Genomic DNA, 57,671 nt, shown 5'->3' with positions numbered 1-57,671 from the left:
ACATCTTTGGTTCCTCCAGAAACATTTAAAGAATAGTTTTCTATAATGGCATTGTTATTCTGAATAGATTCGATATAATCTGTATTAAAATCTAAAGCTTGTGGGTTTAGACTAAAAGGATCAAAAGAAGTGTTGTTTAATACGTTTCTTTGTTGAATTTGATACAGTTGTTGGTCTGTATTCATTAAAGGAGTTCCAGAAGTAATGTTTTGAACCCCAACATAACTTGTAAAGTTTACCCTAGTTTTTCCGGCTTCTCCCTTTTTTGTGGTAATTAAAATAACACCGTTAGAGGCTCTTGTTCCATAAATGGCTGCAGAAGCTCCATCTTTAAGAATGTCTATAGATTCTATTTGGTTAGGAGCAATATTAGGATTGTCTTCGTACGGAATTCCATCAACTACATATAAAGGCCCTAAAGCATCTGCAGTTAAAGATCCCACACCTCTAATTTGAATATTTGCGGGTTCTCCTGGACTACCATTTTGTGCTTGGATGTTTACCCCTGCTACTTTTCCCTGAATAGCTGTTCCTAAATCAGAAGTAGCGGTTTGGGTAATTTCTTCTGAAGTAACATTGGCTACAGCTCCCGTAATTTCCTTTTTCTTTTGTTTACCGTATCCTATTAATTGTACAGCATCTAAAGATTGTACGTCTCTTTCTAATTGAATTTTAATCAGATTAGAGTTTTGATTGGATAACACAACCTCTTTGGATAAGTAACCCAAATAAGTAATAACAATCGTTTTGTTTGGTGTGGTCGTTAATTCAAAGTTTCCATCAAAATCTGAAAGTGTAGTTTGCTGGGTTCCTTTAATAGTAATTTGAGCACCCAAAAGAGGTCCTTCATTGTCTTTTACTAGACCTTGATAATTTTTTTGTTGGGCACTTGCATTGATTACATTTAATAGCAAAATAACAAAAGCTAATAAATGTTTTTTCTTGATGCCTAAGCATAGGTTAGTTTTCATATGAATCTAAAAGTTTTAATTGTTTTACAAATTTCACTGAAAACAAAGGCTTTTAGATTGCGGTTAGGATAGACATATCCTGTACAGGAGTTTTTTTGAAGGTAGACTAATACTGAGAATATGCCATTACCCTCAACATCTGTCTAGATGATGTTCTTTTAGTTTTATGCTATTTTATTTGTGATATAATAGTTTATTTATTTGTTTTTATATGGAATTGATAAAATCTGATAAACTTTGTTCTTTTTCTAAATTTAATTTTTTTCTAAGTCTGTATCTAGATGTATGAACACTTTCTACAGATATTCCTAACAAAGAAGACATCTCTTTACTGGTAAAGTTTAGTTTGATCAAAGCGCAAATTTTTAAATCGGTCTGGCTAAGGTTTGGAAATTGTTCTCTAAGCTTTTTGTAAAAGTTCTGATTGATCAATGTAAAACGCGTTTCAAACTCTTTCCAGTTACTATTTGGGTTTCCCTGTATGGTATTGATCATTTTACTAACCGTTTTGGTATTAATGCTCTCGTCTTGTTTGTTTAATCTTTGTTGAAGATTTTTTAAGAACTCTTCTTTTTCTATTAGCTGCAGAGCAGATGTGGTTAGTTCTTTGTTCTTTAATTCTAAAATTTCATTCTTTTTTTCAAGTTCAAGTTTTTGTTTTTCTTCTATAATTTTCTTTTCGTTCTGATGTTTTCGTTTGGTGTAAAAAATAAAAAAGTAGACAAATATAAGTACAGATATTGTTACGGTGGTTGTAGTAACTACTTTTAAAAACGAGATGTATTTTTCTTGTTTTAACAGTTCAATTTTTCTGTTGCTTTCTAGTTTTTGTTGCTCTTCTTTAGTGGTTCTAAAAGTATCTTTTAACAAGAGCAATTCTTGATTATTTTCTGTTTTACTACCAAAAATTTTCTCATTCATTTCCTTAGACTCTTTTAGGTAAACAAAGGCTTTTTGATAGTTGTTTTTAATTTTATAAACTTCAACCAAGTCATCACAACTCATGATTTTATAATCTGAATGACAGTGATATTGATTGGAGATTTGTAACGAGTTTGTATAAGCCTCTATACTCTTTTTGTAATCTCCTTTGGCTTTGTATACTTTTCCTAAAATATGTTCTATGACTACTAGATAGGTAATGCTTTCTTCCTTAAAAAAGTCTTTAGCAGTTTGTAGTTTTTCAATAGCTTTGTCATATTTTTTTTCAAGCATTAGTTTGTAGGCTAGCTCTGCTTCTAAATAATAGTTTTTGTGCAGTCCTTGAATGTTGTTTTTAATTTTTACGCAACTATCAAGATGTTTTAGATACATGTCGTAGTTTTTGTTTACCCTGTAAAAATTTGCCAATCCAAAATGATCGCTAAAAATGTAAATAGAAGGAACCAAGTTTTTTTTGTAGAGATCTCTACTTATTTCTAAAGAAGCATTAAAGTGTTTTAAAGCCTCTTCTTTACGGTTAAAAAAACCATAAAGCCAGCCAAGTTCCTGGTAGACTCTTCCTTTGTGTATTTTTTTTTGATGTCTATCTGCTAATAACAAAGCTTTCCATAAATGATCATAAGCTTTGCTGTAATTCACATTATGGCTATATATAGTACCAATTTCTATAAGCCCTTTTATGGCTCTAAGAGTGTCTTTTTCTTCTAAAGCACTTTGATAGTACTGTGTATATATCTGTACAGATTTTTTTGGGTTGATAAACTTGATCTCTTTTGCTTGTTGAAAAAGTGTGTCTATCTCCTTTTCTTCTTGACTATAGGTAGATACATTAAATAATAGGCTTATGCTAAATGTTATAAAAAAAATGAAATTGAATTTTTGCATTTTAATGTTTTTAATAATGAAGGGACTCTAAAGTAGTAATTTTATTGTCTAGTAATTTATACGTTTTCTTTTTTGTTTTTCGATGTCTAGAGAATTTTGGTTTTTAAGGTGAAAAGTGCTCGTTTTTATTAGGACGACATAGTTTTGTGCATTGTTTGTCTAGGTAAAATTAATTGATAAAATTGAATTTGGATTCTACTAAAAAGTATATCTTTTGCAAATCAATAAACTTTACAATGAAGGCTAGTTTTTATAAATACATAATTCTTTTTTTAATACCTCTTTATTATTCTTGTAAACCACAAAAGGAAAAGAAGGAGAGTGTTCAGCAAAATTTGGAGTTAAATCAAGGAAAAAAATTAGCAGAAACATATTGTACAAGCTGTCATCAGTTTCCTAAAGCCAAAACATTTCCTAAAAAATATTGGGAAGAGGTTTTGCCTGTAATGAGTTTTTTTTTAAGTGCGCAAAAAGAAGGAACTCAATTGTCTGATTTTAAAAACCCTATAGCAAAACAAAGATTATTAGCTTCTGGTTTGTTTCCAAAGGCACCCTTAGTTACAAAAGCAGAATGGAAAATGATACAGGAGTATTATTTTTTAAATGCTTCTAAAGAAAATAAGCCAGAATTAACCCCTAATTTTATTTATAAAATGCCTCAATTTACCAAAGAGGTGTTTCCGTGGAAAGCTAAGATGGAAGGTTTAACATATTTAAATTTTTATGAAGGGATTTATGATATTGGATACAATACTAAGACATCTAATTATCATTTAAAATTAGATAATAAAGGAAATGAAACCGTAAAAACAAAAATAGAATCTCCTTTGGTAAATGTTATTAAAAATGGAAATATAGAATTTTTGTTACTATTAGGAAGAATGGCAAATGTTGATGAGCCTACAGGAAAAATAATCATAGAATCTAAAACTGGCTTGAGCAAGTTTATAGAGTCTTTAGAAAGACCCATAGATTTTGTTATTGAAGATTTGGATAAGGATGGAGTTCCAGAAATTTTAGTAGCAGAATTTGGAAAGTATTTAGGAGGTATTAATATTTATACAAAAGGAGAAAAAGGTGTTGTTAAGAAAAATATTTATGCAAAACCTGGAGCTATTAAATTTGTGTTAAAAGATATAAATAAGGATGGATTAAAAGATTTTTATGTGCTTCTTGCTCAGGAAAATGAAAGTGTTTATTTGTTTTTAAACAAAGGAAATTTAGAGTTTGAAAAACAAAGAATAATTAGTTTACCACCTGATTATGGGACAACATATTTTGAAATGTTAGATTTTGATAAAGATGGAGATTTAGATATTATTACCTCTAGTGGAGATAGTGATGATTTTGTAAGTGTTCTAAAACCAAACCATGGAGTTAGGTTGCATGAAAATTTAGGAAATCATAAATACAAACAAGTTTGGTTTCATAAACAAGAAGGGTCTTATGGAACTGTTTCTGCAGATTTTGATAATGACGGAGATATAGACATTGCATCTATAGGTTATTATGCTTCTGCTAAAAATAAAAAACAAGAGAGTTTCTTGTATTTTGAAAACATTGGTAAACAAAAGAGTGGATGGAGTTTTAAAACTTATTCTTTGGCAGATGATAATCTTGAAAATAGCTGTTTTATGTTAATCAAAGCAAAAGATGTTGACAATGACGGAGATTTAGATATTATTCTAGGAAGTAACGCTGGAATATTTGGAGAAGATAAGAAAACGATAATCTCTAAAAATTGGCAAAATAATGGAGGTGCCATTACAGTGTTAAAAAACAACTATAAATAACAATTATCATTTCTGTTTTTGTTAAATAAATACAATAAGCTTATTTATATTTTACACCAGCTAAAATTTCAATATCTAAATGATTGTTTTTAGGAGGAATTGGACAAATGTAGTTTTTATTATAGGCACAATAAGGGTTGTAAGCTTTGTTAAAATCTAAAACAATAGTTCCAGTAGGGGTTTCTGGAATAGTTGTATCTAAATATCTTCCTCCATTGTAGGTGGTTTTACCATTGCTGTTATCGGTAAAAGGAATAAATAAATAGTTCTCAAAGCCTTTCTTTTTTAGTAAGCTTAAACTTTGATAAATGCGTAATGATAATTGCTTTCCATCAATACTAAAACTTGCCAAAGCATATTGTTGGTATGCTTCTGTTTTTCCTGCAGTATTACTAATATAGGTAACAGGACTGTTAAATGTATAACTAAGCTTTGCGTTTACTTTGTATTTTTCTTGAGTTTTGAAAAAAGGCAAACCCGTAAATTTTTTGATTTTACTTTTAGCTAATGGACTTTTATTTTTGTCTTTAAAGTATTCGTTTAATTCTGTTCTATGCTTATTTATTTCTTGCTGATAACTTTTACTTTGAGCAGAAACAAACTGAGAAATTAGTAATATAACAATAAGAAACTTTTTCATGGATTAGTTTTTGGTGATTTTAGCTAAATAATCGTAATGTTCTCCTTCTGCCATAAGTTCACAATTCATGCCATTGTAAACAGCACAACGTTGTAGCGTGTTGTAATCTACATACAGCCAATCAAAAGTTTCAGATTGTTGCTCTTTATAGTTCATCCAAAATTGGACTTCTCCATAATATTCTTGACTGGCATCTATCCAGTGGTCTCCGTTTTCATCTTCAAACATATAAACTATGTCCGATGAGTCTATTAAAATTTGTCCATTAGGAGTTAAAAAATCAGTTAAATAATTTAAAAAGCTAGCTAAATTAGTTAGTTTACCACAAATACCGGTTCCGTTCATTAACACCAAAATGGTGTCAAATTTTTCATCGGTTTTAAAATTGTAAATATCGGTAACTTGGGAGTTTGTAATTCCTCTGTCTTTAGCTACTTCTATGGCACCCTCAGAAATATCTATAGCGGTTACCTGTAATCCTTTTTTTTGTAAGTATAAGGAATGGCTCCCTGCACCACAGCCAACATCTAAAGTTTTCCCCTTGGCTAGTTGCAAAGCTTTTTGTTCAATGGCTGGCATGTCTTTATACGTTCTTAATAAATAAGGTAAAGGCAATTCGTCTTCTTCAGAAATAGAAGAGTTGGTGAGCAATTTATCTTGTGTGTTATTATCAAAATAAAAAGCTTTTAAAGCAGTTCCTAAAACATCATTCATAAAAAGTAATTTGTACAATGCAAAGGTACTTTATTTATTAAAAAAAGTCTGCGGATTTAAATTAGGATATTTAAGGGATTATTTACAATTTAATAAAGACGTATTGTTTTTTACTTTTCTATTTTTGTGAATGTTTTAAAAAAAAAATAGATGTTAAACATTCCACCAGAAGAAGGTGATTTTTATACCAATGAACAGGGGTATAGGGTTTTTACAGAACAGTATCATTTAAAAAGAGGATATTGTTGTAAAAGTGGTTGTAAACACTGTCCGTATGGTTATGATAAAAAAACAGATTCGTTTATAAATAAATAAAAAATGAGAAAAATACTAGTAATTGTTTTGGCACTTAGTTTAACAAACTGTGCAGAATTAAGTCATATTGTAAGTAATTTACCTATAGGAACAGAAAATCCAATTTCTAGTTTAGATATTTCACAAGGTTTAAAACAAGCTTTGGATAAAGGAATATCAGACCAGGTAAGTAAATTAACCCAAGACAAAGGATTTTACAGTAACGAGTTGGTTAGAATTGCTTTGCCAGAGGAGTTGAAAAAAGTAGATGAGACTCTACGAAAATTTGGATTGAGTGATTTGGCAGACAAAGGGTTGATAGCTTTAAATGCAACCGCATCAGATGCCGTAAAAACAGCTACACCTATTTTTGTAGACGCTATTAAAAACATGAGTTTTAACGATGCGAAAAATATATTAATGGGAAGTAACAATGCTGCTACCAACTATTTAACAGCAACTACAAACGATAAATTATACGCTTCCTTTAGTCCTGTAATTAAAAATTCTTTTGACAAAGTTGGAGCTGCAGAAATATGGACGTTGCTAATAGACAAATACAATCAAATTCCGTTTATTACCAAAGTAAATCCAGACTTAACAGATTATGTTACGGAAAAAGCCTTAACAGGAGTGTATACCATGATAGCGATTGAAGAACAAAAAATTAGAACAGATATTGGTGAAAGGTCTACCGTATTATTGCAAAAAGTATTTGCATTACAAGACGGTAAATAAAAATACATTAATAGAGTAAAAAGCTCCGCTAAAAGATCAAAATCTTTTAGCGGAGCTTTTGTTTTTTAATTAGTTAAATTTCAGTTGTCTAACTCATATGTTTTTTGTGTTATAACAAATCAATTAACTTGATGTTTTATAGTGTTTATTGAGTGTATAGTTGCTCTTTTGTTTAGAATTAGCTCTTATATTTGAAACACTAACCCTTAAAATAGTACTTGTTTTGAAAAATATTTATAGTTTCTTTTACTTGGCAATAGTTATTTATAGGTAAATCAAAATTTATAGTTCAATAAAAACGATAATATGAAGAATATAAAAAATCTAGCAATTGGTTTAATTCTTTTAATTGCTATTTCTTGTGGAGGGAATAAAGATTCTGAAGAAATGGTTTTAGAACCTCAAAAAGCAGTATTAGTATATCCTGCGGAGAATGAAGAATGTGAAGGAGGGATTGTTGTGTCTGATACCGAAGCTGTTTTAGAGTTTAAGTGGCAGAAAGCAGAAAATGCAGACTCTTATTTGTTAAAAGTAGAAAGCTTAAATACGGGGGTAGTGAAAGAATTTACTGCAAATACAAACTTTAAAGAGGTGAATCTTTTAAGAGGTGTTCCGTATTCTTGGTCGGTGGTTTCATTAAAAAAAGGATCTCAAATAACAGCAACAAGTAGTCTTTGGGAGTTTTATATGGCTGCAGAGGGAGTAGAGAATTATATTCCTTTTCCAGCAAAATTATTGAATCCTACAAATGAAGAGATAATTGTAACTTCTTCTGTTACTATAGAATGGAGTGGGAATGATGTTGATAATGATATAAAAGAGTATGAGTTGTATTTAGATACAAATTCAAATCCAACAACCAAACATGCCACTACAAATTTGCAAACCGTAGAGAATATATCGTTAATTACGGGGACTACATATTATTGGAAAGTCGTTACCAAAGATTTGGCAGGAAATTCATCAAATTCACAAGTGTATAGTTTTACGCTAGAATAAGTTTTATACAAAAAAAGAACCTCTTTCAAGAGGTTCTTTTTTTGTTAAATAGAGTTGATAAAATCACTCAAACTATCATTGCGTTCTAGGCCTAGTTTCTTTCTTAGTCTATATCTAGATGTGTGTACACTTTCTACAGAAATACCCAGCAAGGATGACATTTCTTTACTAGAGAAATTCAATTTAATAAGTGCACAAATCTTTTGATCTGTTTGTCCTAGTTTAGGAAATTTTTCTTTTAAATTGGTGTAAAAACTTTGGTTGATACTCGTAAATCGTGCTTCAAATTCTTTCCAGTTACTGCTAGGACTTCCTTGTATAGTATTCACCATTCGGTTAATTACTTTAACGTCAACATTATCTTTTTGTTTAGAAAGTTTGTTTTTTAAGTTTTTAAGAAACTCTTCTTTTTCTATTAGCTGAAGTGCAGAAGCGGTTAGCTCTTTGTTTTTTAATTCTAAGACTTCGTTTTTTCTATCAAGTTCTAGTTTTTGTTTTTCTTCAATAGTTTTTTTCTCTTTTTCGTGACTAATTTTTAAGTTTCTTATAAATATAATAATAGATATTATTAGAAAACAGATACATACACCTAATAAAATATGTTTTAAGAACCATATATACTCTTCTTGTTCTAACAGTTTTATCTTTCTAATAGCCTCTAGTTTTTCTTGCTTCTCTTTGGCTATTCTATAAGTGTCTTTTAGCTTAAATAATGTTTGATTGTTTTCGCTTTTACTTCCAAAAATGGATTCGTTTAATTCCTTGGATAGTTTCTGATAATGAAAAGCTTTTTCATAATTTTTTTCTAATCTGTATATATCAGTAAGTTTGTCATAGTCCATTATTTTGTAATTGGTATGACTACTATATCTGTTAGATAAATCAATAGATTCTATAAAATGTAATTTGGCTTTAGATAAATCTCCTTTTTCTTTATAAGTATTCCCAATTAAATGATTAATGATTACTAAATAAGAAGGGGCGTTTTCTTGAAAGTATTTTTTAGATTCATTAAGCTTTTTGAGTGCTTTATTGTATTTTTTTTCTAGGGTAAGTTTGTAGCCTATTTCAGCTTCTAGATAGTAACTTCTTTTTACGTTATCTATAGATTGTATACAGCTGTCTAAATAGATATTATGTAGTTTGTTTTGTTGTCTAACTCTATAAAAATTGGCTAAGGCAAAATAATCTGAAAAAATATAACCTTTGGGAGCGTACTTCTTTTTTACCATTACTTTACTAATGGCAATGGATTTGTTAAAGTTTTCTATGGCCTCTTCATCTCTATTGTAAAAACTATATAGCCATCCAAGAGATTGATGTAATCTATTTATAAAAGTTTTAGAGTCTATTTTTTCTGCTAATAAAAGGGCTTTCCAGTAATCATCATAAGATCTGCTATAATTCATAGTGTGACTATGAATTTTACCTTTTCCTATCAAAGCATCAATAGCCTTTACAGTATCTTTTTTTTCAAGAGATTGCTCATAAGATCTTTCAAAAAGATCTATGGCAAGCTTAGGGTCTTTGTGTTTTAATTTATCAGCCTCTATATATAAACTATCTTTTTTTCTCTGAGAGTATATAGTTGTGCTTATAAGTAAACAAAATAAGAATATATTATATAGAGCTTTGTTCATTGAACTAAAGGATTTTGTATTTGTTGTCAAGTACTGCAAATTACAAACTATTTTAAAAAATTGTATAGTTTTCTATTTTAGTTAGTGTTAAAACATATTTTATTAGATGTTTTTTGTTTCTAGTTGGCTGTTTTTGTTGAGTGTATATTGGTTTGCAGTACAGTTAATGTCTAGTTTGCGTATCTATTTTTTTAGTATGTATTGTCTCTCTTTTGTAAAATGTTTAGATCTTTCTATAGATAAATATTGTGGATTATGCTTTTTTAGGTTGCTAATGTTATTGAATTTATGTTTTGTTTAAAATTGAAAAAGAATGTTGCTTTTAGGTGCTATAAACTAAATGTTCAGTTCCTTTTTTAAGTAAGATGACTTTTGTTAAATGATTTTGTTGTAGAAATAATGACTATTTTTGTGATTGTTAATGAATAATACACTAAATGAGTATTTTAAAAGAAGAGAGTAAGCCTATATATAACGTTCCAAATTTAGAACGTGGATTAATGATAATTGAATTGCTAGCAACTTGTAAAGGCGGGTTAACTTTGGCAGAAATTATAGAAAATTTATCCATAACTAAAACAACAGCATTTAGAATAGTAAGTACATTAATATTTAAAAACTATCTTCAGAAAAATGAAACGACCAAAAAGATCACACTTTCTAGAAAAATGTTAACACTTGGTTTGTCTGCAATGAATGAACAAAGTATTGCTGAGGTTTCTATAGATATAATGAGAGCTACAAGAGATGAGTTAAAGGAGTCTGTAATGCTAGGTATTATTATTGGAGACAAAGGAACTATTTTAGAACAAGTGGCATCCTCTTATCCTGTAAAATTATTTGTAGAACAAGGAACTCAGTTTAGTTTACACAGTTCTGTGGGGGGGAAATCTATTCTTGCTCATTTACCAGACAAAGAAATGAATACAATTGTAGATACAATTAAGTTTACTCCTTTTACAGAAAACACACTAACATCAAAAGATGTGTTTAAAGAGCAGCTTAAGCAAGTTAAAAAAGTTGGTTACGCAGTAGATAATGGCGAGGATATACAAGGTATTAATTGTGTGGGTGCTCCAATTTTTAACGAGTATGGAGTTCCTGTAGCAGCAATATGGATTACCGCACCACATGGACGATTGCCTTCTAAAGATTTTGAGAAAAAAGGAGAAGTAATTGCAAAATATGCGAAAGAAATATCCCTTAAATTAGGATATGTAGGTTAATTTTTTCTTTCTAAAAAGAAAAAATAAAACTCATAAATAGTTGTTTAACTAACTGTTTATGAGTTTTTTTTGGTTCAGTCCCCTTGTTTTTACTGACTTTTTTTGATGATATGAGTACCAAATATGAAACTAATTTCATATTTGGTATTTTTTTATGTAAAAAAGTGTAATTTTTACAATTAATTGTATATTTGTTCCAAATAAGAAACTAGTTCCTTATTTGGAATCTAAATAATTTTAAGATGAAAGCAACAATATATAAAGGTGATAAAACCTTTGGGGTAATTGAGAAAGAAATTGAGCAACCTTTAAACGGTGAAGTTAGAATTAAGGTAGCTTATTCAGGAGTTTGTGGAACAGATGTTCATATTTATCATGGTATGATGGATAAGAGAGTTGAAATGCCTCAGACAATTGGTCACGAAATGTCTGGAACAATTGATGCTGTTGGAGAGGGAGTTACAGGTTATGCCGTTGGAGATAAAGTAGTAGTTCGTCCATTAGACGATAGAAAAGTAAAAGCATCTGACAAAGGATTCAATCATATTTGTGAAGATTTAAAATTTATTGGAATTGATAGTCCAGGTTCTATGCAGCAATATTGGAATGTACCTGCTTTTACATTGCACAAATTACAAGAAACTACAGATTTAAAATTAGCAGCTTTAATAGAACCTTTATCAGTAGCTACTCACGATGTTCGTAGAAGTGGATTGGTAAAAGGAGAAACTGCTGTTGTTTTAGGTGGTGGCCCAATTGGATTATTGGTAGCTATGGTTGCTAAAGAAGTAGGGGCTCAAGTAATTATTTCTGAAGTAAACCCAACTCGTATTGCAAAAGCTAAAGAATTAGGTTTTGATGCTGTTAGTCCATTAGAGGTTGATTTAGTAGAATACGTTAAAAGTAAAACAGAAAACAAAAGAGCAGATGTTGTTTTTGAAGTAGCTGGTGTACAACCTGCTTTAGATATTATGTGTGAAGTAGCAGGAATTTGTGGTAGAATTGTAATGGTTGCTATTCACGGAGTTAAAAAAGAAGTTGATTTATTTAAATTTTTCTGGAAAGAATTAAGTTTAATCGGTGCTCGTGTATACGAGAAAGAAGATTATGAAAAATCAATCCAATTAATTACAGCAAATGAATTGCCATTTGAACAAATGATAACAGATGTTCAGCCATTGTCTAACATTCAAACTGTTTTTGAAAATATCGATAAAAATCCTGATGGATTAAAGGTGTTAATGGATTGTCAATTATAAAAATAAATCATCATGAGTATATTAAATACATTTAGTTTAGAAGGAAAAACAGCTTTAGTAACAGGTTGTAAAAGAGGAATTGGAATGGCTATGGCTATCGGTATGGCCGAAGCAGGAGCAAATATTATCGGAGTTTCTGCATCGTTAGAATTAAGCGGGAGTAAAGTGTCTAAAGCGGTAGAAGCAACAGGAAAATCTTTTTCTGCATACCAATGTGATTTTTCTGATAGAAAATCTTTGTATGCATTTATTGCTGAGGTTAAAAAAGACCATCCACAAATTGATATTTTGGTAAATAATGCAGGTACAATTTTACGTGCTCCTGCTGCAGAGCATCCAGATGAAATGTGGGATAAGGTTATTGAAGTGAATCAAAATGCTCAATTTATCTTAACCAGAGAAATTGGTAAGGAAATGATTAGTAGAGGTCATGGTAAAGTAATTTTTACAGCTTCATTATTAACATTCCAAGGAGGTATTACAGTACCTGGATATGCTGCAAGTAAAGGAGCAATTGGTCAGTTAACTATGGCTTTTGCTAACGAATGGGCAAGTAAAGGAGTCAATGTAAATGCAATTGCACCAGGTTATATTGCAACAGACAATACAGAAGCTTTAAGAAATGATCCAGAAAGATCAGCATCTATTTTATCTAGAATTCCAGCAGGAAGATGGGGTGAAGCAACTGATTTTGCAGGGCCAGCAGTGTTCTTAGCATCAGAAGCAGCATCTTATATGAATGGTTCCGTTATGTTAGTTGACGGTGGATGGATGGGTAGATAATTTAGTTAACATTAAAAACAACAGGAATATGTCAAACGTAAAAGAATACCAGTTATTTATTAATGGAGAGTGGAGAACTTCTACTTCTGGTCAAACAATAGATATTGTAAGTCCATCTACAGAAGAAGTAGTGGCAAGAGTGCAAAACGGAACTGCAGAAGAGGCTATTGAAGCTTTAGAAGCTGCTGATAAAGCACAAAAAGAATGGAAAAAATTACCAGCTCGTGAGCGTGCTGATTATTTATATGCTTTAGCAAATGAAATTGATGCTAATTCAGATTATTTAGCAGAATTATTAGTTAGTGAGCAAGGGAAATTATTAAAAGTAGCAAAAGGAGAAGTTGCTGTTACGGCATCTTTTATTAGATATGCTGCAGAAGGTGCTCGTAGAATTGAGGGAGATATTATTCCTTCAGACAATCCAAATGAACAAATTTGGATTCAGAAAGTACCTCGTGGAGTTGTAGTTGCAATTACAGCATGGAATTTCCCATTGGCATTGGCAGGACGAAAATTAGGTCCAGCATTGGTTGCAGGAAATACGATTGTAATCAAACCAACTTCAGAAACTCCTTTAGCAACATTAGAGTTAGGAAACTTAGCTCAAAAAGTAGGAATTCCTGCTGGAGTTATTAATATTTTAACAGGACCTGGTAGAGCAATGGGGAATGCGTTAGTAGAAAGCCCTATTTGTAAAATGGTTACAATGACTGGTTCTACTCCTGTAGGACAGCAAATTGCACGTAACGCAGCAAACAATTTAACACATGTTCAATTAGAGTTAGGAGGGAAAGCTCCATTTATTGTATTTGAAGATGCAGATATTGATGCTGCTGTAGCATCTGCTTTACATTCTCGTTTTGACAACTGTGGACAAGTTTGTACTTGTAACGAGCGTATGTATGTGCACGAAGGAATTTATGATGCATTTATGGAGAAATTTATTGCTGCAACTAAAGCAATAAAAGTTGGAAACCCAATGTTGGCAGAAACTGATATGGGACCAAAGGTAAATGGTTCTGAGTTAAAGCATATGGAGGAGTTGGTAGCTATTAGTATTAAAGAAGGAGCTACAGTTGCAACAGGAGGTAAAAGACCTGAAGGAGCTGAGTTTGAAAAAGGTTTTTGGTTTGAGCCAACGGTTTTAACAAACGTAACTCAAGACATGACTATTGTTCATGAAGAATCTTTTGGACCAATCTTACCTGTCTTAAAATTTAGCTCTTTTGAAGAGGTAATCGGTTTTGCAAATGACTGTGAATACGGTTTAGCTGCGATGGTATTTACCAATGACATGAACACGATTATGAAGTGTAATGACGAATTAGAATACGGTGAAATCTATGTGAATAGAGGTCATGGTGAACAACATCAAGGTTTCCATAACGGATACAAGTTATCAGGTTCTGGAGGTGAAGATGGAAAATATGGTTTTGAACAATATTTAGAAAAGAAGACTTTCTACATTAGACACAAAGCATAATTAGTTTTTTAGAGTATTAGCCATTGGTATCTGTTTTTTTGGTTTATGGGGCCAGTGGCTTTGCTCTCTTTTATCATAAAATAGTATGAGTACAAAAATTTCAAATATTAAAACACAATTGTTTACGGTGCCGTTACCAGAGGTAATGTCAGATGCTAAACATGGAGATCATTATCATTTTGAGTTGGTAACAGTTACCGTTACTTTAGAAGATGGTAGTGAAGGTACAGGATATACCTATACTGGAGGTAAAGGAGGTTTTGCTATTAAAGCAATGGTAGAGCACGATTTTACAAATGCATTAATAGGTAAAGACGGTACAGATATAGAAGGTATTTATGATTTTCTAGAATGGCACATTCATTACGTAGGACGTGGAGGAATTGCTTCTTTTGCAATTTCTGCTGTAGATATTGCTTTGTGGGATATCCGATGTAAAAAAGCAGGTCAGCCTTTATGGAAAATGGCCGGTGGAGCAGGGAACACTTGTAAAGCTTATTGTGGAGGAATTGATTTAATGTTCCCAATAGAAAAGTTACTAAATAACATGAAAGGTTATTTAGAAAAAGGATTCAATGCGGTTAAAATTAAAATTGGTCGTGAGAATTTAGAAGAAGATTTAGAACGTATCAAAGCAGTAAGAGAATATATTGGGCCAGACGTAACTTTTATGGTGGATGCAAACTACTCTATGACGGTAGAAAAAGCAATCAAAGCGATAGAAGGATTTAAAGATCAAAATATTACATGGTTTGAAGAACCTATTATTCCAGACAATTATAAAGGGTTTGGAGAGATAGTTGATGCTACAGGTTTTCCTTTAGCAATGGGAGAAAACTTACACACTATTCACGAATTTGAATATGCTTTTGATCAAGCAAAGTTATCTTTTGTACAGCCAGATGCATCAAACTGTGGAGGAGTTACAGGATGGTTAGCAGCTGCTAGATTGGCAGATAAGCACGGAATTCCAGCATGTTCTCATGGAATGCAAGAATTGCACGTAAGTTTGGTTTCTGCACAACCTAATTCGGGCTGGTTAGAAGTACATAGTTTTCCTATAGATGAATACACAACTAGACCTTTAGTTGTAGAAAATTACAGAGCAGTGGCTCCAGACTATCCAGGTGTTGGGGTTATTTTTAACTGGGAAAAATTAGCACAATACGAAGAAAAATAATATTAAAATTAAATTGATGAAAACAACAGTATCAAAATTTGGAACCTATCAGGGTCAAGATATAGAATTATATAGCATTAAAAATAACAATGGAGTTGAAATCAAAATAAGTAGTTTTGGTGCTACAATTACCACTGTTAATGTGCCTAATGATAAGGGAGGAATAGAGAACTTAGCTTGTGGTTTTGATCAGTTTGAGAATTATTTTTCAAAAGTTTATACAGACAATGCTCCCTACTTTGGTGGAACTGTAGGGAGATATTGTTCTCAAATAAAAAACTCAAAATTTAGCTTAAACGGTAAAGAATATCCTTTGGCAGTAAACTGTGGAGAGAACAACTTACACGGTGGGGTTGTCGGTTTTGATAAAAAAGTTTGGGCGGCAAAAGTTATAAATACAGATACAATTACTGGAGTTACAATGTCTTTAATTAGTAAAGATTTAGAAGAAGGTTTTCCAGGAAATGTAAACGTAGCAGTTACGTTTACTTTAAATGATAATAACGAGTTGTCTATAAATTATACTGCTACACCAGATCAAGATACTCCTTTAGCATTAACCAATCACACTTATTTTAATTTAAACGGATTTACTACTTCTATAGAAGGACACAATGTTAAAATAAAAGCGAGTAACAAATTGGCTATGGATGATACAGGAGCTGCTCCAGGAGAAGTAGTTAATTTAAATGGAGAAGATGATGATTTAAGAACTTCAAAAATTATCAAACATGTGCATACTGCTATGAACGATGGTTTTGAACATTATTACATTTTTGACAAAGAAGCTTTTCAGTTAGAAAAAGTAGCAGAAATATCATCAAATGTAACTTCAAGAAAATTAGAAGTCTCTACTACTGAGCCAGGAATGTTATTCTACACAGGTAAATACACTTCTGATGAAATTCAACGAGAAAACGGACAGAAATTTGGAAAATATAAAGGGTTTTGTTGTGAAACACACAGATTCCCTAATGGACCAAATATAAAAAACTCACCAAAATCGATTACCAAAGCTGGTGAAGAGTTTAAAAGTACTACTATTTTTAAATTTAGTTGGTAATACAAATCAAACTTATGATTAGTAGGGTTTTAACACTAAAACAACTATCATAACATTTAATAACTAAAAACTTAAACAACTACATTTATGATTACAGGTGTTTTATTTGCAGTACTTGCAGGATTATTATTGGGGTTATATGCCTTGCCAGAAAAATTCACAAAAGATTTTGAATTTGAAAATACATGGAGTTTGTTTTTTGCCATCAATACATTTGTGGTACCAAACATAGCTGCATTTTTATTAATAGATGGGTTTGCAGACGTATTAACAGCAATACCAACCAATGTACTTATGGGAATGATTATTTCTAGTATTCTTTGGGGAATTGGTGCTATGATGTGGGGAAAAGCGATCAATTATATAGGATTGTCTTTAGGTTTTTCAATTTTTATTGGAACTATTATTTTAGTAGGATCTTTATTACCTTTTATTCAAGTAGGATTACCTAAAACAAATGTACTTGTAACTATATTAATGGGGTTAGGAGTTGTTTTAATAGGAATTATAGCAAATGGTAGAGCTGGAATTATTAGAATGAACGATAAAAAGACGGATAGCTACGCAATTAATAGAGGAGAGTCTGTTGTTAAAGGTATTTTAATAGCTGTTGCAGGTGGTTTACTAGCTACTGGTTTTAGTTTTGCTAATGCTTATGGTGCAGAAATTATAGATAGTGCTTCCCAAGCTCAAGGAAATGCTCCTTGGAAAAGTGCTATTGCGGTAATGTACGTAATTTATATGGCTGGTGGAGTTGCTATTGCAGTTTACTTTATACAGCAATTATCTGCAAAAAAACTATGGGGTAAATTTAAAACTCCACATTTAGGAAAAAATATTGCTTTAACTACAATTATGGGAGTTTTTAACTTTGCAGCTTCTGTAGTGTTTGCTTATTCGGCTTTTAAATTAGGAAAAGAATTAGGAGGTAGTGTTGGTTATGCAATTTTTAATACTGCTTGTGTAGTTACTGCTATTGTTAGTGGTTTAATTACCAAGGAATGGTATACAGCATCTAATAGAGCTAAGAATTCTTTGTATTTAGGATTGTCTTGTATGGTGATTGGAATTATTATAATAGCTTATTCAAATACATTGGCTTAATTAAAAAAAAACATAAAAATGAAAAACATAAAATATATACTGCCTGTAGTTTTAGGGTTAGGATTGTTCTCTTGTAAACAACAAAAAACAGCTATGGATTGTGAAAATAAAATAGAGTTGAGTGATGAAAAACAAGATTTTTTAGGAATTACAAATAAAGATAAATTAAGTGCAGCCTCTAAAAGAGCATTGCTTTGGGATGATGAATTGATTTATGGAAACGAGTGGTTTTTTAAATATGAAACATACGATTTAAAAGGTGATTTTGCCTATGAAGAAGGAGTTGTAAGAAGAGATCCTAGTGCATTAATTAAACATGATGGTAAATACTATACTTGGTATAGTAGAAGTACAGGGCCTTCTCAAGGATTTGGAGGAGATGTTGTTAAAGATAAAGTATTCCCATGGGATAGATGTGATATTTGGTACGCTACCTCTGTAGATGGAATTACATGGAAAGAAGAAGGACCAGCCGTACTTAGAGGTGAAGCTGGAGAATATGATGATCGTTCTGTGTTTACTGTAGAGATTATGGAAAACGATGGAATGTATTACTTATGTTATCAGACAGTAAAAAATCCTTATAGTGTACGTGTAAAAAACCAAGTAGGTTTAGCCTGGTCTACATCTCCTAATGGACCTTGGACAAAAAGTAAAGAACCTATTTTAAGTCCAGCTAATAATGGAATTTGGAAAGGTGAAGCACAAGATAGATTTGCTGTAGAGAAAAAAGGAGATTTTGATAGTCACAAAGTACACGATCCATGTATTATTCCTTACAACGGTAAATTTTATTTGTATTACAAAGGAGAGCAGATGGGAGAAGCCATCACATTTGGTGGTCGTCAAATTAGACATGGTGTTGCTATTGCAGACAACCCTAAAGGACCTTATGTAAAATCAGAATACAACCCAATATCTAACAGTGGACACGAAATTTGTGTGTGGCCTTACAATGGTGGTATTGCATCTTTAATTACTACAGATGGACCAGAAAAAAATACAGTACAATGGTCTCCTGATGGAATTAATTTTGACATAAAAGCTGTTGTTAAAGGAGCTCCACATGCTATTGGATTAAATAGAACTGCTGATAATGAAAAAGAACCAACAGAAATTTTACGTTGGGGATTAACACATGAGTATAAAAATTACGATTATCAATATATTCGTGGATTTAGAACAGAAAGAATGAAACATCATACGGCAAAAGGTGTGGTAAAAGGAAAAGAAATTTCTGTAAAAGATCAGAAATAAAAAAAATACATTTTAGAATGAAAAAGACCACGCTAGTGGTCTTTTTTGTTTTTATGATAGTCGTATTTGTGCTTTTTTAAGACTAATTTAACCTGTATTTTTAATGTGTTAAAGTCGTATTTGTGTTTTTTATTATGATAAAGGTCATTGTTTAATTATATCAAAAAAAGAATCTTTATACAGACTAAAGTTTATTAGTTAATTATCAATCATAATTCTATCATATGGGACAAATAGTAAAAAATAAAATGTTAGTTTTTTGCTTGCTTTTGGCAGCAATAGTTGGGTATGCACAACCTGGAACTATCAATTCGCACAACGAAAACAGCCAGTTGGTTAGAGATTTTAGTGGCTACCAATGGAAAATGAAAATGATGCTTCCTGGAGAAGGAGTCAAACAAGGCTTGCACCAATTACCTCCAGAAGATATAGAAACACATGTTTGGAATCCTGCTAAAATCCCCGGGGATGTATACACAGATTTATGGAAAGCTGGTGTAATAGAAGATCCTTATTATGGAAGAAATAGTGTGAAAGCACAATGGGTAATGCAATACGAATGGTGGTATTCGTATCAATTTAATGTAACCGAAGATATTGGCGAGAACATGGTTCGTTTGGACTTTGATGGTGTAGATTACGCTTGTGATGTTTGGTTAAATGGAGAATATTTAGGAAGTCACGAAGGTGCGTTTTCTCCTTTTTCTTTTGATATCAATCACGCATTAAGAACCTCTAAAAAATGGCTAAAAAGTTCTAATATTTTAATGGTTCGTTTGGCACCACCACCACAAGTAAACTCTAGAGTTGCCGGAAGAAAAACTCCTTGGTTTGGAGACTATTGGAGAGATTTAATTCCTTTTGGTTTGTATAGACCTATTAGAATGGTAACTACTGGTAAAGCTAGAATTACAGATTTGTATGTAAAACCAAAAATTAACAAAGACAAATCAGCTTATGCTAATTTAGAAATAGAAGTAGAGAATACAGCTTCTATACCTAAACAAATGTCTTTTGTAGGAACTATAGAGGGGAAAAATTTTAAAAGTAAAGAGATTAAGGTTGAGTTTTCTAAATTGATCAAGCCTGGAAAACAAATTGTTAAAAAACAGGTAAAAATTAACAATGCCAAATTATGGTGGCCTTGGGATTTGGGAGAGCCTAATTTATATACAGCTAAAATTTCGTTAAAAGACCATAAAATAAATCAAGATTATAATGAAACTACTTTTGGAATTAGAGAAGTAAGTATGAAGTGGAATCCTGGGTTTACAAAAGATGAGGTGAGTTTTCCGAGAACTACGGTAATTAACGGAAAACCAATTTTTATTCGTTCAGCTTGTTGGGGTGGACCACCAGATATTTTTGTGGGAAGAACTACAGAAGAAAAATACAAAAGACTGATCAAATTAGCAAAGGAAGCAAATATGAATAACATCCGAATTTTTGGATGGCATCCACCAGAAATTCCAATTTTTTATAAATTATGTGATGAAGCTGGAATTACTGTTTGGCAAGACATTATTCCTTTAGGAACTGGAAATTTATCTAAAGACGAAGCTTTTTTAGAAAAGATTTTTAAAGAAGGAGAAAGTGTAATCACAGAAAGAAGAAATCATCCCTCTTTAATTATGATGGAAGGTGGAGAAGAAATGTTTTTACGTTCTGGAGATGCAATGTTTACTAGAAATTTTTTAGAAACTCTAGGAAAAAGATTACAAGCTAAGGTAGACTTGCCCTACGTGCCAGATTCTCCTTTAACTTGTGAAACAGCACAAGAAGCGGGTTACAAACCTAAAGAAGCCGTACATGCCTTAAGATATTTCTATGGGATGGGGAAACAGTTGATGGAAGACTGGTATTCTAGTTTAGATTATCCAATTGTTCCAGAATATGCAATTACTTCGGTGCCGAATGTAGAGAGTTTAAAAAAGTTTATTCCTAAAGATGAATTATGGACTCCTGGTGTAAGTTGGGGACATCATTGGGCTGATTTAGATAGATTAAGAATTCAGAATTTTGATGCTTTTGGAGAAGAAAAAACGGGTTCTTTACAAGAATTTGTAGATGCTACACAAGATGCTCAGGGAATTATTTTTCAATTAGGTATAGAACATTTTAGAAGAAGAAAACCGGTAACTAGCGGAATTTCATTGTGTCATTTTATTACATATTGGCCAGATATGAAATGGGGGTTGGTAGACAATTATACCCAGCCAAAACGTTCTTATTATTTTGTAAAAACAGCATTTCAACCTTTGTTGATTAATTTAAAATTTGACAAACGTAGATGGAAAACATCAGAAAATTTTAAAGGAGATATTTGGGTTGTTAATGATTTTTATAAAGAATATAAAAACTGTAAAGCAACCTATATAATTAAAGATGATGCTAAAAATGTGCTGTTCAAAAAATCTTTTAATATTGATGAAATAGGAGAGAATAGTTCTACTAAAGTTTTAGAAATCAATCAAAAAATTTTAAAAAGAGTAAAGAAGAATTTTTATGTTACATTGGAGCTTAAAGATAAAAAAGGGAATGTGATTTCTGAAAATGACTATATGTTATTAATTGGAGATCAGCAAAAAGCTTCTGCTCAATTTAAAAAAATGGGAGAAGAGGTTAGAAATAGAAATAGAAAATACACTTATGGTAATTATTATAAATTTTACGATAAGTATTCTGGAGATAATAAAGAAGAACTAGAAAGTAAACTAGATACTATTAAAACAAGAGGATTTAATAAATAGAGATATGAAAAAAAATATAATAATAATCTGTGGGTTTTTATTTTTTGCAACTTCTTGTAAAACTCAAAAAGAAACTAAAAAATTAGCATACAAAGCAGAGTGGGAATCGTTAAAAAAACATAAAACTCCAGAATGGTTTTTAGATGCTAAATTTGGAATCTATTGTCATTGGGGGCCTTATTCTGTTCCCGAGTATAAAAATGAGTGGTATTCACATTGGATGTATGTAAATAAAGACAATCCAGAAGCTAGAAAAGGAGAGGCAAGTCATTATTACAAACATCATGTAGAAACTTACGGAGAGCTAGATAAGTTTGGTTATAAGGATTTTATACCCTTATTTACTGCCGAAAAGTTTGATGCAGCAGAATGGGCAGATTTATTTCAAAAAGCAGGGGCTAAGTTTTCTGGACCCGTATCAGAACATGCTGATGGTTTTGCTATGTGGGATAGTGATTTAACACGTTGGAATGCCAAAGACATGGGACCCAAAAGAGATATTATGGGAGAGTTGTCTAAGGAAATAAGAAAAAGAGATATGAAGTTTATAGCCACATACCACCGTCAATGGTTGTATGGGTGGTTTCCTACTTGGGATGAAACGACAGATGCCTCTAATCCAGAATATGCAGATTTGTATGGACCAAAAGTAAAAAAAGGAGATTTTCAATATCCATACAGGCCGCATGAAATTGATGAAGGTGTAAAAAGGTATTATCCAGCAGGTGATCAAAAGTTTAATGATGATTGGTTAAATCGTTTGAAAGAAATTATAGACAAGTACAATCCAGATTTGGTTTGGTTTGATAACAAAATGGACGTGATTTCTGAACAACACAGAAAAGAGTTCTTAGAATATTATTACAATCATGCCGATAAAAACAAGCAAGAGGTTGTGTCTACCTATAAGTTTTATGACTTTGCCAAAGGAACTGCTGTGTTAGATTTAGAAAGAGCTAGAATGAGTGAGAAAAAAGAATTTCCTTGGCTTACAGACGATTCTATAGATTGGAATTCTTGGTCTCATATTAAAAATCCAAATTACAAATCTACTAATAGGTTGGTTGATTTTTTAGTAGACGTGGTTAGTAAAAATGGAGCGGTGTTATTAAATATTACTCCAAAATCAAATGGTGAAATTCCAGAACCGGTAAAAGAACGTTTGTTAGAAATGGGACAGTGGTTAAAAATAAACGGAGAAGCCATTTATGGAACTAGAACATTTGATATTTATGGAGAGGGAAAAGCAAAAGTTACCGAAGGTCATTTAAGTGAACAGAAAAACGCTGATAATACTGCAGAAGACATACGTTTTACCACAAAAGGTGATGTGTTGTATGCTATTGTTTTAGACTGGCCTAAAGATAAAGAGTTTACAATAAAATCTTTAGTAAAAGGTAATGGTTTGTATTCTAATCACATAAAATCAATTCAGTTACTAGGAGATAACAAAGACTTAGATTTTGATAGAAATAAAAAAGGATTAACCATTAAACTTCCTAAAAATAAAATCGGAAATCATGCTTTTGCATTTAAGATAACTCCAAAAAAATAAAGGGTTACTACCACAAATGATTTAAAACCCCTTAGAATAATCATCATTATTCTAAGGGGTTTTTTTGTTTTACTTTCAACGTTTATCCTGTTGATTTCATCATTTGGTTTTAGATATATCAACAGAATACTAGAGATTTGATAGTATCATCATAAACCAAAAAAATGATTACAAAAACATTAAAAACCAAACTATTTTGCTCATTGGCAATTGTCAGCCAATTCGCATTTTCTCAAACACAAATCACTTTAGATCCTACTTGCCAACGTTTTTTAGGAGAGGTTTCTACTTTAGATAGAACTAAATATTTTAGTATACATGACACCGGTTCGGGAGCAGAAGAAACCAAATTTAGAAACGATTATGGAGTTACAGGTGGAAGACAGTTTTGGGGAGCATTTGCAAGAGCCAAACAATTAACAGGAAAGGTAGGAGAATATCCTGTATATAAAAATGGAAATGATGTTGTTAGAACTGTAAAAAAAGGAGTGGTAGGAACACATCATCCTAAAGATGTTTTTGTAGATGGAATAGACGTTGTTAAAGCTGGAGATTGGGCAGCAGAGTATTATAAAGATTTTGTGACCAATGGCAGTGCAGAGGAATTTGTAGAGGTTATGAATGAACCTTTTGTACATGCTAATGAATTTTATGAAGGATGGAATACGGAAAAAAATAATAGCATAATGCTACAAATGGCAGAGTTGTATAACGAAGTCGGAAAAAGAATTCACAGCACACCAGCATTACAAAACATGAAAGTTATTGGGTATTCTAGTGCTTGGCCATCTGTAGAGATAGATGATTTTCAGCATTGGAATGACCGAATGAAAATGTTTATGGATGTTGCAGGAGAAAATATGTACGCTTTTTCTACGCATTTGTATGATGGAATTAATGTAACAGGTCAAGATAATAAAAGATCTGGAAGTAACTCCGAGGCTATTTTAGATTTGATTGAAAATTACAGTTACATCAAATGGAACAAAATAAAACCACATGCAATTACAGAATACGGAGCTATAGAAAAAGGCTATGGAGATGATTATAGCAAAATTGCCAGTGCACAAACCTTAAGATCTATCAATAATATTTTATTTAATTTATTAGACCGTCAAGATAGATTGGTTAATTCTATCCCTTTTATTACAGGAAAAGCCACTTGGCATATTAATGAAGCGAATGATTATCAACCTTATCAAGCTGTATTATTCATTCCAACAAATATTGGTGAGCCAACAGTTAAAGATTGGGAATATTCGCCTAGAATTCATTTTTACGATTTATGGAAGAATGTACAAGGAGATAGGGTGTTAATTAAAAGCAACAATGTAGACATACAAACTCAGGCTTTTGTTGATGGAAACACAATGTACGTAGCTTTAAATAATTTAGATGAGCAAGATCAGACCTTAACCTTGCCTAAATCCTTTAAGGGACAAACGATTAAAAATGTATCTAAAAGAAGTTTAAAAGTATACAGCAATCAATTGGCAGAATATACAGACAAGATATTAGACAGCTCTCCTACCGAAATGACTTTGTTAAAAGATGAAACCGTTGTGTTGGTGTATACTTTTGAAAAACCTATAACTTATGTAAATACTATTAGAACAGCTTCTTATTATTCTACACAATATTTGCAATCTATTAAAGCTAACACAGCTATTAATTATAATTTTAACAATGTAGATGCAGGTGATGGCTATGTAACATTGCGAATGAGTATTTCTAGAAAACACAATAAAAGCAAACAGCCTATTGTAAAGGTAAACGGAGTAGATATAGAGGTTCCTACAAACTGGAAAGGATACGATCAGGCCAATAGAGATGATTTTTTTGGAATGATAGAAATTCCAGTTCCTAGTTCTTTGTTGTCAGATAATAATCGTGTTTCAATTACTTTTCCAGATGCAGATGGTAGAATTAGTTCCTTAATTTTAAATGTAGAAAAATATAAAAATCCAATTAATTTAATAAGTATAAAGACCGTTAGTAGCCCTTGTCCTAATGCAAACAATGGAAGTATTACTATTAAAGCATCTATTTTAGATGATTATAATGTTTGGGTAAAAAGCAACACATTTAATCACAATTTTAATTTTAAAGAAAATTATACACTTACTAATTTAGCCCCTAGTAGTTATGATGTACAAATAACATCTAAAAGTAACGAAGGTATTATAGAAAAATATCAAGTAACAATTACGGAAGCTCAAGAATTAGCTGTAGAGTCTAAAATTGATGATCGGCTCCAAAAGTTACATTTAAACTTATTTGGAGCAAATTTATATTACATTCAATTAAACAATCAAGAGTTTGTTACCACAGAAGAACAAATAAATTTAGATTTAACATCAGAAAAAAATCATTTGGTTGTAAAAACAGAGAATGATTGTCAGGGAATAATTACTAAAGACATTTTTAGAACATCAAGAATATATTTGTCTTCCAGTTTGATAAATAACTCAATAGAAATAAATCTTTCAGAGCATGTTTCTATAGATCAAGCAGTTAAAATAGAGCTGGTAAATATGTACGGAAATGTAGTATTGTCTAAACAAGAAAAACCAACAAATCAAAAAATAGAGTTAGAGGTGGCAGATTTATCTAAAGGTTTGTATTTATTAAATATTAAAACAAAGGAACAAGAGTTTTTTTCTAAAATTTTAAAAAAATAGCTCTTTAAAAAATATAAAAAAGGGTTCTGTTGTTTTTATTCATGTTTATTTAGATGATGGACCATATAAAGTACTTTGTAGATAACAGAATAATTATAACAAAATATTGTTTTTTAAAAACGATGTATTAAAAACAATATTTAGACGACTAAGGCCAAAATTATAATAGTAACGATTAAATTTGATTATAAATCTATTCGTAAATAGGTTAGGATAGATTAAAATTGGCTAATAATAACCCGTCTTGTTAACTATTACATTTTAATAAATTTTTAATTATAAAAACAAATCAATGAAGATTAACATCGTACTTAGTTTAGTATCCATTCTTACTTTTTTTTCTTGTAAAAATAAGAACCAAGAAAACAAAACAGAAATTTCTGTTAAGGTAGAAACTCATCAACAATTTAAAAATAAAGGGCATGAGCTAGTGTATCAAATGACTCAAAAAGTTGGAGATTATAGCAAACTAGCATCAAAAAAAGATGTGGTTTATACTTATACATATCAAACTCCAGATGGAAAGAAAGATGTATCTACAGAAAAATATAAGTTTGATGGAGAACTGTCTTACGGAGCTTACAAAATACATGAAAGAACTTTAGAAAATCTAGAAGGATTAATAGAGCAAGGTTATGATGGTAGTGAGCTGTGGTTAAAAAACAAAGGAAATAATATAAATGATCCTGCAGCTTTAAAAAGAGTTGCTTTTAATAGACCTACTAATTTTTATTGGTTTAGTATGATGCAAAAATTATTAGATCCAGGGTTGCAATATGAGTATCTAAAAGAAGAAACTGTTAATGGAAAGCAATATGATATTGTTAAAATTACGTTTGAGTCTACAGATAATAAACCAAGAGATATTTACCAGGTTTATATAAATAAAGAAACCAAATTGATAGATCAATTTCTTTTTACAGTTGTAGATTTTGGAAAAACAGAACCTTTTTTAATGAAGTTAGAATATGAACAGGTAGAGGATCTGTTAATCCCTACAAAACGTAAATACAAAAACTCTAATTGGGATGCTGTGGAAACGAATGATCCTTGGATATTGGTAAATTGGACAAATATAAAATTTGATAATAATTTACAAAAAAGTGACTTTCAAAAATAGAATTATAGTGATGTAAATTCTTAGCAAAAAAAGAAACCCCAAACAAATCTTAAAGAAGTGTTTGGGGTTTTATATTTTATCTTAAAAAGAGGAACCTTGGTCTATTCTGTTTCTTACTGTTTTAAAATAATCAAAAGCTTTTATAAGTCTAGATCCAAACCAACTAAACATTTCTCCATCTACAAATACGGCACTAGACCTATTGGTGTATTCACTAATCTCAAAAGCGTGCTTGTCTTTAAAAGGAAAAGGTTCTGAAGAGAAGAATAATACTTCGGGGTCTCCATCGTGTCTAATCCTTTTCGGATTTATTTCTGGGTACTGTTCTAAATTACTATAAATATTATCAAACTTATTAAGGCTTAATAATGTGTTTATATATGTGCTGTTGGCTGCTACCATCCAAGGGTTGTACCAAATAAAATAAGCCACTTTTTTTATTTCAAAGTCAGCTATAAAAGTTTTAAAAGCTTCTAGCTTTAAATCAATTTTTCTATTTAATAAGTCGGCTTCAGTTCTTCTGTTTAAAAGAACTCCAAAATTAGCAATCATACGTTTAGAATCTTCTATGGTGCTAATTTTAGTTACATATACTTGTGTGAATTCTTGAAGTTGAGCTACAATTTCTGGAGTGTTTTCTTCTTTGTTGCAAAAAACAATATCTGGTTGTAGTTCTTTTATTTTTTCTAGTTTGATAGTTTTGGTTCCGCCAACAATAGCTTTGGTGTGTTTAAAATGCACAGGATGCACACAAAACTTAGTCACTCCTACAATAAATTCCTCTACATTTAAATCGTACAAAGTTTCTGTGATAGAAGGAACCAAAGAAATAATTCTTTTTGGTTTTTTATCAAAGTTAAGCGTGTATCCTAAATCATCTGTAAAAGTCATTATGAAATGTTGTTTTTAGCTAAAATAGTTGCCATTTGATTTTGTAATTTTTCTGCTTCTAATTTGGCAGCTTCTGCAAAATCGGTTCTGTTACTAGCATAAATAATTCCTCGTGATGAGTTGATTAACAAACCAATATTTTCTTTGTTAATTCCATATTCACAAACTCCTTCTAGGCTTCCACCTTGTGCACCCACACCAGGTACTAATAAAAAGCTGTTAGGAGCAATTTCTCTAATTCCTTTAAAATATTCAGCTTTGGTAGCACCTACTACAAATAGTAAGTTTTCTGAATTTTTCCAAGTTAAAGCTGTTTTTAAAACTTCTTTGTACAATGGTTGTCCATCAACTAATTCTTTCCCCTGAAAGTCTAATCCTCCTTTGTTAGACGTTAAAGCCAGCATAATGGTAAACTTATCCTTAAAAGCTAAAAAAGGCTCTACAGAGTCGCTACCCATGTAAGGAGCAACGGTTACAGAGTCAAAATTTAAATCTTCAAAAAAAGCTTTGGCATACATGGTAGAGGTGTTTCCTATGTCTCCACGTTTGGCATCGGCAATAGTAAAAATTTCCGGGTAATTTGTATTGATGTATTTTATGGTTTTATCTAAAGATTGCCATCCTTTAATACCATAAGCTTCGTAAAAAGCTGTGTTGGGTTTGTAAGATACTGCTACGTGATGTGTGGCATCTATAATTTGTTTATTAAATTCAAAAATAGGATCCTCGGTCTCTAATAAGTGAGTAGGTATTTTATTTAAATCAACATCTAAACCTACACATAAAAAAGATTTTTTTCTTTTAATTTCTGAAACCAACTTGGCTAATGTCATCCGTTTGTTTTTTGAATTTAATAACGAAACAAAAATACGGATATCTTAGTAAATAATCACTCTAATTAGAGTTCGTAATTTTTAGAAGCATCTAATTTTATAAATATAAAAAGCAACATGGTAAATCCCCAAAGTGATGAACCGCCATAACTAAAAAAGGGTAATGGAATACCAATGGTTGGGAATAATCCAATAACCATAGCAATGTTAATTAACACATGAAAAAAGAAAATACAGGCAACACCATATCCATAAACTCTACCAAATGTAGATTTTTGTTTTTCGGCTAAAAAGACAATTCTAAGAATAAAAATCATAAAAAATAAGACAACTAACATAGACCCCCAAAAGCCCCATTCTTCTCCAATGGTACTAAAAATATAATCGGTGTCTTGCTCTGGAACAAATTTACCTTGTGTTCTGTCTCCTTGTAAAAAACCTTTACCCCAAAAACCACCAGATGAAATGGTTTTTATAGATTGATAGGTGTTGTATCCAATATCGCTCGTATCATCACTTAGACCTAATAAAATATTAAATCGGTCTCTGTGTCTTTGTTTAAATACGTAATTAAAAAGGTAGTATACGCTGTAAACATATCCTAATATTATTGATATTATCCCAAGTATTTTAGGCCATTCAAAACGAATTAATTTTTTACGTCCCTTAGATATAAACCACAAAACAACAATAGATACAAGAATGACACTAGCAATAACATACAAATAACCAAATACTAAAGTAGCTAAGAATAATACAACGGCAGAAATTCCAACAATTAATATATTAGGATGCAATCCTTCTCTATAAAATAACAAGATAAAAGACAAGTAAACCAATGCCGAACCCGGATCTGGTTGTAGTGTAATTAAAATGGCAGGAATGGTAATGATTACAAAAGTTTTAAGTCTGTTTTTTAAAGGTTTAAAACTAAATTGTCTATCATTTAACAATCTAGCCAAAGCCAATACGGTTCCTGTTTTAGCAAATTCGGTGGGTTGAATACTAAAACTACCAATGGCATACCAAGAGGTAGCACCGTTAATATTTTTACCTACAATAAACAAGCCTGCTAATAAAAGCATACAGGCTAAATAAATATAGGCTGCAAATTTTTCGTAAAAAGAACTTTCTATAAATAATAAGAATATAGAGATTAAAACACCCAATCCTATCCATATAATTTGTTTCCCATAACGAGCACCAAAATCAAATATCTCGTTGTGTGTTTCAGAACTGGATGCAGAATATATGTTCATCCAACCAAAACCAACTAATATTAGGTAGAGTAGAATTAATAGCCAGTCTATTTCTAATTTTATGTTATTTCTTTGCGACCTCAAGTGATTCTATGGATGTTTGTTTGTTGTATTCTTTTTCTAAAGAGGTGTTAATGATTCTATCTTCCCACCATTTTAATTTGTCGGTTCCTAATAAGTATTTTTCTATCATTAAACTGGCAATAGGAGCCGCAATCATAGAACCATAACCTCCATTTTCTACAAATATAGCTAGGGCTATTTTTGGGTTTTCTTTTGGAGCAAAAGCTACAAAAATAGAATGGTCAGCCAATTCATATTTTATACCATTTTTACGAATGTAGTTTTGAACCGTTCCTGTTTTACCACAAATATCAATTCCTTTAACTTGTACGTGTCTAGCAGTTCCGTTTGTGTATACATCATGCATTCCATCAATAACAGGCGTAAAATTTTCTTTATCTATGGTGGTGTGTCTTTTGGTGGTAAATTTTTCTATTTCAATATTCTGGTTGTTTATTTTTTTTAGAATATGTGGAGTGTAAAAATGACCTCTATTTGCAATAGCAGCAATCATGTTTGCCAACTGAATAGGAGTGGTTACAATTTCTCCTTGCCCAATAGCATTAGAAATAATAGTAGGGAATTTCCATGTTTTTCTAGGATATATTTTATCGTAATAATCGGCAGTAGGAATGTTACCTTTTCTACCTGATGGTAAGTCATATCCTAAATAATTTCCCAATCCAAAACTATGTAAATGCTCTGCCCATTTGGTAACACTTTGCTGTGGAGTTGGATATTTTTCTATTAGTCTTTTATATACATTGGCAAAATAAGTATTGCAAGATTTTGCAATTCCCAAACGTAAATCTATAGGTCTACCCACAATATTGCAATGACAGCCCATAAAGTTGTTTTTTCCACTAGCATATTTATATCCGTGATGACAGTAAAACGATGAACTAGGAGTAATTACATTTTCTTGTAAACCAATCAATCCTTGAATTAATTTAAAAGGTGATCCTGGGGCATATGCCGCTTGCAATCCACGATCTATCATGGGTTTATTAATACTATCGTTAAAAAGAATAACAGAGTTTTTAGATTTTTTTCTACCTACCATTAAGTTTGGATCGTAGTTAGGAGCCGTTACCAAAGCTAAAATTTCACCAGAATTAGGTTCAATAGCTACAATTCCACCACGTTTGTTTTGCATTAAAAGTTCTCCGTACTCTTGTAGTGCTAAATCTATGGTTAAGGTTAAATCTTCACCAGGTTTAGATATGGTATCAAAAATTCCTTCTTTATATGGACCAATAACTTTGTTTAATCGGTTTCTTAATTTGTATTCTACCCCTTTAGTTCCTCTTAATAAATGCTCATATTCTTTTTCTATACCTTGTGTTCCTACCAATTCACCTTGTTCGTAATAGGGGTTTTTTTGAGCTAAATATTCGTTTACTTCATTGATATAACCTAAAATATTAGAGGAGGATTTATGAGGGTAATTGCGTAACGATTTACGTTGAATGCTAAAACCTTTATACTTGTATATTTTTTCTTGAAGATATGCATAGTCTTCTTTAGATAGCTGACTTAAAAATACAGAAGGCAACCATCGAGAATAGTTTTTTGCTCTTGCCAATTTGTGAACAAGATAGTCTTTGTCTATTTTTAATAGTTTACAAAATTCTAAAGTATCAAAGGGTTTAACTTCATTTGGTATTACTTTAACATCATAAGTCTGTTCGTTGGCAACCATTAATTTACCATTTCTGTCAAATACAAATCCTCTTTCCGGATAGGTGTAAATTCTTTTAATGGTAGAACTGTTTAATGAAATATCACTGCTGTCGTGTTCTATTATTTGAAGAAAAAAAAGTCTTGTAACAAAGATAATTCCCGTTGCAATAATTAAGATGGGAAATAACAGACTTCTTTTTTTCATTGTTTTTTGGTTGATGTAAAAATGGATAAGAAAATAATGACCACAAATGTAGTAAATAAACTATTGGTAAACGTTTTCTGTAGAATGGTTAGTATGTAAGAAACATTAAAATATTCTAAAGAATAAACTGTGAATTGATGTATAAATGCCAAGCTAAAAATTAGAGCAATTTTAGGCATGGTACTGTAATTACTGTATTTAAATAACTTTAGGTTGATTTCTTTATCATTAAAAATAAATTTGATAATAGGCAAGCGAGTATAAGCCAGTAATAGGCAAGCAGCAGCATTTACACCTCCAGAATTACTAAATAGATCAATCATAAGACCAAATAAAAAACTATTTACTAAAAAACCAGAAACATCTTTTTTAAGTGGATACCACAACAAAAAAAGCAAACTTATTTGTGGATTTATATATCCAAATAAACGCATATGATTTGCGATTAACACTTGTAATGGTATTAATAACAGAAAACGAATTAGTATTTTAATGTTAGCACTAGTCATTATTACTGTTTTCTAATTTTTGTATTTCTTGTTTGTGCAAGTTTTTAATAATATATACGTTGCTCACGTTTCTTACATCGTTAAACAAGCTTACATTAATTTTTTCATATCTGTTGTTCTGATACTCTATGTCTGATACACTTCCTATTAAAATTCCTTCAGGAAAAATGGCAGAACGACCACCTGTTACAATTGTATCTCCTATTTTTAAAGAGGCTTGTCTAGGTATATCTATCAATTGTACTTGATCATATGATTTTCCGTTCCATGTTAACGTTCCAAAATAAGCTGCTTTTTTTAAACGAGCATTTACTTTAAAATGAGTGTTTAAAACGGAAATAGCACTGGTGTAATTGTTAGATGTGTTAGATGTTATTCCAATAATCCCTTTGGCATTAACCACAGCCATATAAGGTGAAATACTATCTTTTTTCCCTTTGTTAATAGTTAAGAAGTTGTTGTTTTTATGAAAATCATTGTTGATGATTTTAGCAGAAGCATATTCAAATTTTTGTTGAAATCTTAAGTCAATACTATCTTTAAAAGAGGTAGGAGTAACAGCTTTTTTGAGTAGCTTATTTTTTAACTCACTATTTTCTTTAATCAGCATTGTGTTTTCATCTTTTAAATATAAATAACTTCTAAAAGAGGTAACGCTGTTGTACAATCCACCAGTAATTCCGTTTGCAGAATTGATGAATTTACTTTTTTGATAGGAGTGAAACTGTATAGTAAAAAACAATGCAATCAATTCCAAAACAAAAAACAAGAGAAAGTTTCTGTGTTTTTGAATTAAATATAAAATAAACTGCATGTGCTTAACTTAATAGTACCGATTTGTATTTTTCTAATTCTTTTAAGGCTATTCCTGTTCCTCTTACTACGGCTCTTAATGGATCTTCAGCAATATAAACAGGTAAATCTGTTTTTCTAGATAAACGTTTGTCTAAGCCTCTTAACATAGAACCACCACCTGCTAAATATATTCCTGTGTTGTAAATATCTGCAGCTAGTTCTGGAGGTGTAGATGATAAACATTCCATAACAGCATCTTCAATTCTAAGAATAGATTTGTCTAATGCTTTGGCAATTTCTCTATAAGAAACCTGTACTTGTTTTGGTTTACCGCTAAGTAAATCACGTCCTTGTACCAGCATATCATCTGGAGGAGTTTCTAAATCTTCGGTAGCAGCACCAATCTGAATTTTAATTTTTTCGGCAGTAGATTCTCCAACATGTAAGTTGTGTTGGGTTCTCATATAATACATAATATCACTGGTAAATAAATCACCGGCAACTTTTACAGATTTATCACATACAATACCTGCTAGTGCAATTACAGCAATTTCTGTAGTACCACCACCTATATCAATAATCATGTTACCACGTGGTTCCATAATATCAATACCTACACCAATGGCCGCAGCCATTGGTTCGTAGATAAGGTATATTTCTTTTGCATTCATATGAACGGCAGAGTCTCTAACGGCTCTTTTTTCAACTTCTGTAATTCCAGAGGGAATACAGATAACCATTCTTAAAGAAGGAGCAAAAACTTTCTTTTTGATAGAAGGAATACTTTTAACAAACTCTTTAATCATTTCTTCAGAAGCCTGAAAATCTGCAATAACACCATCTTTTAACGGACGAATGGTTTTGATGTTTTCATGCGTTTTTCCTTGCATTAAACTTGCATCTCTACCGGTTGCGATAATTTTCCCAGTGGTCCTGTCTCTTGCTACAATAGATGGTGAGTCAATCACAACTTTACCTTCGTGAATGATAAGTGTGTTTGCGGTACCTAAATCTATAGCAATGTCTTCGGTCCAAAAGTCAAAAAATCCCATGTGTGTTGTTTGTTTTTTTAATTCCTATGTTGTTCTATAAATGTAATCAAATTAATGTTTGAAATGACGAGTTCCTGTCATTACCATTCCAATTCCATTTTCGTTACAATAATCAATAGATAGCTGATCTTTAATAGATCCACCTGGTTGAATTACAGCTTCAATTCCTGCTTTGTGCGCAATTTCTACACAGTCAGGGAACGGGAAAAAAGCATCACTTGCCATTACAGCACCAGTTAAATCAAATTCAAAATGTTTTGCTTTTGCAATGGCTTGCTCTAAAGCATCTACACGAGATGTTTGACCTGTACCACCAGCGCATAAAGTTTTGTTTTTAACTAGGATAATTGTGTTAGATTTTGTGTGCTTACAAATTTTAGAAGCAAACAATAAATCATCTATTTGAGCTTCGGTAACTATTTTTTCGGTTACGTTTTTTAACCCTTCTTTAGTATCTGTAATTAGGTTTGCATCTTGAAATAAGACTCCGTTTAGAGCAGTACGGTAAGATACTTTAGGTAATTCAACATCTTTTAAGATTAAAATCACTCTGTTTTTCTTTCCTTTTAAAATTTCTAAAGCATCTGCATCGTAAGCAGGAGCAATAACAACTTCGCAAAATAATTTGTGAATTTCTGTAGCTGTAGCTGCATCAATAGTTTTGTTAGCAATTAATACTCCTCCAAAAGCAGAAGTAGGATCACCAGCCAAAGCATCAACATAAGCCTGAGCTAAAGTTTCTCTTTGTGCAAAACCACAAGCATTGTTGTGTTTTAGAATAGCAAATGTAGGAGCTTCACCTTTAAACTCGTTGATTAAGTTTACAGCAGCATCTACATCTAACAAGTTGTTAAAAGATAATTCTTTACCGTGTAGTTTTTCAAACATAGCCTCTAAATCACCATAAAAAGCACCTTTTTGATGAGGGTTTTCTCCGTAGCGTAAAGGGCTTACTTTGTCAAAAGATTGACGGAAGTTGGTTTCCTCTTCATTCATATAATTATAGATGGCAGAATCATAGTGAGAAGAAACAGCAAATGCTTTTGCAGAAAAACGTTTACGATCTGCAATAGATGTATTTCCTTTATCTGCAGAAATAATGTTTAAAAACTCATCGTATTGTTCCATAGAAGAAACACAGATTACGTCTTTAAAGTTTTTAGCAGCAGCTCTAATTAAAGAAATACCACCTATGTCAATTTTTTCAATAATATCTTGTTCAGGAGCACCAGAAGCAACTGTTTTTTCAAACGGATATAAATCCACAATTACGATATCCATTTCTGGAATTTCAAATTCAGCTAACTGAGCCTTATCACTCTCGTTATCTCTACGGCTTAAAATTCCACCAAATACTTTTGGGTGTAAAGTTTTAACACGTCCTCCTAAAATAGAAGGATAAGATGTAATGTCTTCAACTGCAACACAGTCAATACCTAAGTCTCTAATGAATTTTTCAGTTCCACCAGTAGTGTAAATAGTAATCCCTAACTCGTTAAATTTTCTAACAATTGGCTCTAGACCATCCTTGTGAAATACTGAAATTAAAGCCGATTTAGCTTGTTTCGTAGTGCTCATTTTTGTGAATTTCGATTAAAAAGGCAAAATTACTAAAACTACTCCAAAGCGTAAACAATTTAAAGCTTCTTTATTCTCAAAGTTTTATAAAAAGAGTATAACTTTATTTTTTTAATTTTATTAAAATGTTAAAAGTCACAATTTACTATGAAAAACAAAAAAATATGGTGGTTCTTGTTTCGGTTTTTAGGAACGTATTTTTTCTTTTTTTTGTTGTATTCAATATTTTTAATGAATACACAGACTAAAGAACCCGTTTTTATTTGTGACCCTTTAACTATTGATGTAGCAGAACAATCTAAAAATATTTTAAATATTTTTGATCAAGGAGTTGTTCTAGTGCCAGATGTTGATGAACTGAGTGTAAATATGCTTATTGATGGAGATTATGTAGTTGGAATTATTGAAGGTTGTAATTCTGTAAGTATTATAATTTTATTTGTAGCATTTATCATTGCCTTTCAAGGGAGTTGGAAAGCAACAATTTTGTTTTCTGTACTAGGAGCATTGTCTATTTATTATGTAAATATTCTTAGAATTGTTGTGTTAACTTACGGAATGTATCACTACCCAGAATATACTTGGTTGTTTCATGATTTGGTTTTTCCTGCCATAATCTATGGGTATATTTTTGTCCTCTGGATTGTTTGGGTTAACTATTTTTCTAACTTAAAAAACACAAAACATGGCTAAAGTTATAAGAATTATATTGGTAGTGTTATTGTTTTTTTGCCTGGTACTGGTAAGAGCTTTTGAGTATGATTTATTTTACGATCCTTTTTTAAGCTATTTTGAAAGTGATCATTTATCAAAACCAATGCCTGATGTTGAATATGTTAAATTGTTTTTTTCTTATTTATTCCGATTTATTTTAAACAGTGGGATTTCTTTTCTAATCCTAAGAATTGCATTTCCGGGTAGAGCTTTTTTAAAAACAATTATGAGTTTTTATGCGATTTCGTTTCTGATTTTATCAATCTTGTTTTTTAGTTTAATTGTTTCAAAAATTGAAATTGGTTATTTACTTCCTTTTTATTTAAGACGATTTATTATTCATCCAATATTTATTATTGTTCTTTTTCCTTTTGTTTATATTTTAAAAAAACGTTATCGATTTAATTTAGACTAAAACAATGCATTTAAGCATTTTTTAGATTGTACTTTTGCAATCTCTAAATACAAGCTTATGTGGATTTATTTTGGGTTATTAGCAGCTTTGTTTTTAAGTTTTAATGCCTTAGCAAGAAAAAGAAGTGTAACAGGTAATGCTGTTTTTCCTGTATTGTTGGTTTCTAATGCCACAAGTTTACTATTGCTTTTACCAGCCTTTATTGGCTCTATATTTTATGCGGAGCAAATGAAAAACATTGGTTTTTATATGCCAAGTATTTCTTTAGAAGATCATTTTCTGATTGGAATAAAATCTGTTTTGATGACTTGCTCTTGGATTTTAAATTTTTATGCTTTAAAACATTTGCCCATTACCATAGTAACTCCTATTAGAGGAGCAGGTCCCTTTTTTACTTTTATAGGAGCTGTTATAATTTATCATGAAAGTCCAGAGTTGTTACAATGGATTGGTTTTTTTCTGATTATTATATCGATGATATTTTATTCTAGGATCGGAAAAAAAGAGGGAATTGTGTTTAAAAATAACAAATGGATTTTAGCAATTGTAGGAGCTACTTTTTTTGGATCTGTAAGTGGTCTGTATGATAAGTTCTTGTTTCAATATAAAGATTACGAAGTTTTAACCGTACAATGGTGGTTCTTCTTCTATGTAACTTTTTTTATGCTACTATTAGTATTGTTTGTTTACAAGCCTAATAAAGATAAAATGGGAAAATTTAAACTGCATTGGACTATTTTAGCAAGTGGGGTGCTTATTTTTTTAGCAGATTATTTTTACTTTAAAGGATTGCAAGATCCCGAAGCATTAATTATGATAATGTCTGCTGTAAAAAGAAGTCAAATACTATTTACAGTATTGATAGGAGGACTTATTTTTAAAGAACAAAACAGACGTATGAAGTTAATTCCGCTATTAGGAATTTTAATAGGAGTATTTTGTATTCTTTATAGTTCTTAAATAGATACCAATACTACGGCAATTAAGCCCAGTACAATTCCAGCAATTTTTAAAGGAGTTAGCTGTTCGGATAAAAATACAACTCCCAATATAATGGTGACTAATAAAGCCATATTTCTAATAGGAACTACAGTGCTTAGTTTTCCATGTTTTAAAGCTAAAAACCAACAAACTTGTGCTAGTCCGCCCAAAGCACCACCAATGGCAATAAACTTAAAATGCTTAGCATCGTATTTTGTTTTTTCTACTAATGATAATACTCCTAATACAAGCATGTGACTCATAATAAAAATAGCAGCCCCCAATCCTGTAGAAAAAAAAGGAGTTCCTTGTTTGTAAAAGAACACAGCAATTCCAAAAAGGAACATTGCGGCTAAGGCATATAAAATAGAAATCATTTTAAATAGGTAATATTAACTTAGCAATACTGAAATATATAAAGATTCCAAAAATATCATTACTAGTAGTAATAAAAGGACCTGTGGCTAGAGCAGGGTCAATACCTCTTTTGTGTAGTACAATAGGTACAAATGTTCCTATTAATGCGGCTATTATAATTACTATTATTAAGGAGAGTACAATGGTAATACTTGTTAATACATCAAAGTCTTGAATAAAACCGTAACCAATAACCAATAACCCTAATACGGTACCGTTAATTAAACTAAGTCCTATCTCTTTAAATAAACGACTCCACAAACTTCCTTTAATATTATTGTTGGCCAAACCTTGAACTATAATAGCAGAAGATTGTACTCCTACGTTACCACCCATAGCGGCAATTAAAGGAGTAAAGAAAAAGAGTACAGGAAATTTACTTAAAGTTTCATCAAAACTACCCATAATTGCGGCAGCTCCTAAACCACCAAGCAATCCTAAAATTAGCCAAGGTAATCTAGCTCTTGTTAGTTCTAAAATAGAGTCACTTGCTTCAACATCATCAGTAATACCAGCAGCCATCTGGTAGTCTTCTTTGGCTTCGTCTATAATAATATCAACAATATCATCAATAGTAATTTGACCTACCAAACGATTCATTTCATCTACTACGGCAACTACTACCAAATCGTATTTTTGCATTACTTTGGCAACATCTTCGGCTTTGTCATCAACCTTAACCGAGGTAATAGACGGAGAGTATACTTGACTAACAGATGTTTTTGTAGAGGTGGTTAATAAACTTTTTAAAGACAATCGTCCTTTTAACACATCGTTGTCATCTACTACATATATAGTGTAAACTTTTTCTACTTCTTCGGCTTGCAAACGCATTTCTTTAATGCTTCGCATATTGCTCCAAGACTCATTAACTTTAACAAGTTCTTTTCCCATTAAACCTCCAGCAGTATCATCATCATAACGTAAAAGATCTACAATGTCTTTGGCATGTTCTACATCTTCAATTTTAGAGATTACTTCTTCTTTTTGTTCTTCAGAAAGTTCAGAAAGTACATCGGCAGCATCATCGGTATCTAGTTCATCAACTTCTTTTGCAATTTCTTCGGAAGAAAGCCCTTTTAAAATATGTTCACGTATGTCTTCATCTAATTCAACAATAGCATCCGATGTTTTGTCGGTATCCAAAATTTTAATAATAGCTACTGCTAAATCGGGATTTACTTCTTCAAAAAGTTCAGCTAAATCTGCATAGTGAACTTCTGTAAAAATTTCTTCTATCTGTTTTGTTTTATTTTGTTCAACAAGTTCAGATAAAAAACTAATAAAGTCTTTATTGATTTGAAATTCCATCTTGTTCTATTAAAGTTGTTAATTCAATAAATCCCTGTACTGATATTTGTTCGGGTCTTTTGCTAAAAATCTCATTGGCTCTTAATTCGTCAGAAAGGTTTAAGCTTTTAAGACTACTTCTCATCATTTTTCTGCGTTGACCAAAAGCAGTTTTAACTACGTGTTTAAACAATCTATCGGGAACACTTAAAAACAGTTCTTTTTTACGTTTCATTACCATTACTCCAGATTCTACTCTTGGTGGCGGATTAAAAACAGTGGGAGGAACGGTAAATAAATATTCTGTATCGTAATATGCTTGTGTTAATACAGATATTATTCCGTAGGTTTTGCTACCTGGTTCTGCACAAATTCTTTTGGCAACCTCCATCTGAAACATACCTCCAAATTCTGGAATTAGTTCTCTGTTTTCTATTGTTTTAAAAACAATTTGACTAGATATGTTATAAGGAAAGTTTCCTATAATAGCAAACTGTTCTTTTTTAAATAGTTCGTTTAAGTCTACTTTTAAAAAATCTTTTCCATAAATTCTAGGTCCTAAGTGTAGATAATGTGCTTGTAAATATTCTACAGATTCATCATCTATTTCTATAACATGTGTGGTGTATTTTTTTTCTAACAAATATTTGGTCATCACCCCCATACCAGGACCAATTTCTAAAACATTGTTGTATCCGTTTTCTGATAAAATATCAGCAATTTGTTGGGCAATACTTTCATCGGTTAAAAAGTGTTGTCCTAAATGTTTTTTGGCTCTTACTGACATGTTATTTGTTGTTTTTATAATATTTCCAATATACAAAAGCAACAATAGCGACTAAAATATATGGGATAATCATTAAAGTTACAATTCCATCATTTAGTCCTTTAGCCAATCCAGAGTCTCCGTTTTCTACTACAGCTTTGCACATGGCACATTGGCTGTAACTAGTATTGGTTATGCTAATTAAAAAGGTAAAAAATATGTATTGTAAATACTTCATATTAATAATATGGGTTAATCATAAGATATACTACAACTCCTGTTACGGCTACGTACAACCATAGTGGAAATGTATACTTTGCTATTTTTCTGTGTTTTTCGTCTTCACGATTTAATCCACGTACAAAGGTGGTTAATACTAACGGAATTACGGCAATAGATAATATAATATGTGTTATTAAAATAAAATAGTAGATGTATTTTATACTTCCTTGTCCACCAAAAGTAGTAGAATTACTAGTCATGTGATACAATACGTACATTATTAAAAATAATGCAGAGCATACTAAGGCAGATTTTATAAAGAACTCATGTCTTTTAATATTTCCTTTTTTTACAGATACTACTGCTGCTATTAATAACAAAGCTGTTAGTCCGTTAATAGTTGCATAAATAGGAGGTAAAAATACGGGTAATTCTATATCTATTTTTACACCAAATAAAATAGCTACTGCTACCGGAATTACAATTGATAAAACGGTGATTAGTTTTTTGTAGTTTTTAGTTGTTTCCATTTTGTTCTTCGTCTAATAATAATTGAATATCTTCTATTAATAAGGCTACTTCTTGTTTGTCTATTCCTTGGTAAAAAATCTTTGAATTTCCATGGTTGTCTTTTCTAGATCTTAAATAACCGTTTTTGTCTACTAGGGCAAAAAAACCTTGATGTTCAAAACCACCTTCTACTTCTGGATTTAGACCTGCAAAAATATTCAATCCTTTGTTGGCCATTTCGTAAATAACGTCTCTGTCTCCTGTTAAAAAATGCCAGTTTAAACTTGTTACACCATAGTTCTCAGCATATTCTTTTAGTTTGATAGGAGTGTCCACACTAGGATTGATGGTGATTGAAGCAATTCCAAAATCATCTCTATCTCCAAACTCTTTTTCTACAGTTAACATGTTTCTGTTCATAATAGGACAGATAGATGGGCAGGTGGTAAAAAAGAATTCTACCACAAAAACTTTACCTTCATAATCTATGTTAGTAATCGTTTGATTGTTTTGATCTGTAAAATTAAATTGGGGTACTTTGCGTTCTTTTTTATTTATTACAAAATAATCTAAACCACTAGAATTTGGCAATTCTTTTTGCACGTGATTTAATCTGGTTTCTCTTGCAGATGAGTGGTGATTAAAATTTCTGACCACAAATATTCCGAACAAGAAAATGATAAAGACAATACCTATATATGAGAATTTTTTATTTTTCATCTTTTCCTAATCTTTCTTTTCTGGATGTAGTAGACACTTCTTGTTCGTAAAAAACATTTTGCGTGTCGGTTAATAATTTATTTTTTAAATCATTTACAGATGACAAATCATAAGCAAAAACATCTTCACCAATTTTATCATCATCAGTTCTTCCTCTTTGGTTGTTATTTTTATCTACAATAAACGCTTTGTTGGCAGCTAAATTATAATCTAAGGTTGTATTTGTTTTTAAAGAATTGTAAATACGTGTTGTTTGTACAGAATCTAAGCAGATAAACTTCCATTTATAAAACTTATCATCATTGGTTTTTGCCAATCTCTCTTTAATAATTTCAATTTCAGAATTGTTATCTCCAACGTAAAAAGAGATGAGTTGAAATTTAGTGTATTTTGCTAATTTTTTAAAAACAACTTCATTTATATTAAAAATTTCGATGTCTTTAGTGATAGGTTGTTTTCCTAAAAAAGTAATCACGTTTATATTTTGATCAAAAGAAATACTGTCTTTTTTGATATCGGTAATATCAACAATATTTGTTTTAAAAGTTTTACAAGGAATAAAGTTAACTTCTCCTAGTGATAAAAAAATAAAGAAAGCTAAAGGCCCTATAAAAAGAAGCGCTAAAATAATTTTTTTCTTCATAATGTTTGGTTTTTGAATAGCAAAAAAGGTGGATAAATCCACCTTTTAATATTGTAATAATTCTTAAGAATTAGTATTTCCAGTTCACAAAAGGTGCCATAGTATCGTGTATATAACTACCTTCTATTAATAATAATGTAACTAAGTAAGGAATTAAAATTATTAAAGGAATAATAATAGAGTTTACAAAGTTTTTACGCTCATGATTCATGTGCATAAAATACCACATAATTCCTGCAGCTTTTACAATTGTTAAAATAATAAAGATCCAGTTTAATAAAGAGGTTCCTAAAAAGTTTGTGTAGTGTAAACTATGAGGTTTGATAATACCTAAAATTACCTCTACAATTGTTACTAATGATAAGAATCCGAATACTTTCCAGATTAACTTTGTGTTTGATTCGTGTTGTCCCATAATATAATTATGCTTTCGCCTTTTTTAAAATTAAACTAAGTAGAAGAATGTAAATACAAATACCCACACTAAATCTACAAAGTGCCAGTACAATCCAACTTTTTCTACCATTTCGTAGTGCCCTCTTCTTTCGTATGTACCTAATAAAACATTTACAAAAATAATAATGTTTAAGGCAATACCAGAACATACGTGAAAACCGTGAAATCCTGTAATAAAGAAAAAGAAATCTGCAAATTGGCTAGAACCATATTCGTTAACTTCTAAATTAGCTCCTCTAACAACTCTAGTTGATTGTTCTAAAAACTTTAAAGCTTCTGCTTTATTAAGAATTACTTCTTTCTGTTTTGTTTCAGGATTTATTTTTTCTAAACGAATTCCTACTTCAGGATTGTGTTTAAAAGCTTCTATAATTCCACTAGTTGTGTATTCATAAGTCGTTTCTCCTTTTTCAAACCACAAACCGTTTTCACGAGTGTGCTCTATAACTGGATTACTAGGGGTTGCAAAATCTTCTAAAGCAATTTGTTTCCCATCGTGGTTTACAAACTGAATAATTTTACCATCTTTTAATTGAACAGCTCCATATTCACCTTTGATAAAGTTTTTCCATTCCCATGCTTGAGAACCAACAAAGACCAAACCACCTATGATTGTTAAAAACATATAAGTAATTACTTTGTTCTTTTTCATTTGGTGACCAGCATCTACCGCTAATACCATGGTTACAGATGAGAATATTAAAATAAACGTCATCAATGCTACATAGTACATTGGATAAGTACCGTGAAAAAACGGAAAGTGAGTAAATACCTCATCGGCAATAGGCCAGATGTCAATAAATTTGTAACGAGTAAATCCGTAGGCAGCTAAAAATCCTGCAAAAGTTAATGCATCAGATAAAATGAAGAACCACATCATCATTTTTCCATAGCTAGCACCCATTGGTCTAGTTGCTCCACCTTCCCATACGTTTGTGTTCTGATCAGCAGTTGTTGCTTTCATAAGTGTTATTGTTGTTTGTTTTATTCGGTTTTCGTTCGAATGGCAAATTTATAAATTTAGATTAAGTATTAAAATAAAAGAATAAAAATAGTATAATCCATAGTAAATCTAAAAAGTGCCAAAAAATAGTCCCCAATTCTAGGCCTAGGGTATTGCCGTTGTTATATTTTCCTAAGAGTTGTTTTATTAATATTACAATTAATACAATAATGGCTGCAAAAATATGTAGTAAATGTGCAAAAACAATAACCATTAGCATAGAAGAAGATATTAAGCTAGTTGGTCCTGTAAAAAATAAACCAGATGCTTTTAATTCTGTAAACCCATTAAATTGAGAAATTACAAAACCAAGACCTAATCCTAAGGTTATAGTTAATAAAATGGTGGTTAAACTTGTTTTGTTTTTTTTACCAAAATACATTGCCAAATGCATGGTAATACTACTAATAACAATTAAGTAGGTACTTGTTACTAAAGATGTTGGTAATTCAAAAGAAACCCAATCTTCTCTATTACTACTAATTACATAAGCACTTACTAATCCAGCAAACATCATAGTCATACTAACCAACGAAATCCATAACATAGGTTTTGCGGTTTTCTTTCTACTTGCTTTTAATTCGCTCTTAAGGTTGATTGGTTGATCCATTTTTAATGAAGAAATTTATCTATTATATATATAATTTGAATGGCAGTAATATAAAACACACTTGCTAGCATTAATTTTTTGGCCGTTTCTTTAGTTAGATCTTTGTATAATAATATTCCATAATATAAAATAACACATCCGCTTAAAAATATAATAACAGCTGTAACTGGATATATATAAAAACTTCCTGTTTTTTGAAATACCGGAATTATAGAAGCAAAAATAAGCATTATTGTGTAGATTAGAATCTGTACAACTGCTTTTCTGTCTCTTTTTCCCATGGGTAATAAATTATACCCTGCTTTTAAATATTCATCATGCCCCAACCAACCAATAGCCCAAAAATGTGGGAATTGCCAAAAGAACTGAATCATAAATAAAATACCTGCTTCTATTCCAAATTGATTGGTAGCTGCTACCCAACCTAACATAAATGGTATGGCTCCAGGAAAAGCACCTACAAAAACAGCTAATGGAGTAATTCCTTTTAAAGGAGTATAGGCACAAGTGTATAAAAAGATAGAGATAGCTCCAAAAAGTGCCGTTTTTTCATTAATAGTGTATAGTATCCCTAAGCCTAAAATGGTAAAGCTAACAGCAATAAACATGGCTGTTTTTAAATTATATCTTCCTGTAGGTAAAGGTCTATTCCTAGTCCTTTTCATTAACTTGTCTACATCTTTTTCTATAATTTGATTAAAAGCATTTGAAGCTCCTACCATTAAATAACCTCCTATAGATAGTAAAGCTATCGTAGTATAATCAATTGTTGTAGCAGCCAATAAATATCCAGCTACAGCAGAAAAAACAACGCTTAAAGAAAGACCAAATTTAGTAAGTTGTTTAAAATCACTCATAAAAGTGTTTTTAGACTCCACCAAAGTAGTATCGGTATTTGACATTTAGTTTTTTTAGGTTTCTAAATTATTTTTGCAAAGATAGGGATTAAATTAACGTATAAATTGAAGTTTTACATTTAATTAACAACTGGTTTTAAGTTGGATAAACTTAAAATAAAAAAAAACTTTAAAAAAACATCAAATTATTTTTTTGAGAACAGAAATATCTCTTATATTTGCACTCGCATTTAAAGAATGCATACGTTCTTAGTTATAAAATAAAACATACCAAATATTTAGTGTAAACTGAATGCTCAAGTGGTGGAATTGGTAGACACGCTGGACTTAAAATCCAGTGGGCAGAAATGCCCGTATGGGTTCAAGTCCCATCTTGAGTACAAAAGTTTTATAACAAATAAGTTTACACACGCTCAAGTGGTGGAATTGGTAGACACGCTGGACTTAAAATCCAGTGGGCAGAAATGCCCGTATGGGTTCAAGTCCCATCTTGAGTACAAAAGCCTCATCAATTTATTTTGATGAGGCTTTTTTGGTTTTAAAAATCTTTGTTGTCAAAATTTTGTAGAAAATTAATTAAGACGATACTTCTGTTTAATTCTAATTTTTTTCTTAACCTACTTCTTGTAGTGTTTACACTATCTACACCAAGTCCGGTTATTTGAGCTATTTCTTTACTAGAAAAACCAAGTTTAATAAAAGCACATATTTTTAAATCTGTTTTGGTTAACGTAGGATACCGTTGTTTTAGTAAGTTAAAGTAATTATGATTTAGAGTTGTAAAATGGGTATTAAATTCTTCCCATTTTTTAGAACGGTTGATTTTTAATGATTGAATTATTTGTTTGATATAAGGACTGTTTTCTTTATTGAATTCAAGTGCTTTCAGTTGTTTTTTTATGTCCTCTAACATTCCGTCTTTTTCTATTACTTGCATTGCCGAGGACAAAAGCTCTCTGTTTTTTAATTCAAGGACTTCTTCTTTGTTTTTTATTTCAATTTCTTGAGTTGCTTTTAAAAGTTGCTGTTTTGTGTTTTCTAACTTGTTTTTTCTAATAAAGTAAAAAAGCAACATTAATATTATAGCAATTAACACGCTTATATAAAGTGCGGATTTAAAAACTAAAACATTTTTTTCTTTTTTTAATAGCATCATTTTTTGTTTTTGAAGCTCTTTTGAATGTTCGTCTCTTATGTCAAATAACTCTTTGTTTTGTTCGCTTCTACTTCCAAATAATTGTTCGTTTAGTGTTTTTGATCTTGATAAAAGAGCATAAGCGTTTTTATAGTCTTCTTTTTGAAAATACAATTCAGAAAGACTTTCCATTGTTTTAATTGTTAAATCAATATGTTGGTTTTGTGAATCCATTTTTTGCAAACTTTTTTCAAAGTATTCAATTGAAGATTCTGTGTTTTTTTTCTTGTGATAAAATTGTCCTTTATAAAAATAGAGTAGTGTTAGTATGTGTTGATTTGTAGCTGTATATTTTTTTTCTATTTCCAAAAACTGAGTTTCAGCTTTATCAAAAAGATACATTTTAGTGTAAAGTTCACCTAAGTACAATTTGCAATAATCACCGCTTAAAGAATCTTGCTTGTTGTAACTGTTAATTGCAATACTTTGTAAAAGTACTTTTTCTGCTTTTAAGTAATTTTCGTTGGCATTTGATTCAATACTGGCTTGGAGACGAAGTAATTTCCTAGTAATTTTAATACTGTCTTTTTTTTGCTTGGCTTCAATATATAGGGAGTCAAAGTTTGAATAAAATAAATCATTAGCCTTTTTGTTTTGGTCAAGTATCAAATACAGAATGGATAATTTGGACAATAATTCCACTTTTAAATTGGTGAATTCAGAATTTTTTAGGTTTGATGTTAATTCGTTTAATAATTGATAAGCTTTATGGTATTCTCCAATACCAGACATCCTTTCTATTAATTGAATTTTTAGTTGAATGTGTTTTTTGTTGGTTTTTATATTCGAGCTAGTTTCAATTGCATTTTCAAGTACTAAAATAGTTGAATCTTTTTTAGTTGATTTAAAAATTTTGCTATCTGGATAGGGTGAGTTTATAGAGTGAGTTTTTACTGAATAGCATAATAGTAACGTGATCACAAGGAATAAGTATTTGTGATTGGTTTTTATCATTGTTTATATTGTTATTTTAATTAAGTATTGAAAATCAGGATGTAAATATATATTAAAACCTATTATGTTTATATTATTTTTTAAAAAAACATCAAATTGTTTAGTTGAAACTAAGTTTCATCCTTGTTGGTTTTATTTGTTTTGTGTTAACATTGTGGAGTAGGTATAAAACTATTTCTATTTTCATTCATCTTACTTTAAAACGAACGAACCAATAAAAACAACGTATAAATTACCTACATGGAACGTTACTTTTTGATTGAATAAAAGTAAAAACCAAAGGTTTGAGGGAGAAATAATCACAGATAAATTAATTATTGAATAACTAAATAAATTTAAATAGATGAAACATGACACAATAAAAATAATGATACTATTTCTTATTGGACTTTTCAATTCAGTTTTACTTCATGCTCAGGAAAGAGTAGCCAGCCCTAAAAATACTACGGATATTTTAAAATGGGTGAAAGATGGAAAAACCACAAAAATTATCTTTCCTGCTGGAACGTATAATTTTTCAGACCCTATCACTTTAAAAAACGATAAATTAATCCTAGAAGGGAGCGGTATCGGTAAAACTGTACTTAAATTAACTACTAAGAGAGGAGTGTTTATTGATGCGGTAGGAGATGCTGCTTTTATAACAAACTTAACCATTGATGGTGGAGATAATCAAAAAAGTTTTGGGAATTGTATCTTCAGATTTAACAAAAGCAAATCACATCATTTTGAAGAGGTTGAATTTACTAATTCTATTTGGAATGCGATAGCTGCTCAACGCGCATATGCAACTGACGGCTTGGTTTTAAAGAATTGTATTTTTTCTAATATTGATTATTATCCAGTTCAAATTTTTAATAGGAATACTAATTTAAGAGGCGGAGAACTAATTACAAGTGTGAAAAAAGTAGTGATAGATGGCTGTGTTTTTAAAGAAGGCTACGAATGTGCTATAAATAGCGATAACGGAAATGACAGGGAAGATAGTGGAGACGGAACAGGCCGCAGATATACCGAGAGTACAAGTTTAAACGGAACTATTATTCAGAATTGCATTTTTGGAAAAAGTAGGAAGTTTAACATAGGCATGGTACAAACAGCCGATGTTATTATTCGAAACAACCAATTTATGGGAATCGTAGATAATGCAGGTGGTGGATGTCAGGCAATTCATTTGGAGCAATGTACACATAATATGGAAATCTATGATAATACATTCCAAATGCCCAACACCGTAAGCAAAAACTATTTATACATACGCATTAGTGGTACTGAAGGACATAAGCGCGCAACACAGCAACGCCCAAGCGATACCTATAAAAGCTGGACCTATTATGTGCATGGAAGTAACGAGCGTAGAGCAAATATAGCTTGTGCAACGGAAGGAAATATCAATAAAGATTGCAAGCGAGATGTACATGCTTATGGTCCTCGTAATATTTATATTGCTGGTAATACTTTTAATGCATCAGAAAAAGTCTCGCAATATCTCTCTATTGGAGAGGGAGAAAATATTCGGATTGGAACCAAAAAGGATGGTACAGTTGCTTTAAACCAATTTCTTGGAGGAACTACTACATCAAAAAAAATAAGTTTAGGCGGACACGATGAAGGTTGTGGTGATGTGCTCATTAAAGCTGGACAAAACATCACCAAAAAGAATATAGATATTAAAAAGGTGCATTTTGACTTGCCTCCGATTAGAATAAAGAAACCAATAATAATAGAAGAATAAATTGATTTTACTGAAATGAAGATAGCCTATTTTTTATTAACGAGCATGCTACTCTTAAGTAGTTGTGGTTCATCATCAAAAGAACAAAAGAATGCCAATTATGGTATTAACCCCAATGCTGTAAAGGTAGACGTTATAACTCCCGAACATGGTATGGCCGACCCACATGCATGGATTGAAAATGATAGAGTATATGTAATTTGTGGTCATGATGAATCATGGGATGGTAAAGGCTCTTTTCGTATGGATCGTTGGGAAGTATGGTCTTCTGATGATTTAGTAAACTGGAAACATCATAGAAATATTTATCCAAAGGATACATATATTGGCGATAGCCCGAATTGTTGGGCAGGTGATGTGTGTGAAAGAGACGGAAAGTATTATTGGTTTTTCTCAAACCGAAACATCAATACAGGCGTAATGGTTGCCGATGAAATTACAGGAGAATACAAAGATTTATTAGGAAAACCATTACTTCCCAAAGATATAATTCCCGGGCATCCATACGATCCCGAAATATTTATTGAAAACAATGTGTACACCATTTGTTTTGGTGCCGGAACCTATTACATGGCAACTTTGGCGAAGGATATGAAATCGCTATCAACCAAGCCTCAAAAAATAATTGTTCAGGATGAAAAAGGAAACAGTCTAAAAGTTGAAGATAAACCTACCCTTTTTAAACGAAACGGTTGGTATTATTTAGTGTATGGAAGCAGGTACTCCATGTCCAAAAATTTATATGGTCCCTATACGTTTAAAGGTGCGTTTTTAGATGGTGGACATACCAGTTTTTTCGAATGGAAAGACCAATTATACGTGTTACAAGAAAATCATGACATTAGTGCATTTTACCGTGGTGCGAGTTTAAAGCCTGTATTTTTCAATAAAGATGAAACTATCATTATTCCCGAAGATGATAGTATGTATCCCGCACCTGGAAGACCTTTTGAATTTAAAAATTCTACGATGGGATGGAAAGCTTTAGATGGTACTTCACTTTCATTTAAGAATGGTAAGATACAAGGCGAAATTTCAGGTAATAATGCACTTATAGAAAGTGCTCCGTGGCTTTATACCGATACGGGAGAGTGTACACATTTCACTATTTCAATTAAAAATAATAGCAATGCTAAGCAATTGAAACTGGCCTTGTATACACGAGATCTTGAGAAAGGTTTTTGGAAGAAGACCGATCCAATAAAATGGGAGCAACAAGAATGGGTAAGTATTCCTATTAGCTCAAACGATAATGCATTTAAAACATATACCATTCAATTATCTCAATTTAAAGGAGTAAAGGAAAAGCTAATGCAAATTGCTATGCAGCCTATTTCTGATACGAATAGTGGAGCTTGGGAAATTGAAGAAATTCGTGTTAAATAAATGAATTTCAAAAATTATATCTATTATGAAAACAAATATTTATATACTGATTATAAACATACCACAACCGTAAAACTGTTAAAAATAACGCTTAGACAAGAATTCTAAATTGGGCAGTTTTTAGTGGCTTATGAATAATTTTAAAAGTAATTAATAATAGAATGAGCAAAATATAAGTAATATGAATATTTTAAAAAACGTAATTTATTACGTAACCTTTTTACTGTTTTCGTTTTCAGCCTTTGCTCAAAATAAGCAGATAGATTGGCTTGATGAGTACAATGTGGTATGGAATAGCCAAAGTAAAAACTCAAGTGAATCTATGCCTTGTGGAGGTGGAGATTTAGGAATGAATGTTTGGGTAGAAAGCGGAGATTTACTTTTTTATATTGACCGTAGCGGAAATTTGGATGAGAACGATCAGTTGCGAAAAAATGGACGTGTTCGTATAAAAATGGATCCCAGTCCTTTTTCTAATAATGGAAGTGATGTTGAATTTGAACAAACATTAGACCTTAAAACAGGTTCTATAATTATAAAAGGTAAAACACCTGAAAATACGGTGAATATCCGTATTTGGACAGAGGTTTTAAAACCTGTAATTCATGTGGATATGGATAGTGATAAAGCGTCGAGAATTTCGGCGACTTTTGAATCTTGGAGGAATGAAAAACTGCCCATTCCAATTTCAGGCGGAGGCGGCTCTAGGTTTGCTTGTTGGGGTTATGCTAAATACAAAGGTGATGTATTTGCTTACCCGGACAAGATATTTCACGAAGATAAGAACAAGGTGGTGTTCTATCATCAAAATGGAGACGACAGGATTTTTGATAAATCGGTAAAACTTCAAAAGTTAAGCAGTGTAAAAGATCAATTTAATCACCCAACCAAAAACAGAATATTTGGAGGGGTTATGTATGGTGATAATTTAAAACAATCTGAAGGTACAGAAGGAATATATGCAGGTACTCCCTATAAAGGTTGGCAATTAGAGAGTCTCAAAAAATCTAAAAAGCATACTATTAAAATAGCATTGCATACAGAGCAAATTGAAAGTGATAAAACATGGAAAGAAAATCTTTATAAAACAGTAGACAATCCTTCTAAAAATGCTTGGAAAAAGAGTGTAAAGTGGTGGGAGAATTTCTGGGACAGAAGTCATATTGTTATTAATAAAGGCAAGGGCGAAAATGATTTAGGCTGGAGAATTGGAAGAAATTATCAACTAATGCGATATGTGTTAGGTTGTAATCCTTATGGTGAATTACCGAATCATTTTAGTGGTGGTTTTTTTCAGTTCGATCCTGTGTATATTCAAAAAGAAAAGAATACCACACCATCCTATTTTAATGCCGATTATAGAAAATGGGGAGCTTGGACAGGTATGAACCAAAGGTTGATACATTGGTCGTTTTTAAAATCGGGTGATTTTGAAGAATTACGTCCGCAATTCAATTATTTTAAAAACAATTTCATCAATGCTAAACTAAGAAGTGAAGTCACTTGGGGAGTTGAAGGTTGTGCTTTTGGCGAACAAATAGGAACAGGCGGTTTACCTCTTGGTCAAGCTTACAGTTGGGAAATGCCTCTTGGAAAGCGAAAACCTACAGATGAAATTGGTACTACAGGTAGGCATACGTATTATTATCATTCGCAAATAGAATTTGCTTATATGTTGCATGAATGGTATCGTTTTACAGGAGCAGATATATCAGAATATATTCCATTTATGAAAGGAGTTGTCGTTTTTGAATTCGAATACCAAAAAATGTTGCAGAAAAAAAGAAATGGAAAAGAGTGGGGACCAGATGGAAAATTGGTAATGCATAATATGCCAGCTACTGAGTCTTATCATCATGGAGATAATCCAGCACCAAATGTGGCAGGATTGCATAAAAACCTAGAAGCGCTTATTTCATTACCAGATAAATGGGTAAGTAAAGTCGAAAAAGAAAAATTTAAAGATTGGAACCAACGTGTACCCGATTTAGAACATAGAACTCGAAATGGTCATAAAACCATAGCTCCATATAAGGAAGGTAATTTTAGATGGGGAAATAGAGAAATTCCACAATTATATCCTGTTTTTCCTTATGGAATATATGCAGTTGGCCAGCCTGATTTAGAAGTTGGGATAAATACCTGGAAATATGGTTTAGATAAAAGTGTTATTAAGTATGTTTTAAAACCTTTTAGACAAAAAGGTATGAAAGGAGATATTTACGCCCAAAAAGAAGAATGGTGGGGTTGGGGACAACAAGCCATGTTTTTGGCACGACTTGGTCTTACAGACGAGGCTAAAGAATATGTTTCTAAAAAATTAGATGATGCTCAAGGTGATCCTTGGAAAGAAGCGAAACCTTCACGTTTCCCTGTGTTTTACGGACCAGGATATGGTTGTATGCCAGATTTAGAATGGGGAACATCTGGTATGATTTCTTTACAAGAAATGTGTTTGCAAACTATTTCTAACGATGGAAAAGATTTAACCGTTTTACCTACTTGGCCGAAGGATTGGGATGTTGATTTTAAATTACACGCGCCACAAAAAACGATTGTTGAGGCAAAACAAATAAATAGTAAAGTAAAAGATGTAGCGGTTACACCTTCTTCTAGAATAAAAGATATTGTATATAAGAAAGAATAAGATTCTTAAAGAAAAAAGGAGCTCTAATTTCACAACAAATAACTAAAAAATAATAAGATGAAAACTAAATTATCACTACTTTTTGTATTGTCAATATTTTTGGTTCAATGTAAAAGTAAAACAGTAAAAAAAGTATTAATTCCAAAACAAGAAAATAAATATGTAGAAATTTATCAACCAGATGGCGATGTGTTTTTTGGACCAGATACAAAAGTACTTAAAGAAGGTCAGTTTTATGAAAGATGGATTCCTAACGATCACACTTTTGTGAAAACAGCAGATGGTAAATGGCATATAATTGGAATTACACATCCTTATACAGATCCTAAATTAGGAGGTATTCATCAAGGTGAATTTGCTTCTTTTCATGCAATATCGTCAAGCGATAACTTTAAAGAAACCGTAGAAGTAGATCATTATTCAGATTTACCTAAAATTCTTCCACCTAAAGAACGTCCGGGAGAGATTACCGCAAATCACGCGCCTTATATCGTAAAAAAAGACAATCTGTACCACATGGTGTATGGACACAGTCCTATACGATTAGCAACATCTCCAGATTTAAATAATTGGACACCAAAAGGAACCTTGTTCGAAGAGGAAAAAGGAGCAAGAGATCCAAATTTAATACTTCATGAAGGTATTTATTACATGACCTATTGTTCAGAAAAATGTGTTCGAATGAGAACTTCAAAAGACTTACTAAATTGGTCTGAAGCAAAAACAATTTTAGTAACTAATGATTTTGATCCAGAATCTCCATCGGTAATATTTCATAATAATTCTTTTTATCTTTTTGTATGTGCATGGGAAAAGGGTTCTTGGGATCGTATAGAATTACTAGGAGCTTACACACACAAAGCGCATGTATTTGCTTCTGACGACTTAATGGATTTTGGAACGGATAAAGAAAAGGAAATAACCGTTTTAAATGCACATGCTCCTGAAATTTTTAAAGGAGAAGATGGACAATGGTATATTTCAAGTGTTATGTATCCAGGTTATGGGGTTAGTATTGATAAACTTTTTTGGGAATAAAATTTAAAAAATAATGAAAAAAGTAATTGTATATATAGCACTTATCATGCAAGGATTTATTAGCCAATCTCAAAATAAATCTAAACCAAATGTGGTATTTATTTTAATTGATGATTTTGGTTGGATGGATGTTGGTTATAACGGAAGTAGTTTTTACGAAACTCCAGAAATAAATAAACTTTCTAAGGAGTGGATGCGTTTTGATAATTGTTACACTCCAAGTCCTATGTGTTCTCCAACCAGAACAAGTATTCTTACAGGAAAAAACCCCGCAAGACATGGTATTACTCAGTGGTTACCGGGTTTAAAAATACCTTTTACAAAAAAAGGAGAAAAGGCAACTGTTTTTTGTCCAAAACCGTTGGTTCAAGGAATAGAAGAAAAAGATGTTACGATTGGAGAAGCTTTTCAAGAAGCAGGTTATGAGACTTCATTTATGGGAAAATGGCATATGGGAAGTTTTAAAATTACTGGAGGACCTTTAAATCATGGATACGATTCTCAAAAAGCCGTAATTGAGTCAAATGTATGTAGGATGTTTTATCCTTTTTGGGATCATCCAGAGTATTTTCCAAATGCAAAAGAAGGAGATAATTATACAGATTTGTTAACAGATGAAGCAATAGATTTTGTCTCAAAAAAACGAGAGAAACCTTTTTACCTACATTTAGCCCATTTTGCAATGCATGCACCTATAGAAACAACTCTTGAGTTGAGAACTAAATTTGAAAAAAAAGCAAATAGAATACCAGAAAATGGTCCTTTTTGGAAAGATTATAACTATGCTCATAAAAAAATAAAAGCACGTCAAGACGATGCGGAGTATGCAGGAGAGTTATTTACCTTAGATAAAAATATAGGAAAATTAGTTAAAGCCTTAAAAGATAAAGGCTTGTACGATAATACTATTATTGTGTTTACAGGAGATAACGGAGGTAGATCTTGTTTTATGCATGGACATCCTACATCTAACGAGCCCTTAAAAGGAGGAAAAACATTTGTTTTTGAAGGAGGCGTAAGAACCCCGCTTTTAATACATTGGCCTGGACATTCTTTACCTGGTAAGCAAACAAATGTACCTGTTACTAGTATGGATTTTTATCCTACATTATTAGAAATGGCTGGATTGTCTTTAAAACCAGAACAACATATAGATGGAAAAAGTTTTGTGCCTTTATTTGCAGGTGAAAAGTTTGAACACAAAGCATTGTACTGGCATTTCCCTCATTATCAAGGAGAGGGTAGTTACCCGTCAAGTGCCATTCGTGTAGGTAATTATAAAATGATTTATCACTATCATCATGATAAAAAACAATTATTTGATGTAGTAAATGATCCTTATGAGAAAAAGGATTTAGCGAGCGAAAAAGTTCGTTTAACAAATAGTCTACACAAAAAATTAAAAAAATATTTAAAAGAAAGTGGAGCCGTTATTCCTCAACCGATTGTCAAATAATTAAAAGTAAATATATATGAAAAAATACATGGCCTTTTTAGTGATTGCTTTCGGTTTTTATTCGTGTCAACAACATTCAGATACAGGTTCAGTAACTTCAAAAGAATTAAAAGAAAATAAAGTATTTCCTTATAGTTTTCCTGAAGAAAAACCAAATATTCAGCTAAGTGCTGCTATGGAAAGAAATTATGATATGTATACCGGGGTTAGACCTGAGTGGAATGAATTGTACACACAATTTAAATACACAGAGTTAAAAGGATTTGATTATAATAACGGAGATGGAACAATATCAAGGAGAGATCCATCAAAAGTAATTTTTGAGAATGGAAAATATTATATGTGGTACACACATAGACATACAGATTCTGCTCCTATAGGATTAAAAAACGCAGAGTCAGCTACGGATAAAATTCCTTCTGCCGATTGGGATTTAGCAGATATATACTATGCAACTTCTAAAGATGGTTTTACATGGGAGGAGCAAGGAGTTGCTATACCCAGACCAAAAAAACCAGAAATAGGTTGGCGTTCTGTAACCACTTCAGATATTTTAAAATGGAAAGGGAAGTATTATTTATATTACCAAGGGTTTAGTGCTGCACCAGGAACTAATGGAGGAGACAATTGTCCGGTAGCTGTTTCTTATGCAGACTCTCCCGATGGTCCTTGGAAAGCTTATAAAAAAGAGGTAATTCCTAATGGAGCACCTGGAGAATGGGATCAATATTCTATTCATGACCCATATCCATTAATACATAACGGAAAAGTTTATTTGTATTATAAATCTGATTTTGGAAGAGATAAAGAGAAGGGAAAAGGAAATGTACGTATGCATGGTTTGGCAATTGCAGACAATCCTTTAGGACCTTTTACAAAACATCCTTTAAATCCTTTGATAAACTCAGGACATGAGACCACTTTATTTCCTTTTAAAGAAGGGGTTGCTGCTTTTTCTATTAGAGATGGAAACGAAAGTAACACAGTACAGTATGCTAAAGATTGGGTGAATTTTAAAATAGCATCTACCGTAGAATTAATGCCGGATGCTGCGGGGCCTTATGTTGCAGATGCTTTTACAAATACTAAAGATGGGAGAGGGATTACTTGGGGAATTTCCCACTATTATATTCCTCACGGAGATTGGAAAAGAAATCATGTGGTTTTACTTCGTTTTGATTGTGATTTAAGTTTAGATGTTGATGACAAGCAAATGAAAAAACACCATTTAAGATATGAAATGGACTTTTTGCTGGAACATAGTTTAAATAATAGTCAAAAAGAGCGTATTGCTAAAGAGACAGAAATATTAAAAAATAAGGAATTATAATGGATAACTATTTTAGGTTGATTGTTGGGATTTTAAGTACCGTTGTTGTAGTAGGTTGTAAAGGTCATGTTGAAAAAGGGACTTATGGATATGATAAACAATTTTTAGAAAGTCATCAGCATGTAATTCATTTATACGAAAACAAAGGAAAGAGCCAGTTGATGGTGCTTCCTTATTATCAGGGAAGAGTGATGACCAGTACTGCAAAAGGAGAGCAAGGAAATAGTTATGGTTGGGTAAATTATGATTTAATTTCTTCTGGAGATTTTGAAAAACATATCAATGTTTTTGGAGGAGAAGATAGATTTTGGATAGGACCAGAAGGAGGTCAATATTCTATTTTCTTTAAAAAAGATACAGATTTTACCTTTGAAAATTGGT

The 57,671-nt window shown here is 31.5% G+C and carries 51 protein-coding genes and 2 tRNA genes (2 of these 53 cut by a window edge); 28 read left to right on the top strand and 25 right to left on the bottom strand.

The features are described 5' to 3' along the window. On the bottom strand, positions 1-971 hold the beginning of the coding sequence (locus FHR24_RS11685; RefSeq protein ID WP_167188839.1) for a SusC/RagA family TonB-linked outer membrane protein. The gene continues 2,113 nt to the left of window position 1, outside the view; 971 of the gene's 3,084 nt are visible here — the first part of the coding sequence; the start codon lies at positions 969-971; its stop codon lies beyond the left edge, outside the window. A gap of 207 nt (positions 972-1,178) precedes the next feature. After that, positions 1,179-2,798 carry a hypothetical protein gene (locus tag FHR24_RS11680; RefSeq protein WP_167188836.1) on the bottom strand — a complete coding sequence of 540 codons (1,620 nt, stop codon included), beginning with the start codon at positions 2,796-2,798 and terminating at the stop codon, positions 1,179-1,181. A 335-nt stretch (positions 2,799-3,133) separates the two neighbouring features. On the opposite strand from FHR24_RS11680, the gene FHR24_RS11675 reads away from it, so the two are divergent. After that, positions 3,134-4,591, top strand: a complete 1,458-nt coding sequence (locus FHR24_RS11675) for an FG-GAP repeat domain-containing protein (protein ID WP_167188833.1) — start codon at positions 3,134-3,136, stop codon at positions 4,589-4,591. A gap of 40 nt (positions 4,592-4,631) precedes the next feature. Here FHR24_RS11675 and FHR24_RS11670 read toward each other — a convergent pair whose 3' ends face one another. Together FHR24_RS11670 and FHR24_RS11665 are read right to left on the bottom strand one after the other, a co-directional pair. Further along, positions 4,632-5,231: a DUF1684 domain-containing protein gene (locus tag FHR24_RS11670; RefSeq protein WP_167188830.1), complete on the bottom strand. Its 600-nt coding sequence runs from the start codon at positions 5,229-5,231 to the stop codon at positions 4,632-4,634. A gap of 3 nt (positions 5,232-5,234) precedes the next feature. Further along, the gene (locus tag FHR24_RS11665; RefSeq protein ID WP_167188826.1) at positions 5,235-5,945 is read right to left on the bottom strand and encodes a class I SAM-dependent methyltransferase; all 711 of its coding nucleotides are present in this window, start codon (positions 5,943-5,945) and stop codon (positions 5,235-5,237) included. A 150-nt stretch (positions 5,946-6,095) separates the two neighbouring features. Here FHR24_RS11665 and FHR24_RS11660 point away from each other — a divergent pair, with 150 nt between their 5' ends. The 3 genes from FHR24_RS11660 (at position 6,096) to FHR24_RS11650 (ending at position 7,976) form a co-directional block, all read left to right on the top strand. Next, on the top strand, positions 6,096-6,260 hold the full coding sequence (locus tag FHR24_RS11660) for a DUF5522 domain-containing protein (protein ID WP_167188823.1): 165 nt from the start codon (positions 6,096-6,098) through the stop codon (positions 6,258-6,260). Positions 6,261-6,263: 3 nt separating this feature from the next. Next, positions 6,264-6,977, top strand: coding sequence for a DUF4197 domain-containing protein (locus tag FHR24_RS11655; RefSeq protein WP_167188820.1), 714 nt, complete (start codon positions 6,264-6,266; stop codon positions 6,975-6,977). A gap of 306 nt (positions 6,978-7,283) precedes the next feature. After that, entirely contained in the window at positions 7,284-7,976 is a 693-nt protein-coding gene (locus FHR24_RS11650; RefSeq protein ID WP_167188816.1) for a fibronectin type III domain-containing protein, read from the top strand. Between the two features lie 44 nt (positions 7,977-8,020). Here the strand turns inward: FHR24_RS11650 and FHR24_RS11645 are convergent, their stop codons facing one another. Further along, positions 8,021-9,616 carry a hypothetical protein gene (locus FHR24_RS11645; RefSeq protein ID WP_167188813.1) on the bottom strand — a complete coding sequence of 532 codons (1,596 nt, stop codon included), beginning with the start codon at positions 9,614-9,616 and terminating at the stop codon, positions 8,021-8,023. A 437-nt stretch (positions 9,617-10,053) separates the two neighbouring features. Between FHR24_RS11645 and FHR24_RS11640 the strand changes: the two genes are divergently transcribed. From FHR24_RS11640 to FHR24_RS11585, 12 genes are all read left to right on the top strand, one after another. Next, positions 10,054-10,842, top strand: a complete 789-nt coding sequence (locus FHR24_RS11640) for an IclR family transcriptional regulator (RefSeq protein WP_167188809.1) — start codon at positions 10,054-10,056, stop codon at positions 10,840-10,842. Positions 10,843-11,084: 242 nt separating this feature from the next. After that, positions 11,085-12,101: a zinc-dependent alcohol dehydrogenase gene (locus tag FHR24_RS11635; protein ID WP_167188805.1), complete on the top strand. Its 1,017-nt coding sequence runs from the start codon at positions 11,085-11,087 to the stop codon at positions 12,099-12,101. Positions 12,102-12,119: 18 nt separating this feature from the next. After that, complete coding sequence (locus FHR24_RS11630) at positions 12,120-12,884, top strand: SDR family oxidoreductase (RefSeq protein WP_317166204.1); 765 nt, start codon at positions 12,120-12,122, stop codon at positions 12,882-12,884. Between the two features lie 28 nt (positions 12,885-12,912). Then, the gene (gene aldA, locus FHR24_RS11625) at positions 12,913-14,367 is read left to right on the top strand and encodes an aldehyde dehydrogenase (RefSeq protein WP_167188800.1); all 1,455 of its coding nucleotides are present in this window, start codon (positions 12,913-12,915) and stop codon (positions 14,365-14,367) included. Between the two features lie 85 nt (positions 14,368-14,452). Next, positions 14,453-15,547, top strand: a complete 1,095-nt coding sequence (locus tag FHR24_RS11620; RefSeq protein ID WP_167188797.1) for a mandelate racemase/muconate lactonizing enzyme family protein — start codon at positions 14,453-14,455, stop codon at positions 15,545-15,547. 16 nt (positions 15,548-15,563) lie between these two features. Next, complete coding sequence (locus FHR24_RS11615) at positions 15,564-16,610, top strand: aldose epimerase family protein (protein ID WP_167188794.1); 1,047 nt, start codon at positions 15,564-15,566, stop codon at positions 16,608-16,610. Positions 16,611-16,697: 87 nt separating this feature from the next. Continuing rightward, positions 16,698-17,714 carry an L-rhamnose/proton symporter RhaT gene (locus FHR24_RS11610; RefSeq protein WP_167188791.1) on the top strand — a complete coding sequence of 339 codons (1,017 nt, stop codon included), beginning with the start codon at positions 16,698-16,700 and terminating at the stop codon, positions 17,712-17,714. An 18-nt stretch (positions 17,715-17,732) separates the two neighbouring features. After that, positions 17,733-18,971 (top strand): glycoside hydrolase family 117 protein, encoded by a 1,239-nt coding sequence (locus FHR24_RS11605; protein ID WP_167188788.1) that lies wholly within the window; start codon positions 17,733-17,735, stop codon positions 18,969-18,971. Positions 18,972-19,195: 224 nt separating this feature from the next. After that, entirely contained in the window at positions 19,196-21,721 is a 2,526-nt protein-coding gene (locus tag FHR24_RS11600; protein ID WP_167188786.1) for a glycoside hydrolase family 2 protein, read from the top strand. Positions 21,722-21,725: 4 nt separating this feature from the next. Beyond that, the gene (locus FHR24_RS11595) at positions 21,726-23,276 is read left to right on the top strand and encodes an alpha-L-fucosidase (RefSeq protein WP_167188783.1); all 1,551 of its coding nucleotides are present in this window, start codon (positions 21,726-21,728) and stop codon (positions 23,274-23,276) included. Positions 23,277-23,440: 164 nt separating this feature from the next. Continuing rightward, entirely contained in the window at positions 23,441-25,957 is a 2,517-nt protein-coding gene (locus FHR24_RS11590) for a T9SS type A sorting domain-containing protein (protein WP_167188780.1), read from the top strand. Positions 25,958-26,249: 292 nt separating this feature from the next. Beyond that, the gene (locus FHR24_RS11585; protein ID WP_167188778.1) at positions 26,250-27,077 is read left to right on the top strand and encodes a DUF6503 family protein; all 828 of its coding nucleotides are present in this window, start codon (positions 26,250-26,252) and stop codon (positions 27,075-27,077) included. An 81-nt stretch (positions 27,078-27,158) separates the two neighbouring features. Here FHR24_RS11585 and FHR24_RS11580 read toward each other — a convergent pair whose 3' ends face one another. The 8 genes from FHR24_RS11580 to purH all read right to left on the bottom strand — a co-directional run bounded on the left by FHR24_RS11580 (position 27,159) and on the right by purH (position 35,945). Continuing rightward, on the bottom strand, positions 27,159-27,968 hold the full coding sequence (locus FHR24_RS11580; RefSeq protein WP_167188775.1) for an ABC transporter substrate-binding protein: 810 nt from the start codon (positions 27,966-27,968) through the stop codon (positions 27,159-27,161). Then, positions 27,968-28,801 (bottom strand): orotidine-5'-phosphate decarboxylase, encoded by an 834-nt coding sequence (pyrF, locus tag FHR24_RS11575; RefSeq protein ID WP_167188772.1) that lies wholly within the window; start codon positions 28,799-28,801, stop codon positions 27,968-27,970. The genes FHR24_RS11580 and pyrF overlap by 1 nt, the downstream gene beginning before the upstream one ends. 65 nt (positions 28,802-28,866) lie before the next feature. Then, positions 28,867-30,144 (bottom strand): rod shape-determining protein RodA, encoded by a 1,278-nt coding sequence (rodA, locus tag FHR24_RS11570; protein ID WP_167188769.1) that lies wholly within the window; start codon positions 30,142-30,144, stop codon positions 28,867-28,869. Next, entirely contained in the window at positions 30,125-32,011 is a 1,887-nt protein-coding gene (mrdA, locus tag FHR24_RS11565; protein WP_167188766.1) for a penicillin-binding protein 2, read from the bottom strand. Before mrdA ends, rodA begins: the two co-directional genes overlap by 20 nt. Further along, a complete protein-coding gene (locus FHR24_RS11560) occupies positions 32,008-32,520 on the bottom strand; it encodes a rod shape-determining protein MreD (protein WP_167188763.1) in 513 nt (170 codons plus the stop codon). Before FHR24_RS11560 ends, mrdA begins: the two co-directional genes overlap by 4 nt. Beyond that, positions 32,513-33,334 (bottom strand): rod shape-determining protein MreC, encoded by an 822-nt coding sequence (gene mreC, locus FHR24_RS11555; protein ID WP_167188760.1) that lies wholly within the window; start codon positions 33,332-33,334, stop codon positions 32,513-32,515. The genes FHR24_RS11560 and mreC overlap by 8 nt, the downstream gene beginning before the upstream one ends. A 4-nt stretch (positions 33,335-33,338) precedes the next feature. Then, complete coding sequence (locus tag FHR24_RS11550) at positions 33,339-34,367, bottom strand: rod shape-determining protein (RefSeq protein ID WP_167188757.1); 1,029 nt, start codon at positions 34,365-34,367, stop codon at positions 33,339-33,341. Positions 34,368-34,418: 51 nt separating this feature from the next. Further along, entirely contained in the window at positions 34,419-35,945 is a 1,527-nt protein-coding gene (purH, locus tag FHR24_RS11545; protein ID WP_167188753.1) for a bifunctional phosphoribosylaminoimidazolecarboxamide formyltransferase/IMP cyclohydrolase, read from the bottom strand. A 147-nt stretch (positions 35,946-36,092) separates the two neighbouring features. On the opposite strand from purH, the gene xrtF reads away from it, so the two are divergent. Genes xrtF through FHR24_RS11530 form a run of 3 tightly spaced genes read left to right on the top strand, consistent with a single transcriptional unit; the run spans position 36,093 to position 38,034 of the window. Further along, entirely contained in the window at positions 36,093-36,638 is a 546-nt protein-coding gene (xrtF, locus tag FHR24_RS11540) for an exosortase family protein XrtF (RefSeq protein ID WP_167188750.1), read from the top strand. Then, complete coding sequence (locus tag FHR24_RS11535; RefSeq protein WP_167188747.1) at positions 36,631-37,074, top strand: exosortase F system-associated membrane protein; 444 nt, start codon at positions 36,631-36,633, stop codon at positions 37,072-37,074. Before xrtF ends, FHR24_RS11535 begins: the two co-directional genes overlap by 8 nt. A 57-nt stretch (positions 37,075-37,131) precedes the next feature. Continuing rightward, a complete protein-coding gene (locus FHR24_RS11530; RefSeq protein ID WP_167188744.1) occupies positions 37,132-38,034 on the top strand; it encodes a DMT family transporter in 903 nt (300 codons plus the stop codon). On the opposite strand, the gene FHR24_RS11525 is transcribed toward FHR24_RS11530, so the two are convergent. The 11 genes from FHR24_RS11525 to cyoE all read right to left on the bottom strand — a co-directional run bounded on the left by FHR24_RS11525 (position 38,031) and on the right by cyoE (position 45,594). Next, positions 38,031-38,432, bottom strand: coding sequence for an EamA family transporter (locus FHR24_RS11525; protein WP_167188741.1), 402 nt, complete (start codon positions 38,430-38,432; stop codon positions 38,031-38,033). The genes FHR24_RS11530 and FHR24_RS11525 overlap by 4 nt on opposite strands. 1 nt (position 38,433) lies before the next feature. After that, positions 38,434-39,783 (bottom strand): magnesium transporter, encoded by a 1,350-nt coding sequence (gene mgtE / locus FHR24_RS11520; protein WP_167188738.1) that lies wholly within the window; start codon positions 39,781-39,783, stop codon positions 38,434-38,436. Next, a complete protein-coding gene (gene rsmA / locus FHR24_RS11515) occupies positions 39,764-40,549 on the bottom strand; it encodes a 16S rRNA (adenine(1518)-N(6)/adenine(1519)-N(6))-dimethyltransferase RsmA (RefSeq protein ID WP_167188735.1) in 786 nt (261 codons plus the stop codon). Before rsmA ends, mgtE begins: the two co-directional genes overlap by 20 nt. Before the next feature lies 1 nt (position 40,550). Continuing rightward, a complete protein-coding gene (locus FHR24_RS11510) occupies positions 40,551-40,766 on the bottom strand; it encodes a hypothetical protein (protein WP_167188732.1) in 216 nt (71 codons plus the stop codon). A 1-nt stretch (position 40,767) separates the two neighbouring features. Further along, on the bottom strand, positions 40,768-41,280 hold the full coding sequence (locus FHR24_RS11505; protein WP_167188729.1) for a DUF420 domain-containing protein: 513 nt from the start codon (positions 41,278-41,280) through the stop codon (positions 40,768-40,770). Further along, complete coding sequence (locus FHR24_RS11500) at positions 41,267-41,980, bottom strand: SCO family protein (protein WP_167188726.1); 714 nt, start codon at positions 41,978-41,980, stop codon at positions 41,267-41,269. The genes FHR24_RS11505 and FHR24_RS11500 overlap by 14 nt, the downstream gene beginning before the upstream one ends. Beyond that, positions 41,970-42,623 carry a hypothetical protein gene (locus tag FHR24_RS11495; RefSeq protein ID WP_167188723.1) on the bottom strand — a complete coding sequence of 218 codons (654 nt, stop codon included), beginning with the start codon at positions 42,621-42,623 and terminating at the stop codon, positions 41,970-41,972. The genes FHR24_RS11500 and FHR24_RS11495 overlap by 11 nt, the downstream gene beginning before the upstream one ends. A gap of 70 nt (positions 42,624-42,693) precedes the next feature. Next, positions 42,694-43,038, bottom strand: coding sequence for a cytochrome C oxidase subunit IV family protein (locus FHR24_RS11490; RefSeq protein WP_167188719.1), 345 nt, complete (start codon positions 43,036-43,038; stop codon positions 42,694-42,696). Positions 43,039-43,068: 30 nt separating this feature from the next. After that, on the bottom strand, positions 43,069-44,043 hold the full coding sequence (locus FHR24_RS11485; RefSeq protein WP_167188716.1) for a cytochrome c oxidase subunit 3: 975 nt from the start codon (positions 44,041-44,043) through the stop codon (positions 43,069-43,071). Positions 44,044-44,104: 61 nt separating this feature from the next. After that, positions 44,105-44,692 carry a cytochrome c oxidase subunit 3 gene (locus FHR24_RS11480; protein WP_167188713.1) on the bottom strand — a complete coding sequence of 196 codons (588 nt, stop codon included), beginning with the start codon at positions 44,690-44,692 and terminating at the stop codon, positions 44,105-44,107. A 2-nt stretch (positions 44,693-44,694) separates the two neighbouring features. Then, positions 44,695-45,594, bottom strand: a complete 900-nt coding sequence (gene cyoE, locus FHR24_RS11475) for a heme o synthase (RefSeq protein WP_167188710.1) — start codon at positions 45,592-45,594, stop codon at positions 44,695-44,697. Positions 45,595-45,843: 249 nt separating this feature from the next. On the opposite strand from cyoE, the gene FHR24_RS11470 reads away from it, so the two are divergent. Together FHR24_RS11470 and FHR24_RS11465 are read left to right on the top strand one after the other, a co-directional pair. Next, positions 45,844-45,929: transfer RNA gene (locus FHR24_RS11470), tRNA-Leu, on the top strand. 31 nt (positions 45,930-45,960) lie between these two features. Beyond that, positions 45,961-46,046, top strand: a tRNA-Leu gene (locus FHR24_RS11465). 41 nt (positions 46,047-46,087) lie between these two features. Here the strand turns inward: FHR24_RS11465 and FHR24_RS11460 are convergent. After that, positions 46,088-47,665 carry a tetratricopeptide repeat protein gene (locus tag FHR24_RS11460; protein ID WP_167188707.1) on the bottom strand — a complete coding sequence of 526 codons (1,578 nt, stop codon included), beginning with the start codon at positions 47,663-47,665 and terminating at the stop codon, positions 46,088-46,090. Positions 47,666-48,041: 376 nt separating this feature from the next. Here FHR24_RS11460 and FHR24_RS11455 point away from each other — a divergent pair, with 376 nt between their 5' ends. The 7 genes from FHR24_RS11455 to FHR24_RS11425 form a co-directional block, all read left to right on the top strand. Then, the gene (locus FHR24_RS11455; protein ID WP_167188704.1) at positions 48,042-49,433 is read left to right on the top strand and encodes a right-handed parallel beta-helix repeat-containing protein; all 1,392 of its coding nucleotides are present in this window, start codon (positions 48,042-48,044) and stop codon (positions 49,431-49,433) included. Between the two features lie 45 nt (positions 49,434-49,478). Further along, positions 49,479-50,819, top strand: coding sequence for a family 43 glycosylhydrolase (locus FHR24_RS11450; RefSeq protein WP_167188701.1), 1,341 nt, complete (start codon positions 49,479-49,481; stop codon positions 50,817-50,819). Between the two features lie 181 nt (positions 50,820-51,000). Next, the gene (locus FHR24_RS11445) at positions 51,001-53,466 is read left to right on the top strand and encodes a DUF5703 domain-containing protein (protein WP_167188698.1); all 2,466 of its coding nucleotides are present in this window, start codon (positions 51,001-51,003) and stop codon (positions 53,464-53,466) included. A 57-nt stretch (positions 53,467-53,523) separates the two neighbouring features. After that, positions 53,524-54,504 carry a family 43 glycosylhydrolase gene (locus FHR24_RS11440; RefSeq protein WP_167188695.1) on the top strand — a complete coding sequence of 327 codons (981 nt, stop codon included), beginning with the start codon at positions 53,524-53,526 and terminating at the stop codon, positions 54,502-54,504. Between the two features lie 13 nt (positions 54,505-54,517). Then, complete coding sequence (locus FHR24_RS11435) at positions 54,518-55,960, top strand: sulfatase (protein ID WP_167188693.1); 1,443 nt, start codon at positions 54,518-54,520, stop codon at positions 55,958-55,960. 16 nt (positions 55,961-55,976) lie between these two features. Beyond that, a complete protein-coding gene (locus tag FHR24_RS11430; RefSeq protein WP_167188690.1) occupies positions 55,977-57,290 on the top strand; it encodes a glycoside hydrolase family 117 protein in 1,314 nt (437 codons plus the stop codon). Further along, a protein-coding gene (locus tag FHR24_RS11425; protein ID WP_167188687.1) for a DUF6786 family protein crosses the window boundary here: on the top strand, positions 57,290-57,671 show its 5' end (the start). 800 nt of this gene lie beyond the right edge of the window; the window shows 382 of its 1,182 coding nt (coding positions 1-382); it begins with the start codon at positions 57,290-57,292; its stop codon lies beyond the right edge, outside the window. The genes FHR24_RS11430 and FHR24_RS11425 overlap by 1 nt, the downstream gene beginning before the upstream one ends.

This window comes from Wenyingzhuangia heitensis (genome assembly GCF_011762155.1).
Classification (GTDB): domain Bacteria; phylum Bacteroidota; class Bacteroidia; order Flavobacteriales; family Flavobacteriaceae; genus Wenyingzhuangia; species Wenyingzhuangia heitensis.
Note: the sequence above shows the minus strand (reverse complement) of the source record. Positions and strands in the feature narration are given on the sequence as shown.

Excerpts from the sequence above, each read along its gene's own strand:
- FHR24_RS11680 (WP_167188836.1), bottom strand. The coding sequence starts at position 2,798 with ATGCAAAAATTCAATTTCATTTTTTTTATAACATTTAGCATAAGCCTA.
- FHR24_RS11670 (WP_167188830.1), bottom strand. The coding sequence starts at position 5,231 with ATGAAAAAGTTTCTTATTGTTATATTACTAATTTCTCAGTTTGTTTCT.
- FHR24_RS11665 (WP_167188826.1), bottom strand. The coding sequence starts at position 5,945 with ATGAATGATGTTTTAGGAACTGCTTTAAAAGCTTTTTATTTTGATAAT.
- FHR24_RS11660 (WP_167188823.1), top strand. The coding sequence starts at position 6,096 with ATGTTAAACATTCCACCAGAAGAAGGTGATTTTTATACCAATGAACAG.
- FHR24_RS11655 (WP_167188820.1), top strand. The coding sequence starts at position 6,264 with ATGAGAAAAATACTAGTAATTGTTTTGGCACTTAGTTTAACAAACTGT.
- FHR24_RS11650 (WP_167188816.1), top strand. The coding sequence starts at position 7,284 with ATGAAGAATATAAAAAATCTAGCAATTGGTTTAATTCTTTTAATTGCT.
- FHR24_RS11645 (WP_167188813.1), bottom strand. The coding sequence starts at position 9,616 with ATGAACAAAGCTCTATATAATATATTCTTATTTTGTTTACTTATAAGC.
- FHR24_RS11640 (WP_167188809.1), top strand. The coding sequence starts at position 10,054 with ATGAGTATTTTAAAAGAAGAGAGTAAGCCTATATATAACGTTCCAAAT.
- FHR24_RS11635 (WP_167188805.1), top strand. The coding sequence starts at position 11,085 with ATGAAAGCAACAATATATAAAGGTGATAAAACCTTTGGGGTAATTGAG.
- aldA (WP_167188800.1), top strand. The coding sequence starts at position 12,913 with ATGTCAAACGTAAAAGAATACCAGTTATTTATTAATGGAGAGTGGAGA.
- FHR24_RS11620 (WP_167188797.1), top strand. The coding sequence starts at position 14,453 with ATGAGTACAAAAATTTCAAATATTAAAACACAATTGTTTACGGTGCCG.
- FHR24_RS11615 (WP_167188794.1), top strand. The coding sequence starts at position 15,564 with ATGAAAACAACAGTATCAAAATTTGGAACCTATCAGGGTCAAGATATA.
- FHR24_RS11610 (WP_167188791.1), top strand. The coding sequence starts at position 16,698 with ATGATTACAGGTGTTTTATTTGCAGTACTTGCAGGATTATTATTGGGG.
- FHR24_RS11605 (WP_167188788.1), top strand. The coding sequence starts at position 17,733 with ATGAAAAACATAAAATATATACTGCCTGTAGTTTTAGGGTTAGGATTG.
- FHR24_RS11600 (WP_167188786.1), top strand. The coding sequence starts at position 19,196 with ATGGGACAAATAGTAAAAAATAAAATGTTAGTTTTTTGCTTGCTTTTG.
- FHR24_RS11595 (WP_167188783.1), top strand. The coding sequence starts at position 21,726 with ATGAAAAAAAATATAATAATAATCTGTGGGTTTTTATTTTTTGCAACT.
- FHR24_RS11590 (WP_167188780.1), top strand. The coding sequence starts at position 23,441 with ATGATTACAAAAACATTAAAAACCAAACTATTTTGCTCATTGGCAATT.
- FHR24_RS11585 (WP_167188778.1), top strand. The coding sequence starts at position 26,250 with ATGAAGATTAACATCGTACTTAGTTTAGTATCCATTCTTACTTTTTTT.
- FHR24_RS11580 (WP_167188775.1), bottom strand. The coding sequence starts at position 27,968 with ATGACTTTTACAGATGATTTAGGATACACGCTTAACTTTGATAAAAAA.
- pyrF (WP_167188772.1), bottom strand. The coding sequence starts at position 28,801 with ATGACATTAGCCAAGTTGGTTTCAGAAATTAAAAGAAAAAAATCTTTT.
- mrdA (WP_167188766.1), bottom strand. The coding sequence starts at position 32,011 with ATGAAAAAAAGAAGTCTGTTATTTCCCATCTTAATTATTGCAACGGGA.
- FHR24_RS11560 (WP_167188763.1), bottom strand. The coding sequence starts at position 32,520 with ATGACTAGTGCTAACATTAAAATACTAATTCGTTTTCTGTTATTAATA.
- mreC (WP_167188760.1), bottom strand. The coding sequence starts at position 33,334 with ATGCAGTTTATTTTATATTTAATTCAAAAACACAGAAACTTTCTCTTG.
- FHR24_RS11550 (WP_167188757.1), bottom strand. The coding sequence starts at position 34,367 with ATGGGATTTTTTGACTTTTGGACCGAAGACATTGCTATAGATTTAGGT.
- purH (WP_167188753.1), bottom strand. The coding sequence starts at position 35,945 with ATGAGCACTACGAAACAAGCTAAATCGGCTTTAATTTCAGTATTTCAC.
- xrtF (WP_167188750.1), top strand. The coding sequence starts at position 36,093 with ATGAAAAACAAAAAAATATGGTGGTTCTTGTTTCGGTTTTTAGGAACG.
- FHR24_RS11535 (WP_167188747.1), top strand. The coding sequence starts at position 36,631 with ATGGCTAAAGTTATAAGAATTATATTGGTAGTGTTATTGTTTTTTTGC.
- FHR24_RS11530 (WP_167188744.1), top strand. The coding sequence starts at position 37,132 with ATGTGGATTTATTTTGGGTTATTAGCAGCTTTGTTTTTAAGTTTTAAT.
- FHR24_RS11525 (WP_167188741.1), bottom strand. The coding sequence starts at position 38,432 with ATGATTTCTATTTTATATGCCTTAGCCGCAATGTTCCTTTTTGGAATT.
- mgtE (WP_167188738.1), bottom strand. The coding sequence starts at position 39,783 with ATGGAATTTCAAATCAATAAAGACTTTATTAGTTTTTTATCTGAACTT.
- rsmA (WP_167188735.1), bottom strand. The coding sequence starts at position 40,549 with ATGTCAGTAAGAGCCAAAAAACATTTAGGACAACACTTTTTAACCGAT.
- FHR24_RS11510 (WP_167188732.1), bottom strand. The coding sequence starts at position 40,766 with ATGAAGTATTTACAATACATATTTTTTACCTTTTTAATTAGCATAACC.
- FHR24_RS11505 (WP_167188729.1), bottom strand. The coding sequence starts at position 41,280 with ATGGAAACAACTAAAAACTACAAAAAACTAATCACCGTTTTATCAATT.
- FHR24_RS11500 (WP_167188726.1), bottom strand. The coding sequence starts at position 41,980 with ATGAAAAATAAAAAATTCTCATATATAGGTATTGTCTTTATCATTTTC.
- FHR24_RS11495 (WP_167188723.1), bottom strand. The coding sequence starts at position 42,623 with ATGAAGAAAAAAATTATTTTAGCGCTTCTTTTTATAGGGCCTTTAGCT.
- FHR24_RS11490 (WP_167188719.1), bottom strand. The coding sequence starts at position 43,038 with ATGGGACAACACGAATCAAACACAAAGTTAATCTGGAAAGTATTCGGA.
- FHR24_RS11485 (WP_167188716.1), bottom strand. The coding sequence starts at position 44,043 with ATGAAAGCAACAACTGCTGATCAGAACACAAACGTATGGGAAGGTGGA.
- FHR24_RS11480 (WP_167188713.1), bottom strand. The coding sequence starts at position 44,692 with ATGGATCAACCAATCAACCTTAAGAGCGAATTAAAAGCAAGTAGAAAG.
- cyoE (WP_167188710.1), bottom strand. The coding sequence starts at position 45,594 with ATGTCAAATACCGATACTACTTTGGTGGAGTCTAAAAACACTTTTATG.
- FHR24_RS11455 (WP_167188704.1), top strand. The coding sequence starts at position 48,042 with ATGAAACATGACACAATAAAAATAATGATACTATTTCTTATTGGACTT.
- FHR24_RS11450 (WP_167188701.1), top strand. The coding sequence starts at position 49,479 with ATGCTACTCTTAAGTAGTTGTGGTTCATCATCAAAAGAACAAAAGAAT.
- FHR24_RS11445 (WP_167188698.1), top strand. The coding sequence starts at position 51,001 with ATGAATATTTTAAAAAACGTAATTTATTACGTAACCTTTTTACTGTTT.
- FHR24_RS11440 (WP_167188695.1), top strand. The coding sequence starts at position 53,524 with ATGAAAACTAAATTATCACTACTTTTTGTATTGTCAATATTTTTGGTT.
- FHR24_RS11435 (WP_167188693.1), top strand. The coding sequence starts at position 54,518 with ATGAAAAAAGTAATTGTATATATAGCACTTATCATGCAAGGATTTATT.
- FHR24_RS11430 (WP_167188690.1), top strand. The coding sequence starts at position 55,977 with ATGAAAAAATACATGGCCTTTTTAGTGATTGCTTTCGGTTTTTATTCG.